Origin of the sequence: Ensifer sp. PDNC004, from assembly GCF_016919405.1 — a bacterium.
Classification (GTDB): Bacteria; Pseudomonadota; Alphaproteobacteria; order Rhizobiales; family Rhizobiaceae; genus Ensifer.
The window spans coordinates 896,226-951,780 of the sequence record NZ_CP070353.1 but is presented as its reverse complement, the minus strand read 5'-3'; the positions used below and the strand labels follow the sequence as shown (position 1 = coordinate 951,780).

55 protein-coding genes, 1 tRNA gene, 1 pseudogene and 1 riboswitch (2 of these 58 only partly in view) are annotated in these 55,555 nt (G+C 62.5%); of the genes and pseudogenes, 25 read left to right on the top strand and 32 right to left on the bottom strand.

Going from position 1 to position 55,555, the window contains the following annotated elements:
- Positions 1-699: the 5' portion of a glycosyltransferase family 4 protein gene (locus JVX98_RS12560; RefSeq protein ID WP_205238787.1), read on the bottom strand. Its footprint begins 360 nt before the window's first position; the window shows 699 of its 1,059 coding nt (coding positions 1-699); its start codon is at positions 697-699; its stop codon lies beyond the left edge, outside the window.
- Between the two features lie 86 nt (positions 700-785).
- The gene (gene greA, locus JVX98_RS12555) at positions 786-1,262 is read right to left on the bottom strand and encodes a transcription elongation factor GreA (protein WP_034791305.1); all 477 of its coding nucleotides are present in this window, start codon (positions 1,260-1,262) and stop codon (positions 786-788) included.
- Positions 1,263-1,555: 293 nt separating this feature from the next.
- Here greA and JVX98_RS12550 point away from each other — a divergent pair, with 293 nt between their 5' ends.
- Positions 1,556-3,049: an MFS transporter gene (locus JVX98_RS12550; RefSeq protein ID WP_205238786.1), complete on the top strand. Its 1,494-nt coding sequence runs from the start codon at positions 1,556-1,558 to the stop codon at positions 3,047-3,049.
- Between the two features lie 5 nt (positions 3,050-3,054).
- Here JVX98_RS12550 and JVX98_RS12545 read toward each other — a convergent pair whose 3' ends face one another.
- From JVX98_RS12545 to JVX98_RS12535, 3 genes are all read right to left on the bottom strand, one after another.
- The gene (locus JVX98_RS12545) at positions 3,055-3,390 is read right to left on the bottom strand and encodes a hypothetical protein (RefSeq protein WP_192446151.1); all 336 of its coding nucleotides are present in this window, start codon (positions 3,388-3,390) and stop codon (positions 3,055-3,057) included.
- 132 nt (positions 3,391-3,522) lie between these two features.
- Positions 3,523-7,014, bottom strand: coding sequence for a carbamoyl-phosphate synthase large subunit (gene carB / locus JVX98_RS12540; RefSeq protein WP_205238785.1), 3,492 nt, complete (start codon positions 7,012-7,014; stop codon positions 3,523-3,525).
- A gap of 218 nt (positions 7,015-7,232) precedes the next feature.
- Positions 7,233-8,261: a zinc-dependent alcohol dehydrogenase family protein gene (locus JVX98_RS12535; RefSeq protein ID WP_205238784.1), complete on the bottom strand. Its 1,029-nt coding sequence runs from the start codon at positions 8,259-8,261 to the stop codon at positions 7,233-7,235.
- Positions 8,262-8,522: 261 nt separating this feature from the next.
- Here JVX98_RS12535 and JVX98_RS12530 point away from each other — a divergent pair, with 261 nt between their 5' ends.
- The gene (locus JVX98_RS12530; RefSeq protein ID WP_043614325.1) at positions 8,523-9,461 is read left to right on the top strand and encodes a neutral zinc metallopeptidase; all 939 of its coding nucleotides are present in this window, start codon (positions 8,523-8,525) and stop codon (positions 9,459-9,461) included.
- A 60-nt stretch (positions 9,462-9,521) separates the two neighbouring features.
- Here the strand turns inward: JVX98_RS12530 and JVX98_RS12525 are convergent, their stop codons facing one another.
- Complete coding sequence (locus JVX98_RS12525) at positions 9,522-10,514, bottom strand: aldo/keto reductase (protein WP_205238783.1); 993 nt, start codon at positions 10,512-10,514, stop codon at positions 9,522-9,524.
- Positions 10,515-10,635: 121 nt separating this feature from the next.
- Between JVX98_RS12525 and JVX98_RS12520 the strand changes: the two genes are divergently transcribed.
- The 3 genes from JVX98_RS12520 to JVX98_RS12510 all read left to right on the top strand — a co-directional run bounded on the left by JVX98_RS12520 (position 10,636) and on the right by JVX98_RS12510 (position 14,581).
- Entirely contained in the window at positions 10,636-11,544 is a 909-nt protein-coding gene (locus tag JVX98_RS12520) for a LysR family transcriptional regulator (RefSeq protein ID WP_205238782.1), read from the top strand.
- A 166-nt stretch (positions 11,545-11,710) separates the two neighbouring features.
- On the top strand, positions 11,711-13,024 hold the full coding sequence (locus JVX98_RS12515) for a TCR/Tet family MFS transporter (protein WP_205238781.1): 1,314 nt from the start codon (positions 11,711-11,713) through the stop codon (positions 13,022-13,024).
- 141 nt (positions 13,025-13,165) lie between these two features.
- Positions 13,166-14,581 carry an MATE family efflux transporter gene (locus JVX98_RS12510; RefSeq protein ID WP_205238780.1) on the top strand — a complete coding sequence of 472 codons (1,416 nt, stop codon included), beginning with the start codon at positions 13,166-13,168 and terminating at the stop codon, positions 14,579-14,581.
- A 140-nt stretch (positions 14,582-14,721) separates the two neighbouring features.
- On the opposite strand, the gene JVX98_RS32565 is transcribed toward JVX98_RS12510, so the two are convergent.
- Positions 14,722-14,850 (bottom strand): hypothetical protein, encoded by a 129-nt coding sequence (locus JVX98_RS32565; protein ID WP_256364279.1) that lies wholly within the window; start codon positions 14,848-14,850, stop codon positions 14,722-14,724.
- A gap of 11 nt (positions 14,851-14,861) precedes the next feature.
- On the bottom strand, positions 14,862-14,984 hold the full coding sequence (locus JVX98_RS32560) for a hypothetical protein (RefSeq protein ID WP_255380879.1): 123 nt from the start codon (positions 14,982-14,984) through the stop codon (positions 14,862-14,864).
- A 226-nt stretch (positions 14,985-15,210) separates the two neighbouring features.
- On the opposite strand from JVX98_RS32560, the gene coaD reads away from it, so the two are divergent.
- From coaD to tgt, 5 genes are all read left to right on the top strand, one after another.
- Positions 15,211-15,705, top strand: a complete 495-nt coding sequence (gene coaD, locus JVX98_RS12505; protein ID WP_205238779.1) for a pantetheine-phosphate adenylyltransferase — start codon at positions 15,211-15,213, stop codon at positions 15,703-15,705.
- 34 nt (positions 15,706-15,739) lie between these two features.
- Complete coding sequence (locus JVX98_RS12500; RefSeq protein ID WP_043614338.1) at positions 15,740-16,312, top strand: peptidylprolyl isomerase; 573 nt, start codon at positions 15,740-15,742, stop codon at positions 16,310-16,312.
- Positions 16,313-16,334: 22 nt separating this feature from the next.
- Positions 16,335-16,844 (top strand): peptidylprolyl isomerase, encoded by a 510-nt coding sequence (locus tag JVX98_RS12495; protein WP_192446160.1) that lies wholly within the window; start codon positions 16,335-16,337, stop codon positions 16,842-16,844.
- Between the two features lie 73 nt (positions 16,845-16,917).
- Entirely contained in the window at positions 16,918-18,000 is a 1,083-nt protein-coding gene (gene queA / locus JVX98_RS12490) for a tRNA preQ1(34) S-adenosylmethionine ribosyltransferase-isomerase QueA (RefSeq protein WP_205238778.1), read from the top strand.
- Positions 18,001-19,131: a tRNA guanosine(34) transglycosylase Tgt gene (gene tgt / locus JVX98_RS12485; RefSeq protein ID WP_043614346.1), complete on the top strand. Its 1,131-nt coding sequence runs from the start codon at positions 18,001-18,003 to the stop codon at positions 19,129-19,131.
- 22 nt (positions 19,132-19,153) lie between these two features.
- On the opposite strand, the gene JVX98_RS12480 is transcribed toward tgt, so the two are convergent.
- From JVX98_RS12480 to JVX98_RS12470, 3 genes are all read right to left on the bottom strand, one after another.
- On the bottom strand, positions 19,154-19,576 hold the full coding sequence (locus JVX98_RS12480) for a DUF4864 domain-containing protein (protein ID WP_205238777.1): 423 nt from the start codon (positions 19,574-19,576) through the stop codon (positions 19,154-19,156).
- Positions 19,577-19,840: 264 nt separating this feature from the next.
- Positions 19,841-20,638 (bottom strand): SRPBCC domain-containing protein, encoded by a 798-nt coding sequence (locus JVX98_RS12475; protein WP_205238776.1) that lies wholly within the window; start codon positions 20,636-20,638, stop codon positions 19,841-19,843.
- An 11-nt stretch (positions 20,639-20,649) separates the two neighbouring features.
- Positions 20,650-21,270: a helix-turn-helix domain-containing protein gene (locus JVX98_RS12470; protein WP_192446164.1), complete on the bottom strand. Its 621-nt coding sequence runs from the start codon at positions 21,268-21,270 to the stop codon at positions 20,650-20,652.
- Positions 21,271-21,419: 149 nt separating this feature from the next.
- Between JVX98_RS12470 and JVX98_RS12465 the strand changes: the two genes are divergently transcribed.
- From JVX98_RS12465 to JVX98_RS12455, 3 genes are all read left to right on the top strand, one after another.
- Complete coding sequence (locus JVX98_RS12465; RefSeq protein WP_192446165.1) at positions 21,420-21,881, top strand: GNAT family N-acetyltransferase; 462 nt, start codon at positions 21,420-21,422, stop codon at positions 21,879-21,881.
- A gap of 126 nt (positions 21,882-22,007) precedes the next feature.
- Positions 22,008-22,487 (top strand): hypothetical protein, encoded by a 480-nt coding sequence (locus tag JVX98_RS32310; protein WP_246765009.1) that lies wholly within the window; start codon positions 22,008-22,010, stop codon positions 22,485-22,487.
- A 177-nt stretch (positions 22,488-22,664) separates the two neighbouring features.
- Complete coding sequence (locus JVX98_RS12455; RefSeq protein ID WP_205239438.1) at positions 22,665-23,612, top strand: phosphoribosylaminoimidazolesuccinocarboxamide synthase; 948 nt, start codon at positions 22,665-22,667, stop codon at positions 23,610-23,612.
- A 32-nt stretch (positions 23,613-23,644) separates the two neighbouring features.
- Here JVX98_RS12455 and JVX98_RS12450 read toward each other — a convergent pair whose 3' ends face one another.
- The 3 genes from JVX98_RS12450 to metG are packed head-to-tail and all read right to left on the bottom strand — an operon-like array spanning position 23,645 to position 26,825.
- On the bottom strand, positions 23,645-24,478 hold the full coding sequence (locus tag JVX98_RS12450) for an MBL fold metallo-hydrolase (RefSeq protein WP_205238775.1): 834 nt from the start codon (positions 24,476-24,478) through the stop codon (positions 23,645-23,647).
- A 1-nt stretch (position 24,479) separates the two neighbouring features.
- Positions 24,480-25,259, bottom strand: a complete 780-nt coding sequence (locus tag JVX98_RS12445; protein ID WP_205238774.1) for a TatD family hydrolase — start codon at positions 25,257-25,259, stop codon at positions 24,480-24,482.
- A 12-nt stretch (positions 25,260-25,271) separates the two neighbouring features.
- Entirely contained in the window at positions 25,272-26,825 is a 1,554-nt protein-coding gene (gene metG / locus JVX98_RS12440; protein WP_205238773.1) for a methionine--tRNA ligase, read from the bottom strand.
- Between the two features lie 178 nt (positions 26,826-27,003).
- Here metG and JVX98_RS12435 point away from each other — a divergent pair, with 178 nt between their 5' ends.
- Positions 27,004-27,309 carry a pyrophosphatase gene (locus JVX98_RS12435; protein ID WP_205238772.1) on the top strand — a complete coding sequence of 102 codons (306 nt, stop codon included), beginning with the start codon at positions 27,004-27,006 and terminating at the stop codon, positions 27,307-27,309.
- Here the strand turns inward: JVX98_RS12435 and JVX98_RS12430 are convergent.
- From JVX98_RS12430 to JVX98_RS12415, 4 genes are all read right to left on the bottom strand, one after another.
- Positions 27,304-28,332 (bottom strand): DNA polymerase III subunit delta', encoded by a 1,029-nt coding sequence (locus JVX98_RS12430; RefSeq protein ID WP_205238771.1) that lies wholly within the window; start codon positions 28,330-28,332, stop codon positions 27,304-27,306. The genes JVX98_RS12435 and JVX98_RS12430 overlap by 6 nt on opposite strands.
- Positions 28,329-29,009: a dTMP kinase gene (gene tmk, locus JVX98_RS12425; protein ID WP_371826543.1), complete on the bottom strand. Its 681-nt coding sequence runs from the start codon at positions 29,007-29,009 to the stop codon at positions 28,329-28,331. Before tmk ends, JVX98_RS12430 begins: the two co-directional genes overlap by 4 nt.
- Before the next feature lie 116 nt (positions 29,010-29,125).
- The gene (locus JVX98_RS12420; protein WP_205238769.1) at positions 29,126-30,286 is read right to left on the bottom strand and encodes a D-alanyl-D-alanine carboxypeptidase family protein; all 1,161 of its coding nucleotides are present in this window, start codon (positions 30,284-30,286) and stop codon (positions 29,126-29,128) included.
- A 63-nt stretch (positions 30,287-30,349) separates the two neighbouring features.
- Entirely contained in the window at positions 30,350-31,384 is a 1,035-nt protein-coding gene (locus JVX98_RS12415; protein WP_205238768.1) for a septal ring lytic transglycosylase RlpA family protein, read from the bottom strand.
- A 311-nt stretch (positions 31,385-31,695) separates the two neighbouring features.
- Here JVX98_RS12415 and JVX98_RS12410 point away from each other — a divergent pair.
- The 5 genes and pseudogenes from JVX98_RS12410 to JVX98_RS12390 form a co-directional block, all read left to right on the top strand.
- Positions 31,696-31,785 (top strand) — tRNA-Ser (locus JVX98_RS12410).
- A 99-nt stretch (positions 31,786-31,884) separates the two neighbouring features.
- A complete protein-coding gene (locus JVX98_RS12405) occupies positions 31,885-32,550 on the top strand; it encodes a CBS domain-containing protein (protein ID WP_205238767.1) in 666 nt (221 codons plus the stop codon).
- A 203-nt stretch (positions 32,551-32,753) separates the two neighbouring features.
- A complete protein-coding gene (locus tag JVX98_RS12400) occupies positions 32,754-35,210 on the top strand; it encodes a phosphoketolase (protein WP_205238766.1) in 2,457 nt (818 codons plus the stop codon).
- A 124-nt stretch (positions 35,211-35,334) separates the two neighbouring features.
- Positions 35,335-36,654: a glucoamylase family protein gene (locus tag JVX98_RS12395; RefSeq protein WP_205238765.1), complete on the top strand. Its 1,320-nt coding sequence runs from the start codon at positions 35,335-35,337 to the stop codon at positions 36,652-36,654.
- A 25-nt stretch (positions 36,655-36,679) separates the two neighbouring features.
- Positions 36,680-37,272, top strand: a pseudogene (locus JVX98_RS12390) (ABC transporter ATP-binding protein/permease); the annotation flags it as partial.
- Between the two features lie 284 nt (positions 37,273-37,556).
- Here the strand turns inward: JVX98_RS12390 and JVX98_RS32555 are convergent.
- Positions 37,557-37,682, bottom strand: coding sequence for a hypothetical protein (locus JVX98_RS32555; RefSeq protein ID WP_256364280.1), 126 nt, complete (start codon positions 37,680-37,682; stop codon positions 37,557-37,559).
- Between the two features lie 196 nt (positions 37,683-37,878).
- A complete protein-coding gene (locus JVX98_RS12385) occupies positions 37,879-38,121 on the bottom strand; it encodes a hypothetical protein (protein ID WP_043614390.1) in 243 nt (80 codons plus the stop codon).
- 227 nt (positions 38,122-38,348) lie between these two features.
- Here JVX98_RS12385 and JVX98_RS12380 point away from each other — a divergent pair, with 227 nt between their 5' ends.
- Together JVX98_RS12380 and JVX98_RS12375 are read left to right on the top strand one after the other, a co-directional pair.
- On the top strand, positions 38,349-39,263 hold the full coding sequence (locus JVX98_RS12380) for a DnaJ C-terminal domain-containing protein (RefSeq protein ID WP_205238764.1): 915 nt from the start codon (positions 38,349-38,351) through the stop codon (positions 39,261-39,263).
- A gap of 3 nt (positions 39,264-39,266) precedes the next feature.
- The gene (locus tag JVX98_RS12375; RefSeq protein ID WP_043614393.1) at positions 39,267-39,581 is read left to right on the top strand and encodes a chaperone modulator CbpM; all 315 of its coding nucleotides are present in this window, start codon (positions 39,267-39,269) and stop codon (positions 39,579-39,581) included.
- Here JVX98_RS12375 and JVX98_RS12370 read toward each other — a convergent pair.
- Positions 39,578-40,006, bottom strand: a complete 429-nt coding sequence (locus tag JVX98_RS12370) for a nuclear transport factor 2 family protein (protein WP_192446178.1) — start codon at positions 40,004-40,006, stop codon at positions 39,578-39,580. The genes JVX98_RS12375 and JVX98_RS12370 overlap by 4 nt on opposite strands.
- Before the next feature lie 198 nt (positions 40,007-40,204).
- Here JVX98_RS12370 and JVX98_RS12365 point away from each other — a divergent pair, with 198 nt between their 5' ends.
- On the top strand, positions 40,205-40,561 hold the full coding sequence (locus JVX98_RS12365; RefSeq protein WP_205238763.1) for a hypothetical protein: 357 nt from the start codon (positions 40,205-40,207) through the stop codon (positions 40,559-40,561).
- 21 nt (positions 40,562-40,582) lie between these two features.
- On the opposite strand, the gene JVX98_RS12360 is transcribed toward JVX98_RS12365, so the two are convergent.
- Positions 40,583-41,569 (bottom strand): DUF1775 domain-containing protein, encoded by a 987-nt coding sequence (locus tag JVX98_RS12360; protein WP_205238762.1) that lies wholly within the window; start codon positions 41,567-41,569, stop codon positions 40,583-40,585.
- 95 nt (positions 41,570-41,664) lie between these two features.
- Positions 41,665-42,054, bottom strand: a complete 390-nt coding sequence (locus JVX98_RS12355) for a hypothetical protein (protein ID WP_205238761.1) — start codon at positions 42,052-42,054, stop codon at positions 41,665-41,667.
- A 162-nt stretch (positions 42,055-42,216) separates the two neighbouring features.
- Positions 42,217-42,304, top strand: a riboswitch (glycine riboswitch).
- A 141-nt stretch (positions 42,305-42,445) separates the two neighbouring features.
- Between JVX98_RS12355 and gcvT the strand changes: the two genes are divergently transcribed.
- The 3 genes from gcvT to gcvP are packed head-to-tail and all read left to right on the top strand — an operon-like array spanning position 42,446 to position 46,828.
- Positions 42,446-43,585, top strand: coding sequence for a glycine cleavage system aminomethyltransferase GcvT (gcvT, locus tag JVX98_RS12350; protein WP_205238760.1), 1,140 nt, complete (start codon positions 42,446-42,448; stop codon positions 43,583-43,585).
- Between the two features lie 16 nt (positions 43,586-43,601).
- Positions 43,602-43,964, top strand: coding sequence for a glycine cleavage system protein GcvH (gene gcvH, locus JVX98_RS12345; RefSeq protein ID WP_025427112.1), 363 nt, complete (start codon positions 43,602-43,604; stop codon positions 43,962-43,964).
- Positions 43,964-46,828, top strand: coding sequence for an aminomethyl-transferring glycine dehydrogenase (gcvP, locus tag JVX98_RS12340; protein ID WP_192446183.1), 2,865 nt, complete (start codon positions 43,964-43,966; stop codon positions 46,826-46,828). The genes gcvH and gcvP overlap by 1 nt, the downstream gene beginning before the upstream one ends.
- 139 nt (positions 46,829-46,967) lie before the next feature.
- Here the strand turns inward: gcvP and JVX98_RS12335 are convergent, their stop codons facing one another.
- The 9 genes from JVX98_RS12335 to JVX98_RS12295 form a co-directional block, all read right to left on the bottom strand.
- Positions 46,968-47,396, bottom strand: coding sequence for a response regulator (locus JVX98_RS12335; protein ID WP_205238759.1), 429 nt, complete (start codon positions 47,394-47,396; stop codon positions 46,968-46,970).
- A gap of 11 nt (positions 47,397-47,407) precedes the next feature.
- Positions 47,408-48,913, bottom strand: coding sequence for an ATP-binding protein (locus JVX98_RS12330; protein WP_205238758.1), 1,506 nt, complete (start codon positions 48,911-48,913; stop codon positions 47,408-47,410).
- Between the two features lie 92 nt (positions 48,914-49,005).
- Positions 49,006-49,398 (bottom strand): Fe-S cluster assembly scaffold SufA, encoded by a 393-nt coding sequence (gene sufA, locus JVX98_RS12325; protein ID WP_034794319.1) that lies wholly within the window; start codon positions 49,396-49,398, stop codon positions 49,006-49,008.
- Positions 49,399-49,492: 94 nt separating this feature from the next.
- Positions 49,493-49,873, bottom strand: coding sequence for an SUF system Fe-S cluster assembly protein (locus tag JVX98_RS12320; protein WP_043614418.1), 381 nt, complete (start codon positions 49,871-49,873; stop codon positions 49,493-49,495).
- Between the two features lie 73 nt (positions 49,874-49,946).
- Positions 49,947-51,188 (bottom strand): cysteine desulfurase, encoded by a 1,242-nt coding sequence (locus JVX98_RS12315; RefSeq protein ID WP_205238757.1) that lies wholly within the window; start codon positions 51,186-51,188, stop codon positions 49,947-49,949.
- Between the two features lie 130 nt (positions 51,189-51,318).
- Positions 51,319-52,599, bottom strand: coding sequence for a Fe-S cluster assembly protein SufD (gene sufD, locus JVX98_RS12310; protein WP_205238756.1), 1,281 nt, complete (start codon positions 52,597-52,599; stop codon positions 51,319-51,321).
- 22 nt (positions 52,600-52,621) lie between these two features.
- Complete coding sequence (sufC, locus tag JVX98_RS12305; RefSeq protein ID WP_043614649.1) at positions 52,622-53,377, bottom strand: Fe-S cluster assembly ATPase SufC; 756 nt, start codon at positions 53,375-53,377, stop codon at positions 52,622-52,624.
- Positions 53,378-53,457: 80 nt separating this feature from the next.
- Positions 53,458-54,927: a Fe-S cluster assembly protein SufB gene (sufB, locus tag JVX98_RS12300; protein WP_205238755.1), complete on the bottom strand. Its 1,470-nt coding sequence runs from the start codon at positions 54,925-54,927 to the stop codon at positions 53,458-53,460.
- Positions 54,928-55,078: 151 nt separating this feature from the next.
- Positions 55,079-55,555, bottom strand: the end of a protein-coding gene (locus tag JVX98_RS12295; protein ID WP_205238754.1) for a cysteine desulfurase family protein. Its footprint extends 690 nt past the window's final position; 477 of the gene's 1,167 nt are visible here — the last part of the coding sequence; its start codon lies off the right edge, out of view — the gene reads right to left on this strand; its stop codon occupies positions 55,079-55,081.

Below are 55,555 nucleotides of genomic sequence, written 5' to 3'. Positions count from 1 at the left end.
GAAACGGATGCGGTCGGTAAGCCCGGCCTTTGCGACCCGCTCTTTCAGCTCGTTCTCGAATGCGACATGCGGGCCGGTCGCGCGACCGGCGACGATGGCGCTCCAGCCGGGCCGGCAGGGCAAAAGCGCAATCATGCTGTCGACGAAGAGATCCGTACCCTTCTGCTTACGCACCCGCCCGAAGCAGCCGACATATTTTTGCGCCGGATCCAGCCCGAGCGCGGCCTTTGCCGCACTTGCGTCGGTCGGTGGCTGGAAGCGCTTGGTGTCGATGCCGTGAAGGATGACCGTGTTCGGCACCTGCAGATAGGCGGAGGTCTTGCCGCTCGTCGCGATCACCGCGTCCATGCGCGAAATCAGGAACTGGCTCCAGCCGGTGTGGCGGCGCTGCGAAGCGGAGGTGAAGACAATCTTCAGCTTCATGCCAAGCAGGTCGCGCAGCACGATCGCCGGCAGCATCTCGACATTGCGGCGCGCATGCCAGACGCGGCAGGGCCGGCCGTCCGGAGCACTCCACAGACGCAGAAGATCGCGGAAGCGGATCGAGGGCAGGGTGTCAGGCAGGCCCGGACCAAGCACGGCGATCTTTTCGCCGAGCGCGCGCTGGATCGGAATCAACTGGATGATGGTGGACGTCACGCCCGAGAGACGGCGCTTGAAATTGGGAGCGATGACCTCGACGTTCCGGATATCGGCCACGAAAGCGCACTCCTTGCGCGAGCAATGATCGTCTTTGGGAGAAAGAGAAATGGGGCGAAGGGAGACTTCGCCCCTACTGGGGCTGATCAGCCCCAGTTGACGGCGAGAATCTCGTAGGCCTTGGAGCCGCCGGGGGCGTTCACTTCGATGGAATCGCCAACTTCCTTGCCGATCAGCGCGCGGGCGATCGGCGACGAGATCGAGATGCGGCCGGCCTTCACGTCGGCTTCCTGGTCGCCAACGATCTGGTAGGTCTTTTCCTCTTCGGTGTCTTCGTCGACGAGCTTCACCTTAGCGCCGAACTTGATCTTGGAGCCGGACATCTTCGAGAGATCAATGACTTCCGCGCGGGCGATCAAGTCTTCGAGCTCGGTGATGCGGCCTTCGTTGTGGCTCTGCGCTTCCTTAGCAGCGTGGTACTCGGCATTTTCCGACAGGTCGCCATGTGCACGGGCTTCGGCAATCGCCTCGATGATTCGCGGTCGTTCTTCCTGCTGGCGCCAGCGCAGCTCCTCCTGCAGGTTGACGAATCCGCCCTGGGTCATCGGCACTTTTTCGACCATTTCAATGTCCTTCATCAAGCACGAGGCGCCGCCCTTTGGGCGGCGCCAACGCAAAAGAAAACGGTCTCCGGCGCGCAAACGCCGGAACCGTCCGAAACTTCGAACCCTCGTTATAGCAGAAACGGAAGCGCGAAAGCCAGATATTTCGCCGTCGTCCACCGAACCCTGAAATGCCGCTGCAACTTGTGGGGGAGGCGGATGGCAGGCAAGCTGAGAAAAAAGCGCTTTACCTCAACTGCGGTTGAGGTCGTACACAGGTGCCTGTCCCAGCTAACGATGACGGAACATTCCACGTGGTCCCGACGAACGACGATACCAAGGCAAGCGAAAGCAAGACGGCGCCCGAGGAGGACGGCCGTTGGAGCGAATTGCTTCGGCCGGACTATCTGGCAACGACCGCCGCCCTCTGTCTCGGCGTCGCGCTGTTTGCCTTCAATGAGTTCTTCGTGGCGACGGCGTTGCCCACCGCGGTCGAGGAGATCGGCGGCGCCACGCTTTTGTCCTGGGCTGTCACGCTCTATCTCGTCTTTGCCATCCTCGGTGGCGCCGTTGCCGCCACGCTCAAGGCACGGTTCGGCGCGCGCGGCACGTTGATTACGGCCGCGCTTGTTTTTGTCGTCGGGACGATGATCGCAACGACTGCGGGCAGCATGCCGCGGGTCCTTGCAGGGCGCGTGTTCCAGGGGTTCGGCGAGGGGATCATTGCCGCGGTCTGTTACGCGCTCATCCCGGAACTCTTTCCTGCCCGGCTGGTCCCGAAGATCTTCGGAGCCGAGGCGATCGTCTGGGCAACAGCGGCTTTCGGCGGTCCATTGGTGTCCGGCTTCCTGACCGAGCATTGGTCCTGGCGCGCGGCGTTCGCTGTCAACATTCCCGCAACAGCCATCTTCGTCGCGCTCATACTGGCGATCGTGCCGCGGCAGAAGGCGGCGCCCACTGAAAAGCCGCGCCCGATCCCGCTCTTGCGCCTGATCGTCGTCGGAACCGGCATCCTGCTGATATCGCTGTCAAATACGGCAACCACCATGCCCCTGATGATCGCCGCGCTGGTGACGGCGCTGACGATCCTGTGGGCGGCCTTCGCCACCGACCGGCGGGCAGAACATCCGATCCTGCCGACCGGCGCCTTCGCGCTGGCGAAGCCACTCGGCACCGGTCTATGGGTTGTCATGCTGATGCCACTGGCACAGGCGTCCGGCTCGATCTACCTCATCTATGGCCTGCAGCATGTCTGGAGCTTCAGCCCCACGGCCGCCGGCTTTTCCGGTGCGCTGATGGCGATCTCCTGGAGCACGGCCGCTATTCTGGTCGCAAGCCTGCGCTCGCATGACCTGCGCGTTAAGCTCATCCCGGCGGGGCCAGCACTTCTCAGCCTTGGGCTTGCAGGCCTGATGATCGCCTTCGCGATCGACGATTTCCGGCTCGTCTTCCCTAGCCAGATCGCGGTCGGGACCGGTTTCGGCCTGTCCTGGGGAACGCTCAGCCAGTTGATGATGGACGTCTCGCCGCGTGGCGAGCGGGATAAGACCTCGGCATTTCTGCCGACATTGCAATCGGCGGGTTATGCGATCGGCGCCGCGATCTGTGGACTGACTGCAAATCTTCGCGGGTTCGATGAAAATGCCGACATCGCGACCATGCATGGCGCCCTGTTCACCGTCTTCGTCGTCGCCTGCGTGATCTCGACTGCGTCCCTCTATCTTGGCCTCAGAACCGTGCGGCTCGCAGCCAAGAGCCCGCGGCGCGGTCGGGGCGGAAGCGCGGTCGAGGTGTTTGCGGCGGATTAGATCACTCAGGCAGCAGCGCGGAGCGACGCCCCGACGTGGCAGCGGCCAAGCAGCGCTCGCTGTTCGATGCCCCGGCCGATGGAAGGCACGATCGTTGCCAGCAGCTTGCGGTTGCTGGAGAGGACATGGACCTTCAGCGAACCATAGTCGGCATCGCGGCCGATCTTGTCTGCGATGCGCTGGCCGTAGTAGAGGGCCGATCCCTCGTCGAAATGGCTGATACCGTCTTCGTCGACGAAGTGCTCGTCGCCCCACAACAAATCAAAGAAATAGAGTTGCACGATCTTGCCCCATGTCGCGCCCGCCGGCGAAGCCGCCGATCTCTCTGTGCGCAGGGTCATAGAAACATGTGCTGGGGGAATGCAGGCTGAACCGATCGTTCATGCGGCGTTCAGCGGCGAGCGGGCCGTTGAAGCGCAACACTCCTGGGGCATGGCGGCGGCGCGCGAAGGTTTCGCGCGCCGCTGTCGTTCTTAGGCCTTGAAGTAGCTCTGCAGCGGGCGCACTTCGAGGCTGCCGGCCTTCAGAGCCTTGATGGCATGGGCAGCTGCTTCCGCACCCGACATGGTCGTGTAGTAGGGCACCTTCTGCATCAGCGTCGCGCGGCGTAGCGACTTGGAGTCCGAGATCGCCTTGTTGCTGTCGGTGGTGTTGAAGACGAGCTGGACGTGACGGTTACGGATCGCGTCCTCGACATGCGGACGGCCTTCCTGGACCTTGTTGATCTTGGTGGCGGCAATGCCGTGTTCACCGAGGAAGCGGGCCGTGCCGCCCGTCGCCATCACCTTGAAGCCGATATCGACGAGGATGCGGATTGCCGGCAGCACGCGGGTCTTGTCCTCGTCGCGCACCGAAACGAACACCGTTCCATCGCGCGGCAGGTCGACGCCGGCGCCGAGCTGCGACTTGGCGAAGGCCAGCGCATAGTCGGTGTCGAGGCCGATGACTTCGCCAGTCGAGCGCATTTCCGGGCCGAGCAGAGTGTCTACGCCGGGGAAGCGCGCAAACGGGAAGACCGCTTCCTTGACCGCGATGTGCTTGAGGTTGCGCGGATCCGGCTTTTCGCCATAGGCGGCAATCGCGACGTCGAGCGCTTCGCCGGTCATGACGCGGGCGGCGATCTTGGCGATCGGCGCGCCGATGGTCTTGGCGACGAAGGGCACGGTGCGCGAGGCGCGCGGGTTCACTTCAAGCACGTAGATGGTGCCGTCCTTGATCGCAAACTGTACGTTCATCAGGCCGCCGACATTGAGCGCCTTGGCAAGGGCTGCCGTCTGGCGCTCGAGCTCGTCGACCATCTCCTTGTCGAGTGTGTGCACCGGCAGCGAGCAGGCGCTGTCACCCGAGTGGATGCCGGCTTCCTCGATATGCTCCATGATGCCCGAGACGAAGACGTCCTTGCCGTCGCAGAGGCAGTCGACGTCCACTTCCGTTGCGTTCGTCAGGTAGCTGTCGAACAGCAGCGGGTTCTTGCCGAGCAGGGTGTTGATCTGACCGGTCTTGTCGTTCGGGTAGCGCTGCTTGATGTCCTCGGGAACGAGGCCCGGAACCGTGTCGAGCAGGTAGCTCTGCAGCATGCTTTCCGAATGGATGATCTGCATGGCGCGGCCACCGAGAACGTAGGACGGGCGCACGACCAGCGGGAAGCCGATCTCGGCAGCGACGAGGCGGGCCTGCTCGACCGAGTAGGCGATGCCGTTGTTCGGTTGGTTGAGGTCGAGCTTCATCAGGAGCTTCTGGAAGCGGTCGCGGTCTTCGGCAAGGTCGATCGCGTCAGGTGCGGTGCCAAGGATCGGGATGCCGTTCTTTTCGAGTGCTTCGGCGAGCTTCAGCGGGGTCTGGCCACCGAACTGGACGATGACGCCGACGAGTTCGCCCTTTTCCTGCTCGGCGCGCATGATCTCGATCACGTCCTCGGCCGTCAGCGGCTCGAAGTAGAGGCGGTCGGAGGTGTCGTAGTCGGTCGAAACCGTCTCCGGGTTGCAGTTGATCATGATCGCTTCATAGCCGGCATCCTTCAGCGCGAAGGCGGCGTGGCAGCAGCAATAGTCGAACTCGATGCCCTGGCCGATGCGGTTGGGACCACCGCCGAGGATGACGACCTTCTTGCGGTCGGAAACCTCGGCTTCCGAGCGAGCGGCACCGACGAAGGGGGGCTCGTAGGTCGAGTACATGTAGGCGGTCGGCGAGGCGAACTCGGCAGCGCAGGTGTCGATGCGCTTGTAGACCGGGCGGACATTAAGCGCATTGCGCAGTTCCGCCACTTCCTTCGGGCGTTTGCCGCCGAGCGTCGCGAGGCGGGCGTCGGAGAAGCCCATGGCCTTCAGCATGCGCAGGTTCTCGGCATCGACAGGCAGACCGTGCTCGCGGATGCGCGCTTCCATGTCGACGATCGCCTTGAACTGGGCGATGAACCACGGATCGATCTTGCTCGCCTCGTGGACTTCTTCTTCGCTCATGCCGAAACGCAGCGCCTGGGCGACCATGCGCAGGCGGTCCGGCGTCGGCGTGCCGATCGCGGCACGGATGGCGTTACGGCCATCGCCGTTCTCGTCCATGTCCGGGATTTCGATTTCGTCGAGGCCGGTAAGGCCGGTCTCGAGGCCACGCAGCGCCTTCTGCAGCGATTCGGCAAAGGTACGGCCGATCGCCATGACTTCGCCGACCGACTTCATTGCGGTGGTCAGAACCGGGGAGGCGCCCGGGAACTTCTCAAAGGCAAAGCGCGGGATCTTGGTGACGACATAGTCGATTGACGGTTCGAACGAGGCCGGGGTCGCGCCGCCGGTGATGTCGTTGTCCAGTTCGTCCAGCGTGTAACCGATGGCGAGCTTCGCGGCGATCTTGGCGATCGGGAAGCCCGTCGCCTTCGACGCCAGAGCTGAAGAGCGCGACACGCGGGGGTTCATTTCGATGACGACGAGACGGCCGTCCTTCGGATTGACGGCGAACTGAACGTTCGAGCCGCCGGTCTCGACGCCGATCTCGCGCAGAACCGCGATCGAGGCGTTGCGCATGATCTGGTATTCTTTGTCGGTCAGCGTCAGCGCAGGCGCAACGGTGATCGAATCACCGGTGTGAACGCCCATGGGGTCGATGTTTTCGATCGAGCAGATGATGATGCAGTTGTCCGCCGTGTCGCGGACCACTTCCATCTCGTATTCCTTCCAGCCGAGCACCGATTCTTCGATCAGCACTTCGGTGGTCGGCGACGCATCGAGGCCGCTGCCGACGATGTCGAAGAATTCCGTGCGGTTATAGGCAATGCCGCCGCCGGTTCCGCCGAGCGTAAACGACGGACGGATGATGGCCGGCAGGCCGACATCATCGAGTGCCTGCGCGGCAATCGCCATCGCGTGGTTCATATAGCGCTGCTTGCGGTCGCCTTCGCCAAGGTTCCACTGGTTCTCGAGGTCGTCGAGCGCCTTGTCGAGCTCCGCGCCCGAAAGCCGGCTCTTCAGTTCGGCGCGCTCGGCCTCGTGCGTCTTGCGGTCATGGTCCTTGATGTCGGTGGCGTTGGCGAGACGCGACTTCGGCGTCTCCAGGCCGATTTTCGCCATGGCTTCGCGGAAGAGGGCGCGGTCTTCGGCCTTGTCGATTGCATCAGGCTTGGCGCCGATCATCTCGACATTGTAGCGGTCGAGAACGCCCATGCGGCGCAGCGAGAGTGCCGTGTTGAGCGCGGTCTGGCCACCCATGGTCGGCAGCAGCGCGTCCGGGCGCTCCTTGGCGATGATTTTGGCGACGACCTCAGGGGTGATCGGCTCGACATAGGTTGCGTCGGCAAGGCCCGGGTCCGTCATGATCGTCGCCGGGTTGGAGTTGACGAGGATGACGCGGTAGCCTTCCTCCTTCAGCGCCTTACAGGCCTGGGTGCCGGAATAGTCGAATTCGCAAGCCTGACCGATGACGATCGGCCCCGCGCCGATGATAAGAATGGACTTGATATCTTGGCGCTTCGGCATGGTCGATCATCCGTTTCTAGCTGCGCGAAAAACCGGCCGAGGTGGGAGGTCACCGGCCGGGCACGCATTGATGGGTCTTTTCAGGCTAGAAGCGGCTTATAGGCAAATGTTTCTGCAAGCGAAACCCCGAAAATTCCGGAATCGACAGGAACCAGCCATATTTGCGCACCTCCGGCCACGCAGCGCGCTCTGCGCGCGGCGAAACAGTGCTGCGAATGTCAGGCGCGGCCGGGGATGACGAGAACCTTGACTTCTCCGGCGGCCGGCGGATGCGCAATGACGTCGGCCGCTTCGCCGAGCGTTACCCGCCGCGAAATCAGCTTGTCGATCTCGATCGCGCCCGTGGCGACAAGGTCTGCCGCACGGCGGTGGACGAAGGGGTTGATGAAGGATCCGAGCACCCGCAGTTCGCGAAAGAGAATGTCGAACGGTTCGATTTCCACGGTCTCGCCCTTCGGCATGACGCCGAGAATCACGACGGTTCCACCGGCCCTGGCAAGCCGTGTCGACTGCCAGACGGTTTCGGCAACGCCGGCGCATTCGATGACGACATCGACCCCGCCGGGAACGAGCCCGGTGTCGCCGGCGATCTGCTCGACGATATTGGCAGAGGAAGGATCGACCGTCGCCGTCGCGCCGACCTCTTCGGCAAGGCGGCGCTTGGCCGCCTGCCTTGTCGACAGGATAACCGTTGTCGTGCCCGCGAGGCGGACGAGCTGCACCACCAACAGGCCGATCACGCCGCCGCCGAGAACGACGACGGAGGAGCCGGCGCGGATGCCCGCCATATCCACGCCATGCAGGCAGCAGGCGAGCGGCTCGCAGAAGGCGCCGTGCACGGGATCGAGGCTCAACGGTATTTCATGTGCCTGCTTGCGCGGCATCACCACATATTCGGCAAAACCACCGTCACGATGGATGCCGATCGCCCGGAGATTGCGGCAGAGATTGATGCGCCCGGCACTGCATTGCGGACAGGTGCCGCAGGCGATGTTGGGATCGCCGGTGATTCTGGCGCCGATTGCGATATCGGAAACACCGCTTCCGACGGCCTCGACGATGCCGCAGAATTCGTGGCCGAGCGTGACCGGCGGGCTGGAGGGGAATTCGCCGTGCAGCAGATGCCTGTCCGTACCGCAGATGCCGCAGGCCTCGACGCGTACCAGCAGATCGTCAGGGCCGGGCAGGGGCTTTGGCACTTCTGCGACCCGCAACTGACCGATGCCTTCGAGCCGCAATGCCTTCATGACCGTGCCTCCTCGCCTTTGCACGATTGCGAATAGGACCAGCAAGGCGGGTTTGCGTCAAGGCGTCGCGGTTGCTCAAAGCGGACGGCTGACGAGCCTAGCTGCCCGCTTGCCGTCAGCGCTTTCGCGATCTGCCCGTCGCAGCAGAAAGATTGGTGAGATCGCGAACTTACGGGTCGCGATTGCGTTTTACAACGACGTTAGGGCCGTCTTATAAAAGAGCAAACCGACAACGCCTTTCAGAGGCCGGGAGGACAGATCATGGAATGGAAGGGCCGCCGCCAATCCGATAATATCGAAGACCAGCGCGGCGCGAGCCCCGGCGGCGGAAATCCGTTCGGGCGTGGTGGCGGCTTTCGCATGCCGACCGGGGGCGGCGGCATGCGGCGCGCCGGCGGCGGTATGAGCTTCGGCACGATCATCTTCCTCGTCGTCCTCTACTTCATCCTCAAGGCCATGGGCATCGACATGCTGCAGGTGCTGGAAGGCGGCGGTGGCCAAGTGCAGATGCCGGGCTTCGAGCAGAGCGACGGCTCGCCAGCGCCGCAGGGCACGGCTCAGGAAGAGGAAATGAAGCAGTTCATGGCGACGGTGCTTGCCGAGACCGAAGACACCTGGAACGGCATCTTCCAGGCGAACGGCCAGCAGTATGAAGAGCCGAAGATGGTGCTCTTCCGTGGCCAGGTGCGCTCTGCTTGCGGCTTTGCTTCGGCCGCCTCCGGGCCGTTCTATTGCCCTGGCGACCGCAAGGTTTATCTCGATATGAGCTTCTTCGACGAACTCGCGCAGAAGTTCGATGCGGCCGGCGATTTCGCCCAGGCCTATGTGGTCGCACACGAGGTTGGCCACCATGTCCAGAACCTGATCGGCGTGCTGCCGAAGTTCAACCAGATGCGCCAGTCGATGAGCGAGACCGAAGCCAACCAGATGTCGGTGCGAGTCGAGCTGCAGGCGGATTGCTTCGCCGGCGTCTGGGGCAAGTACACCCAGCAGAAGGGCCTGCTTGAACAGGGCGATCTTGAAGAGGCGCTGAATGCCGCCACGCAGATCGGCGACGACACGCTGCAAAAGCGCATGCAGGGCTATGTCGTTCCCGAAAGCTTCAACCACGGCACGTCCGAACAGCGCATGCGCTGGTTCAAGCGCGGCTTCGACAGCGGCAAGATGACGGCTTGCGACACGTTCTCGGGCGCGGTCTGATTTCTTTCAACCGGAATCAACGAAAGGGCCGGCTCGACAGCCGGCCCTTTCGTTTGTGGCTTAGCGCTCGCTGTCCATATGGGCGAGCTGGGCCTGCGGATAGCGCGCCCCGGCTGCCGCATTCTTCGGTACCGCCTGTTCGATCACCGCCAGATCATCTGCGCTGAGATACACATCGCGTGACGCCAGCGCCTCCGCCAGCCGATCGCGCCGCCGTGCGCCGACGAGCGGTATGATGTCCTTGCCCTTGGCCGCCACCCAGGCGATCGCGATCTGCGCCACCGACACGCCCTTGCCGTCGGCGATCTGTCTCAAAGCATCGACGAGGGCGAGGTTCCGGTCGATATTGCCTTCCTGAAACCGTGGGCTCATGGCGCGGAAGTCGCCCTTGGCGGCCGCACCTTTCTGCCAGTGGCCACTGATCAGCCCGCGTGAAAGCACGCCGTAGGCGGTGATGCCGATACCGAGTTCGCGGCAGGTCGGCAGGATCTGGTCCTCGATCCCGCGTGAAATCAGCGAATACTCGATCTGCAGATCGACGATCGGATGCACGGCCGCCGCACGCCGGATGGTCTCGGACCCAACTTCCGAGAGGCCGATGTGCTTGACGTAACCGGCCTTCACCAGATCGGCGATTGCGCCAATGGTGTCCTCGATCGGCACATCCGGGTCGAGGCGGGCAGGGCGGTAGACATCGATATGGTCAACGCCGAGCCGCTGCAGCGTGTAGGCGAGAAAGTTGCGAACGGCCTTGGGCCGGCAATCGTAGCCGGACCAGTTGCCGGCGGCATCGCGCAACGCCCCGAACTTTACGCTCAGCAGCGCCTTGTCTCGCTTGCCACCTTTCAGCGCCTCGCCGATCAGCATCTCGTTGTGACCCATGCCGTAGAAATCGCCGGTGTCGAGCAGCGTGATGCCGGCCTCCAGCGCGGCATGGATCGTGGCAATGCTTTCGGCCCGGTCCGAGGGGCCGTACATGCCGGACATGCCCATGCAGCCGAGGCCGAGCGCCGAAACCGAGGGACCGGTCTTTCCGAGTGAAACGTAATCCATCTTCGTTCTCCTTCGACAAGGCCGAAAAACAGCCGGCCGCTTGCCCTGTGTCCTGTTTACTTCGTTCGGCGCCGTGCGATAATCCGATCTCAATCGAACGACTTGTATGAAATTCCGCACAATGAACGATTTGCCGCTTGCCGATCTCGATGCCTTCACTGCTGTCGCAGCAGCCCGCAGCTTCCGCGCGGCTGCGAAGAAGCGCGGAGTCTCCGCCTCGGCGCTGAGCGAGGCGCTCCGCCGCCTCGAAGCGAAGCTGCAGGTGCGCTTGCTCAACCGCACGACCCGCAGCGTGACCCTGACGGAGGCGGGTACGCGGTTGCTCGACCGGTTGACGTCGGCGCTCGGCGAGATCGCCGGCGCGCTCGATCAGGTTAACGAGATGCGCGACAGTCCGGCGGGAACGCTGAAACTGAACGTTCCGACCATCGTCGCCCGCGAAATACTACCACCGATCATCGGCCGGTTCCTGCGCGAGCACCCGGCAATTTCGCTGGAGGTGACGGCGGAGGACGGCTTCGTCGATGTCCTCGCCGCGGGCTTCGACGCCGGCGTCCGCTACGAGGAACGCGTCGAGCGTGACATGATCGCCATCCCGATCGGGCCGAGCCGCCAGCGTTACGTTACGGCCGCGGCACCGGACTATCTCGCCAGGCGCGGTGTGCCCGGCCATCCGCGCGAATTGCTTGAACACGCCTGCATTCGCCACCGTTTCGCCAGCGGCTTCTCGCTTCCCTGGGAGTTCGGCGAGGGCGAGGCGGCGCTGACGATCGCGCCGCCGGCCGTCGTCACCGCCAATACGATCGATCTCGAACTCGGGGCGGCCATCGACGGTCTTGGCGTGATCCGGACCTTCGAGGAGTTCATCGCGCCTGCGGTTGCCGCAGGGCGCCTGGTGCCGATCCTTCAGGCGTGGACGACGAGCTTTTCCGGCCCGCTACTCTATTATGCAAGCCGCAAGCACATGCCGGCGCCGTTGCGCGCCTTTGTCGACTTTCTGAAGCGCGAACAGCGACGGGACCATCGCTGAGGCACAGGCTGTACGCTGCCTGATGTATCAACCATTGCGATAGTCCCATCAGATAATTTGAGACGTTCACGGATTGTTTCGTGCGAAATGATCCGTTACACCTAAATTGGTAGCGTTGTTCACGTTCTGTCTCTTTTCCCGGGGCAGGCCGCCGGGGAGGGATCGCATGCGCGACGAGAAATTTGTGCGACGCGGCCTGTTCCTCGTCTTCCTCATTCTGTTTCTCGATATCATCGGTATCGCGATCATCGTGCCGGTGCTGCCGGCTTATCTCGAGGAATTGACCGGCGCCAATGTCAGCGAGGCAGCGATCGATGGCGGATGGCTGCTGCTCGTCTATGCGGCGATGCAGTTTCTCTTCGCGCCGCTGATCGGCAATCTCAGCGACCGCTTCGGCCGCCGCCCGGTGCTGCTCGCATCGGTCTTCACCTTCGCGCTCGACAATCTCATCTGCGCGCTCGCCACCAGCTACTGGATGCTGTTCATCGGCCGCGTGCTCGCCGGCATCAGCGGCGCGAGCTTCGGCACGGCGTCGGCCTACATTGCCGATATCAGCCATGACGGAAATCGCGCCAAGAATTTCGGGCTGATCGGCATTGCCTTCGGCACCGGCTTCGCGCTCGGGCCGGTGCTTGGCGGTCTGCTCGGCGAACTCGGTCCGCGGGTCCCGTTTTACGGGGCGGCGGCGCTCTCCTTCGTCAACTTCATCCTTGGCATATTCCTGCTGCCGGAGACGCTCGACAGCGCCAACCGCCGCCGGTTCGAGTGGAAGCGTGCCAACCCGCTCGGCGCTCTCAAGCAGATGCGCAATTATCCCGGCATCGGCTGGGTAGGGCTGGTCTTCTTCCTCTTCTGGCTCGCCCACTCCGTTTATCCGGCCGTCTGGTCCTTCGTGTCCAGCTACCGCTACGGCTGGAGCGAAGGGCAGATCGGGTTTTCGCTCGGGATCTTCGGCATCGGTGGCGCCTTCGTCATGGCCGTCATCCTGCCGCGCGTCGTGCCGCGGCTTGGCGAGTGGCGCACGGCCATGCTCGGCCTGACCTTCACCACGCTCGGAGCCATCGGCTATGCCGGCGCCTGGCAGGGGTGGATGATCTATGCGGTGATCATCGCCACCGCACTCGAAAGCCTCGCCGATCCACCGCTGCGCAGCATCGCCGCGGCCCACGTGCCGCCGTCGGCGCAAGGGGAGCTTCAGGGCGCGCTGACCAGCATCGGCAGCATCACCACGATCATCGGTCCGCTGATCTTCACCCAGGCCTTCGGCTATTTCACCAGCCCTGCCGCGCCCGTCGCCTTTGCCGGCGCGCCCTATGCACTCGCCAGTTGCTTCCTCGTCGGCGCGCTTGTCGTGTTCTTCCTGAAGATACCGAGAAGCAGGGCGGTCGGACCGCAAGGCGCGGAGAATGTCGGGCCGGCCGACGCCGTAGCGCCGGACGAGCCAGAGGCGATGGAGCGGCCACGATTGCACGGAAATTGATCAATTTTCGTGATCTATCGATGAAACTTTGAGCAACCTCGCCCTTGCGGCTGGCTCTTTGCCCGACGGTATTCTATTCCGGGTTCCTCCCCCCGATCTTCGGTTGCGGCCCGGGGCCGTATTGACTGCCAGGAATCTGCCATGCTGACCGCGAATGCGAGCCCGATATCGTTGACGACCGACAATTCCTGGCGGACGCACTATCGCGCGAGCTTCTATCTGGGCCTGCCGTTCATCGGTGCGCAGCTGGCGCAGCTCGCCATCAACACGACGGACGTCCTGATGGTCGGCAAGCTGGGCGCCACCGAGCTCGCGGCCATCATCCTGGCGACCCAGATGTATTTCACCGTCTATGTTTTCGGCAACGGATTTGCCAATGCGGTAGTGCCGATGGCGGCACAGGCGGTCGGTCGCGGCGACAAGGTTTCGGTGCGCCGCTCGGTGCGCATGGGCATGTGGGTGGTGATGCTTTACGGCCTTTTGACCGCGCCGATTCTCTGGATGGCCGAGCCGATCCTGCTGTTTGCCGGCCAACAGCCCAAGGTCGCAGCCCTTGCGGGAGAATATGTCCGCATCGCGCAATGGGCAATCTTCCCCGGCCTCATCTTCATGGTTCTGAGGGCGTTCCTGAGTGGTCTGGAGAGGGCAGGGATCATTCTCTACGTCACGCTGGCGACGCTCGTGCTCAATGCCGCGCTCTGCTACGTGCTGATCTTCGGCCACTTCGGCTTCCCGCAACTCGGCATCTTCGGTGCGGCGGTTGCGGCGCTTGGCGTCGCCGTGCTCGGCGCGGCGCTGACGATCGGCTATATCAAGAGCAAGCCGGAGCTCAACCAGTACGAACTTTTCGTCCGCTTCTGGCGGCCCGACTGGGTTGCTTTCCGTGAAGTCGTTTTTCTCGGAATTCCGATTTCGCTGACGATCCTTGCCGAGGTCAGCCTCTTCACCGTCGCCTCGCTGCTGATGGGCACGATCGGTACGGTCGAACTTGCGGCCCACGGCATCGCCCTGCAATTCGCCTCGATCGCCTTCATGATCCCGTTGGGGTTGGCGCAGGCAGCTACGGTGCGCGTGGGTCTTTCCTATGGCCGCGGTGACCTCCTGGGCGTCAGGCGCGCGGCGATCGCTTCGCTGGTGCTCGGCGCTGGCTTTGCCATGGTCGGCAGCGCCATCTTCGCATTCTTTCCGAGCCAGCTGGCCGCCCTTTATCTCGACACCGCCCGCCCTGATGCTGCAGCCGTGCTTGCCTTTGCAGCGCCGCTCATCGTGATCGCCGGCGCATTCCAGCTCGTCGACGGCATGCAGGCGATTGCCGCCGGCATGTTGCGCGGCCTCAAGGATACCAAGGTGCCGATGCTGCTGGCCTTGATTTCCTATTGGCCGATCGGCTTCGTCTGCGCCTGGGCCTTTGCTTTCCTGTTCAATTTCGGTGGGATCGGCGTCTGGTTCGGCTTCGTGCTCGGCCTTGCCGCCGCCGCGGTGCTGCTGAACTGGCGCTTTTTCCGGATGCTGGGCACGTTGGAGGCCAAGGCCGCCGCCAAGCAGGCGGCAGAGTAACGAAGCGAGCGGGGGCTGCCGAACGCAAAGAAAAAGCCGGACGGGCAGGGGATGCCGTCCGGCTTACAATGGCGGTCGCCTCAGGGGAAGGGAACGACGGCCGCTTACTACCACGCTTCGTTTACGAAGCTTTGGAACTGCTAGACGTTGAAGCCGTCGAGCCGTTCCGAACCCTGGCGATCGCGCTGGAGGTCGCGTATCGTCCGGGCAAAGTCGATCAAGAATACGAGACTTGTGACCGCTGCCGCGATCATGAACAGGGTGGCCATAGTGCCCTCCATCAACGGAAGATCTTCTGGGTCGCGTAGCGCTCGCGCCGGTCACGGGACTCGTTGCGCAGTCCATGTATCGTCGCAAAGATCATCGCGAAAAACATCGCCATCGAAAACAGAGCAAGTCCCATAGCCGTAATCCTTTCGCATCCTAAACGGCGGTACGTTCAAAAAAGTTCCGTTGTTACTGGCGCTACACTTAACGTCTTTGGTGTGAAGCACCGTTGAACATGGCATTCATCTAGCATTCATTCATTCTGGCCCGCTGTTTCCCAGGGAACAGGGCCAAGCGCCGTACAACTCTTGCGATCCGTCGCCGTCCGTGACAAAAGGCTTCACCAAACGGAAACAGGTGCGATGACCACGGCATTTTATCCCGGCTCCTTCGATCCGATGACGAACGGGCATCTCGACGTGCTCGTGCAGGCGCTGAACGTGGCGGCGAAAGTCATCGTTGCAATCGGCATCCATCCGGGCAAGGCACCGCTGTTTTCCTTCGACGAACGCGCCGAACTCATCCGCCGCTCGCTCAAGGAATTTCTGCCGGACAGGGCAGGCGACATCGATGTCGTCTCCTTCGACAATCTGGTCGTCGATGCGGCCCGCGAGCGCGGCGCGAAACTTTTGGTGCGCGGCCTTCGTGACGGCACCGACCTCGACTACGAGATGCAGATGGCCGGGATGAACCGGCAGATGGCGCCGGATATCCAGACCTTGTTCTTGCCCGCAGGCACGGCATCACGGCCCATTACGGCCACATTGGTCCGCCAGATCGCGGCCATGGGCGGCGACGTCAGTGCCTTCGTGCCCAAGTCCGTTTACGAAGCACTGCAGGCCAAACGCCGCCCCTGACGGGCGGCCCCAGTTCACCACGCAGGGAGAAATCATGAAAATCCTCCACCTCGCTTTCGCCGGCGCCATCGCGCTTGCTTCCTTTACGGGAACGGCGTTTGCACAATCGGCAGACAACTTCCTGACGATCACGCTCAAGGACGGCCCGGTCGTCGTCGAGCTGCGCCCCGACATCGCACCGAAGCATGTCGAGCAGATCAAGGCGCTGGCCGCCGCCGGTGAATACGACAACGTCGCGTTCCACCGCGTGATCAAGGGCTTCATGGCCCAGACCGGCGACGTGCAGTATGGCGACATGGAAAACGGCTACCAGCCGCAGGCAGCCGGTACCGGCGGTTCGTCGCGTCCGGATATTCCGGCCGAATTCTCGGACGTTCCGTTCGAGCGTGGCACGGTCGGCATGGCCCGCTCGCAGGACCCGAACAGCGCCAATTCGCAGTTCTTCATCATGTTCGCCCCGGGCGACTTCCTAAACGGCCAGTACACGGTCGTCGGCAAGGTTGTCTCCGGTATGGAGAACGTCGACAAGATCAAGCTCGGCGACGACGCCAACAACGGCTCCGTCACCGATCCCGACCGCATGATCAGCGTCAAGGTCGGCAAGTAAAATCAACAGAAGGAGAAAACCCATGGCCGAGATCAAGGATCCGGAAAACACGATCATCCTGGAGACCACCAAGGGCCAGGTCATCATCGAGCTTCTGCCTGATGTCGCTCCGGGGCACGTCGCCCGCATCAAGGAACTGGCCCGCGAAGGCGCCTATGACGGCGTGGTGTTCCACCGCGTGATCGAGGACTTCATGGCTCAGACCGGCGACGTCCAGTACGGCAAGACCGGCGGCGAACACTTCAACCCGGCACGTGCCGGCATGGGCGGCTCTTCGAAGCCGGACCTGAAGGCCGAATTCTCGAACGTCAGCCACATTCGCGGCACCTGCTCAATGGCCCGCAGCCAGATGCCGAACTCGGCCAACTCGCAGTTCTTCATCTGCTTCACTGATGCGCCGTGGCTCAACAAGCAGTACTCCGTTTGGGGTCAGGTTATCGAAGGCATGGAGACGATCGACAAGATCAAGCGCGGCGAGCCGGTGCGTGATCCAGACTCGATCGTGACGATGCGGGTTGCCGCAGACGCCTGATTTGCGCTAATGCACGAACCCGCCCCGGTCGCCAACTGCGCCGGGGCGGGTTTTTCTTTGTCTGAAGATAACGATGCGCGTAGACCTGTTCGACTTCGATCTCCCGGAAACCTCGATTGCGCTTCGGCCAGCAAGCCCGCGCGACAGCGCCCGCATGCTCGTGGTGCGTCCCGATAGCGCCGACGTTCTGGCGGACAAGGGCGTGCTCGACCTGCCGTCGTTCCTGAGGGAAGGCGACGCGCTCGTCTTCAACGACACCAAGGTTATCCCGGCGCAGCTCGAAGGCATCCGCCGGCGCGGCGAAGAGATCGCGACGCAGGTCTCGCTGACGCTGCACATGCGGGTCGCACCCGATCGCTGGAAGGCTTTCGCTCGACCGGCACGGCGGCTCAAGGTCGGCGACCGCATTGCCTTCGGGCACGGTGGCTCGAGCTGCTTTCTCGGAACGCTCGACGCGACCGTCGAGGAGAAGGGCGATGCCGGCGAAGTGACGCTGCGCTTCGATCTCTCCGGTCCCTCGCTCGACGAAGCGATCATGGCGGTCGGCCACATTCCCTTGCCGCCCTACATCGCCTCCAAGCGCGCCGAGGATGCCCAGGACCGCGCCGACTACCAGACCATGTATGCCCGCGAGGAGGGAGCCGTTGCGGCGCCGACCGCCGGTCTGCATTTCACCGACCGCCTGTTCGCCAAGCTCGACGAGGCCGGCATCGAACGGCATTTCGTTACGCTGCATGTGGGCGCGGGCACGTTCCTGCCGGTCAAGGCGGACGATACCGACGACCATGTGATGCACCAGGAGATCGGCCACGTCGACGCCCGCACGGCCGAAAAGCTCAATGCCGTCAAGGCGAGGGGCGGGCGCATCGTCTGCGTCGGCACGACCTCGCTGCGGTTGATCGAAAGCGCCACCTCGGAAGACGGCACTGTCAAGTCCTGGTCCGGTCCGACGGGGATCTTCATCACGCCCGGCTACCGCTTCCGCGCGGTCGACATGTTGATGACCAATTTCCACCTGCCGAAATCGACGCTGTTCATGCTGGTTTCGGCCTTCAGTGGCCTGGACACCATGCGCGCGGCCTACACGCATGCGATCGAAACCGGCTACCGATTCTATTCCTATGGCGACGCCAGCCTGCTTTTCCGGAAAGACTAGATGACCGAGACCTTCCAGTTCAAGCTTCTCAAGACCGATGGCAAGGCCCGTCGCGGCGAAGTGTCCATGCCGCGCGGCACGATCCGCACGCCGGCCTTCATGCCCGTCGGTACCGTCGGCACGGTCAAGGCGATGTATCTCGACCAGGTCAAGGATCTCGGCGCCGACATCATTCTCGGCAACACTTACCATCTGATGCTGCGTCCGGGCGCGGAACGCGTCGCCCGGCTTGGCGGCCTGCATGGCCTGATCCGCTGGCAGGGCCCGATCCTGACCGATAGCGGCGGCTTCCAGGTCATGTCGCTTGCCGGCCTTCGCAAGCTCGACGAGCAGGGCGTCACCTTCAAGAGTCACGTCGATGGCGCGCTCTTCCACATGTCGCCGGAGCGCTCGATCGAGATCCAGGGCTTGCTCGACAGCGATATCCAGATGCAGCTCGACGAATGCGTGGCGCTGCCGGCAGAGCCAAAGGAAATCGAGCGCGCGATGGAAATGTCGTTGCGCTGGGCCGAGCGCTGCAAGGTTGCCTTCGGCGACCAGCCGGGCAAGGCGATGTTCGGCATCGTCCAGGGCGGCGATATCCCGAAGCTGCGCGAGCGTTCGGCCGAAGCCCTGAAGGGCCTCGACCTCAAGGGCTATGCGGTTGGCGGGCTCGCCGTCGGCGAGCCGCAGGAGGTGATGCTGCGCATGCTCGACATTACCTGCCCGATCATGCCGGTGGACAAGCCCCGCTATTTGATGGGCGTCGGTACGCCTGACGACATCCTGCGCTCGGTCGGTGAGGGCATCGACATGTTCGACTGCGTGATGCCGACCCGCTCGGGACGCCACGGCCTTGCCTTCACGCGCCACGGCCGCATCAACCTGCGCAATGCCCGCCACGCGGAGGACATGCGGCCGCTCGACGAGCAGTCCTCGTGCCCGGCAACGCGCGACTATTCGCGTGCCTATCTGCACCATCTCATCCGCTCGAACGAATCGCTCGGCGGCATGCTGCTCAGCTGGAACAATCTGGCCTACTATCAGGAACTGATGGCCGGCATCCGCCTGGCGATCGACGAAGGCCGCTTCGCCGACTTCATGGCCGAAACCCAGGAAACCTGGCGGCGAGGGGACCTTCCCCCCGTCTGATGGCCGCCTGCGGACCGGTGCCTCAGATCGCCGGTCCCGAAGCCGACTGCAAAATCATCACGCCGTTGATCTTGTAGCTGCCATCCGGCTGCTTCACGAGTTCGTAGACGGCTGTCCAATCCTTGCCGTCGGGTGCCGAGATCAGAACTTCCTGCAGCACCTGGTCGCCAATCACCTTCGATCGGCCAAAAGCGAAGTTGCCAGGCCGATAGACGGGCTGGTAGCCGCGCTTCACCATCTCGAAGAAGCTTGCCTTGTCGGTAAATTTGCCGCGGACCGCGGGTGAGGTGAAGGAGTAGGCGGTTTCCGCATCATCCTGCAGAAAGGCTGCGATCTGTTCCCGTATGATTGTCCGCGCCGTATCGACGGGTTCGTCCGCGCGCGCCGCGGTCACGGCTGCCAGTTGCGCCATCATGCCGAGGGCAATTGCAAAGCTCCTGAACATCGCCGATCTCCATAGCTGCAATGGAAGACCTTAGGACAGTCACGGCTTTTGGAAACAGGAGCGTTGGTTGCCGCTTCGAATAACGCATCCGATTGGTTTATATAAACAGTTTTAAATCAATGTCTTATTGCTATGTATGAAAGTCTTGTATCAGGCATCATAAGTTAGTGATGTCTGCAAAATGGCTTGCATAGGGCCGGCGGCGGCGAGGCGCCCGTTGCCGATGTGCAAACGAGCGGAACGCCAACCGCCGGGGAAGTCGATCTAGCTGAAAGTCGTCGTCATCCATTCCTGCCATTTCGGCTCGCTGTCTTTCGCTCGCGCCTTGGCATCGTCTCCATAGTGATAGAGCGCGATGCTGGCGTTTGTGCCATCGCCGGTCGAATAGGTCCCGATGAGCGCGATGCCAGCGCCGGGTTCCTTCAGGCGCAGCAGCAGATAGCGTTGCTTGGCGTCCTGCTGCACCCGTTCGACGATGCCGGCAAGGCGTTCGGGCTTTGGTGGCGTGCTGCGCTCTTCGCCGACATTGGCGCCGAGAAGCCCCAGTGCTTCGGTCAGGCGGGCCCAGACCGTGGCCTCCGGTTTCCCGCTGGAAACCATGGCGAAGCTGCTGACCGCCGTCTCGCCGGCGAAATGCGCGAGATAGATTTTCAGGATCTCGAAGAACGCCGGCCATCCGCCCTCGAAGCCTTCCAGCTGGTCGTCCCAGTCGTCGCTCGATGTGAACAGCGAATGCACCATGCGCAGCACGCAGCGATCGCCGGAACGCGCCGTGACGGTGAGCTCGGTTGCGACCGGCGGCGCGCCCTCGCTCCACTCGCGTTCTACATAGGCAAAGCGGGCAGGCGGCTCCCAATGCATCACCTCGCCGGTCGAGCTGCCGTTCGGACCGAAGTCGAAGGCGATCCTGCCTCCGACCCGCTCATCGATTTCCGTCTTGGTGAACCAGGCATTGTTGCCGCTGCCGGTGGCGATCGCCTGCCAGACCTTTTCGGGTGAGCCGGGCACGATCAGTTCCATTTCAACCCAGCGCTTTCCGCTGCCATCCTTCTTGATCGGCATGGGATATCCTTTCAGGAGTTGGTGTCGTTGGGGCCGCCGTTGGCTGCGCCGTCGTCGCTTGGCGCAGGGTAGGAGGCGATGATGAGCCGGTGCGGCCGGGCTCCCGGCGCGCTTTCGTCGTGGTAGCGCGCAGCAAGCGTGCTCACCGCCTGGGCGAGATCGGCGGTAAAGGCGGCGCGCTCCGCGGGCGAGCGAAAATTGATGACGGTGTCGATCGACAGCGTCGCCAGCCGTTTGTCCTGCGCCCGGGCACTGCGCAATAACCCGCCGACCTCGCGGACCATGCGGGCCGCCAGTGCGACCAGATAACTCGCAGACAGGCGATCGTTGCTGCGCCCGGGATCGGCGGCAATCGGCCCCAGCGCCGCCGGCGAAACCACATAGGATGTGGCGGTTGCAACCATCAGGCGCTCGGTCAGCCCGCCCCAGCGGCGTTCCTCAGCCGGTTCTATCAGCTTGTGCTCTTCGAGCGCACGCAGGTGGTAGTTGACCTTCTGGCGCGTCAGGCCCACCCGCACAGCCAGCGCGGCCGCCGATGCCGGCGCGGCAAGTTCCGCCAGCAAACGGGCCTTGATCGGCTCCAGGGCAAGCGCGGCAGCGGCCGGCGCATCTATGACGTCGAGATCGAGCATGCTGCCATGATCGCCTTGACAATTTTTTTTGTCAAGGCGATCATGGCAGCTAATGCGGGTAGGGGGTGCGCTGAGTGCCCGCGTAGCATGCACGATTTCAGCTATGCAGAGCCTTCCAGCCATTCAGGCTCACTTCAATGGAGCCAGTCATGCGGACGACACTTCGCCAGGCAACCAAAGCCGATCACGATCGCCTCGAAGAGTTGCAACGCCTTGCTTCGCTCGCAACCGGCGATCACCACAAGGAACTCCTCGACAATCCTGATGTCTTCGGGGTCGCCGAGGAACACCTCCCGAATTCGCTGGTTGCCGAAGCGAACGGTGAGGTCATCGGCTTCTGTACTGTGCTGCCCATATCCAGCGAATCTGCAGAGCTGGACGCTATCTTTGTCGATCCGAGTGCATGGCGACGCGGCATCGGCAAGATGCTGTTGGCAGAAGCGGAGCAGCGTGCGTCCAGTGCGGGCGCGCTCAAGATGTGGGTGACATCCGGCGTCTATGCGACTTCCTTCTATCGGTCCTTGGGGTTCCAATCCGCCGGGATGGAGATAACCGCCTTTGGTCCGGCGGAACGCTTGGTCAAGGAACTGAAACGAGCTGAGCCGGGGTAGGTTGCCCGGTTGAGGGTCTCCACGCGATGCACCGCCACTATTGCCGACCGCTTGGCAGTTCGTCGTTTTTCCCTGAATGTCGGCACCCAAGGTGGTGGGAGGCAATGTGTCCATGGGAGCGTACCGATGAATGCCGGAACGATCGAGGTTTACCGTCCACGTGATGTTTCCATCCTGGGCGATTGGGACATCGGCGGTCTCAAGCTCAAAGCCTATGGCCTTGCAGCCGTTGGCAGGCACATCGATGATGCGATGGTGGTGCTCGCTCAGTCATTCGTCCGACAGGACGTGATTTCGCGCGTGGCGGCTGAGGGCGACAGCAACCGCCTCGGCTTTGTCATCATCCATGCCGGCAGCCTCGGTATCTCCATCTCTGCGCACTGGTGGATACAGGGCTCGGTCCTGTGTCAGCACAATTATCGCAAGCTCTATTCGGCTTCTGAGCCGACGGATGCGGCACGGAGACCGGTCATTGCATGTGTTTGGGAATTAGCGCTGATCAACGCCGAGCAGGAAGCCTGGCGAGAGACGATGATGAAAGACAAAACGCAAGTGACGAGGGCGCGCTTTGGGCAAGCGCTGGGAGCATGTCGCACTTGGAAATAGAATCCACCCACGCTACATACAAAGATCACATAAGATAGATTATGGAACTAACGTATATGCCGGAAAGCATGGATTGCGGCTGAACGTTGCCTTGGCGAGCTTGACCCGGCCTTTCCAGCCTGCTTAGCGTTCCCGAACCGAACACCTCATTTTTCAAGGCCAGATGTGATGAGCGAATTGCGCGTTCTTTCAGATGCTTTCATTCCGGAACTGCCAAACCGCTACAAAGGCAAAGTTCGCGAAAACTACGACCTTCCCGATGGCAACCGCATCATTATCGCGACGGACCGCCTCAGCGCCTTCGACGTCATCCTGACGTCGATCCCGAACAAAGGTCATGTGCTGACCCAGACGGCGCGCTACTGGTTCGAGGAAACGGCCGACATCTGCCCGAACCATGTGGTCAGCTATCCGGACCCCAATGTCGTTATCGGCAAGCGGCTCGACATTCTGCCGGTCGAGGTCGTCGTGCGCGGCTATCTCGCCGGAACCACCAGCACCTCGATCCTGACCAAGTACCGCAACGGCGAGCGCGAGATGTACGGCATCACCTTGCCGGACGGCATGCGCGACAACGAGAAACTGCCCCAGGCGATCATCACGCCCACCAGCAAGGCGTTCGACGGCGGCCACGACGAGCCGCTTTCGGCTGAAGCGATTCTCGAGCAAGGCCTGTTGACGAAGGAACAACTCGATACCGTCTGGCAATATGCGTTGGCTCTCTTCGCCCGCGGCCAGCAGCGCGCCGCCGAGCGCGGCCTGATCCTCGTCGACACCAAGTACGAGTTCGGAACCGACGAAAACGGCACGATCATTCTCGCCGACGAGATCCATACGCCCGACAGCAGCCGCTACTGGATCGCCGACAGCTACCAGCAGAGCTTCGAGCGCGGCGAACGCCCCAGGAGTTTCGACAAGGATTTCGTGCGCGCCTGGGTTACCGCGCGCTGCGATCCCTACAAGGATCCGATTCCGGAGATCCCGGTTGATCTCGTCGTGCAGACCTCGGCGGTCTACATCGAAGCCTTCGAGAAGATCACCGGCCAGCGCTTCGTTCCGGATCTTTCGGGCGCGACGGTGCTGGAGCGAATTCGCGCCAACTTGACGCCGTATTTCTCGAAATAAATCAGTATATTATATATTTATTTTAATCTGATTTAGGCGTTGAGCGTAGGATCATCGACATCGAATTCGAGCCGCATCAGGTCGTATGCCGGCTCGATATGGTCAGGCGTTTCGCCTTGTAAAGTGTCGTAGTCGAGCGGCACGTGCATATGCGTCAGCACCGCCCGTTTCGGGTTCAGGCGCTCGATCCAACCGAGCGATTGCACAAGCGACAGGTGGCTCGGGTGGAACTTGTACTGCAGCGTGTCGATCACCAGCAGATCAAGGCCGCCGAGCTTGGCGACGGTTTCTGCGGGAAAATCGCTGACGTCGCTGCAATAGGCAAAATCGCCGATACGGAATCCCAGGGAGTGAATATTGCCGTGAAACTGCATCAGCGGCCGGAAAGCGATCGGCCCGCCGGCGCCTGATATCACCACGGGCGGCAGGTCATCAGGAATGATATGCGGCTCGACGATCGGCGGATAGCCGCTTCCCGGAGGCGATTGCAGGCAATAGCCAAACCCTTCGCGAATGCGGCCCATCGTATAGGCGTCCGCCCAGATGGGCACCCGCCTCCGGTTTTCGATGACGTAACCGCGCAGGTCGTCGATCCCATGCAGATGGTCGGCATGGGCATGGGTATAGATCACCGCATCGATGTGGCGCACATTCGTTGCGACCATCTGCGCGCGAAAATCCGGTCCGGTGTCGATGACGACGCTCGTCTTGCCACCGTCGGGCGCGATCTGCTCGACGAGCAAGGCCGCGCGCATGCGCCGGTTTTTCGGGTTTTCAGGATTGCAGGCGCCCCAGTCACCGGTGATACGCGGCACGCCTGGTGACGAGCCGCAGCCGAGAATGGTGAAGGCGCGCCGGAACGCCACGTCAGAGCCTCGGCATCTTGGAGAAGACGCGGAAAGCATTCTCCGTGGTGATCCTTGCAATCTCCTCAGTGGTCACGCCGATCGTCTCGGCAAGCACGGCTGCCGTATGGGCGACGTAAGCCGGCTCGTTACGCTTGCCGCGGAACGGTTTCGGCGCGAGATAAGGCGCGTCGGTCTCGACGATCATCCGGTCATGCGGCACGGTCTTGGCGATCTCGCGCAGTTCCTCGGATTTCGGGAAGGTCAGAATGCCCGAGAACGACACGTAACCGCCGAGCGCGACGCCAATACGGGCAAGCTCCGGACCGGAAGAGAAGCAGTGCAGAAGGAAAGGGAAGGCCCCCTTCCCGGTCTCCTCGGTCAGGATCGCCGCCATGTCGTCATCGGCCGAGCGGCTGTGAATGACGAGCGGCAGCCCGGTCTCGCGGGCAGCCGCTATGTGACGCCGCAGGCCTTCGACCTGAGCCTCACGCGGTGCGTTGTCATAGAAATAGTCGAGACCCGCCTCGCCGATCGCCACCACCTTCGGATGGGCCGAAAGCCTGACGAGATCCTCGGTTGTGATATCCAGCTCCTCGTCCGCATTGTGCGGATGGGTGCCGACGGAACAGAAGACGTTCGGATAGCTTTCGGCGATCGCGAGGATCGTCTCGAACCGCTTCACGCGGGTCGAGATCGTGATCATCTGCTCGACACCGGCCTCGTGCGCCCGCGCGACGATGGCATCACGCTCCGCTTCGAAGTCGGGGAAGTCCAGATGGCAATGGGTATCGATCAGCATGCTCAAAATGCCTTACTGCGCTTCCGGTGCCACGTAGCGCGGGAAGACCGGCTTCGGCGCCTCGAGCGGCGTGCCCGAGACGAGGCGTCCCGCCTCACCGAGTGCCGCGAAGTCGCGCTTGTCGGCGGGGGCAGCCACCAGATCGAGCAGCTTGGCCGAGGATTCCGGCATGAACGGCTGCAGCAGGATGGCAATCTGGCGCACGACTTCGGCCGTCACGTAAAGCACGGTGCCCATGCGGGCCGGATCGGTCTTCTTCAGCGCCCAAGGCTCTTGGCCGGCGAAGTAGCGGTCCGTCTCGGAAACGACGGCAATGATCGCCGCCAGCGCCCGGTGGATCATCTGCTTGCCCATTTCGTCGCGCGTGATTTCGTGCAGCGCGTCGGCAGCGGCCAGCATCGCCTTGTCCTCGTCGGTCAAGGGGCCGCAAACCGGCACCTGGCCGTCGCAGTTCTTGACGATCATCGACAGCGAGCGGCTCGCCAGGTTGCCGATGCCGTTGGCGAGGTCGGAGTTGATGCGGGTTGCGATCCCCTCCTCGCTGTAGCTGCCGTCCTGCCCGAAGGAGACTTCGCGCAGGAAGAAGTAGCGGATCTGGTCAAGGCCGAAATGCTCGACGAGGTTGAAAGGATCGACAACGTTGCCGAGCGACTTCGACATCTTCTCGCCCTTGTTGAGAAGGAAGCCGTGGGCAAAGACGCGCTTGGGCAGCGGCAGGCCGGCCGACATCAGGAACGCCGGCCAGTAGACCGCGTGGAAGCGGATGATGTCCTTGCCGATGACGTGGATATTCGCCGGCCAGAACTTGGCGCGCGGACCCTTCGGATCGTCGAGATAACCTGTCGCGGTGATGTAGTTCGTCAGCGCGTCGACCCAGACATACATGACGTGCGCCGGATCGTTCGGCACCTTGATGCCCCAGTCAAACGTGGTGCGCGAAACCGAGAGATCCTTGAGGCCGGATTTCACGAAGGAAATCACTTCGTTGCGGCGCTCGGCCGGACCGATGAAGTCCGGGTTCTCTTCGTAATGCTTCAGCAGCTTGTCCTGGTACTCCGACAGCTTGAAGAAGTAGCTCTGCTCTTCGACCCACTCGACCGGCGTTCCCTGCGGGCCGTAGCGCACGCCGTCGGCGCGCAGCTCGGTCTCGTTTTCCTGGTAGTAGGCTTCGTCGCGCACCGAATACCAGCCGGCGTAGGAGTCCTTATAGAGGTCGCCGGCCTCGCCCATGCGGATCCAGATGTCCTGCGACGCCTTGTGGTGGCGCTCCTCGGTCGTGCGGATGAAATCGTCGTTGGACGCGTTCAGGGCGACCGCCATCTTCTGGAACTCCGCCGAGTTACGGTCGGCAAGCTCCTGCGGCGTCACGCCTTCCTTGCGCGCCGTTTGCTGCATCTTTTGCCCATGCTCGTCCGTGCCGGTCAGGAAGAAAACCTCACGTCCGTCGAGGCGCTGGTAGCGCGCCATGGCATCCGTCGCGATCAGTTCATAGGCATGGCCGATGTGCGGCTTGCCGTTCGGGTAGGAAATCGCTGTCGTGATGTAGAAGGGGGACGTGTCTCTCATAGGCGGATTCGATCTATCTCGGATTAAGCTACGCACGCTCTTAGCGCATACGCTTGAAGGAAGAAACATGCGATCCATGAAAAGCCCCGCCGGAACAACCGCTGACACCGCCCTCCTTCTTGCGGGCTTCGCGTGTAGGACGTAGAACGAAACGGAAACAAGCTAGGGGGGATGAGTCGTGCTGGATCAACTTGGCAGCCAATTTGAAGCCGCGTCGGCCGGCTATGCCGCCGCGCACGGGATCGAGCGCGATCCCGACTGGTTCATCTTGAAGATGCAGGAGGAAATGGGTGAACTGACCCAGGCGTGGAACAAGCTCAGCGGTCGCGGCCGATCCCAGGGGAAATCGCCGGACGATCTCCGGACACAGATGGCCGACGAGACCGCCGACCTTCTCGGGCATGTGCTGCTCTTCGCGCAGCACCACAAGCTCGACCTTCACGCAGCGATCGAGCGCAAATGGCGTTTTCAGCCGACGCTATAGCGCCGCTTTCATATCGTCGAGCAAAGACAGGATGGTTTGCTTCCGGTCGAGATTATAGGCGTCGCTGACGGTCAGCCGCTCGGTCACGGTGGCTGACAGCCGGGCGAAGCGCTCGGCGCGCATGATATCGCCGGAAACGGCCGCCTCGCGCGCTTCGCGCATGATGCGGTCGCTGGCAAGGGCCTGGAAGAAATCGAAGATCGTTTCGCTGTCCTTGCCGGCGAGGGCGTCGGCGAGCTTGTGCATGTCCTTTCGGACAGCCGGTCCCTGCCCCGCAAGGATGCCCTCGAAGGTCGCGGCGATTTCCAGGCCGCCATAATTGATCAGCTTCAGCGCCTCGGCGACGCTGCCGCTGGCGGCAGCGATGATGCGGCCGGCATTCTCGCCCTCGAGATCGAAACCGAGATGCGCCAATGCCTGGCCGAGCGGTGCTGCGTCGAGCGGCTTCAACCGCAGCGGCAGGCAGCGCGAGCGGATCGTCGGCAGCAGTTTCCCGGGTGCATGCGTCAGCACCAGGAACAACGAGCGGCGCGGCGGTTCCTCGAGGATCTTCAGGATGGCGTTGGCCGCATTGCGATTGAGATCGTCGGCCGGATCGATGATGACGATGCGCCAATTGCCCGTGCCGGAGGTCTGGCTGAAGAACTTGCCGGCGCGCCGAACCTCGTCGACCGTGATCGCCCCCTTCGCCCTGCCCGTCTTTTCATCGATCGGGCGGGTCAGATGCAGGAGATTGTGCGAGGCGCCGGAGGCGAGCTGCCTGCCGATCGCCGAGCTCGGGTCCGGGTCGGCAAGTGCTTCTGGCGCATCGGCCGGCTCGGGGTGTTTCAGGATGTGGTAGGCAAAGCGGAAGGCAAGCGTGGCCTTGCCGATGCCTTCCGGTCCTTCGATCAGGATCGCGTGGTGCCCCTTGCCGGAGCGGTAGCTCTGCGCCAGGAAGGCTTCCGCCTGCTCATGGCCGAACAGGCGATTGTTCTCCGCGGGCGCAATGGCACCATCAAGGACGCCGGCTCTTTCGCTCATGACACGACTTCCTCGGCGGACGCGTCCGCGCCGTCGCCGTGCGGCAGAAGCGCTTCGACAAGCGAAAGCACCTCGGCGGCGATCGCCTCGACCGGCTGCGTCGCGTCCACCACCCGGCACCGCTCGGAATCGCGGCTGGCAATGTCGAGAAAGGCATCGCGCCGCTTCTCGTGGGTCTCCAGCTGTTCCTTTTCGAAACGATCTGGGTTGTCGTCGCCGGCGCGGCGTTGCGCCCGCTCGAGGCCGACACTGGCGGGCAGGTCGAAGATCACCGTGCGGTCCGGCACGACACCGTTGATCGCCACGCGCTCGAGGCTCTCGACGAAGCTTTGTTCGAGATTGCCGGAAATTCCCTGATAGACGCGCGAGGAATCCATGAAGCGGTCGCAAAGCACGATCGTGCCCTTGTCGAGCGCCGGCCGGATGACCTCTTCGACATGGTCGCTGCGGGCTGCGGCAAAGAGAATCGCTTCCATCCGCACCCCGAAGGCTTCCGCAGCCCCCGAAAGCAGCACGTGACGCACAGCCTCCGCGCCGGGAGAGCCCCCGGGCTCGCGTGTCGTCAGCACCTCGTACCCGCGCGCACGCAGGGATTCAGCCAGGAGGCGGAGCTGCGTCGACTTGCCGGCACCTTCCCCACCTTCGAATGTAACGAACAGACCTTTTTTCAGCGACACCATGCTTTCCCGTATCGGCATGCGATTTGGCCCTGTTTAGCCGATTGGTTCTCCGGGCGAAACCGTCAGGTGACGATTTGGCAGATGCATTGCTGCGCCGGCATTGCGCCCATGGCCTAAAGCCAGAAGAAAAGCAGTTCCTGCAGGGCGTCGACCGCGCGGCTCGTCAGGGTTCCCTGCCCCACCGCGCCGGCCGTCTTGACCGGGACTTCGCGCAACAGCTTCTCGCCGTTCCACAGTTTGACGACGCCGACTTCCGTGCCGGCCGACACCGGCGCTCGCAGGGGCCACTTGTAGACGATGCGGGCCGTCAGCCGCTCGGGGTTGTTGACCGGTAGCAGCACGTCGACCGGGCCGCCGGCCACGAGCGCGACGTGAGATGCATCGCCGCCATAGACAGCCGCCTCACCGATCGCTTCTCCATCGGCGAAGATGCGCTTCTTCTCGAAGGCGGTCATCGCCCAGTCGAGAACCTTGCGGCTCTCCTCGATGCGCTCCTTGTCGGTTTCAAGGCCACCCATCGCAAGGTAGACGCGGCGGTCGCCGCGCTGCAGCGATGCGGCCAGCGAGAAGCCGAAACCCTCGGCAAAGCCCGTCGCCAGGCCATCCACGCCGATATTGGCCGAAATCAGCGGGTTCTTGTTGCGCTGGAGGATCTTGTTCCATTCGAATTCCGGCTGCGCATAGAGCCGGTAGAGATCGGGATGCGCCTCGTGCAGATGGCGGACGAGCGTCACCAGTTCGCTCATCGTGATCTTGTTGCCGGTATCGGGCAGCCCGGTCGCGTTGCGGAAGGTCGCAACCGGCATGCCGAGTTCGCGTGCGCGCGCTGTCATGCGTTCGGCGAACGCACCTTCGCTCCCGGTCATGCCCTCGGCGAGAATGATGCAGGCATCGTTGGCAAGCTGAACTGCGACGCCCTGCAGCAGATCAGCGACCCGGATGCGCGATTTCAGCGCGGCAAACATCGTGGAAGTGCCGGCCGGTGCGCCGCCGGTCCGCCAGGCATGCTCCGACACGTCGTAGAGGGTCTCGGGCGAGATCTCGCCCTTGCCGAGCGCCTCCGCGACGACTTCCATGGTCATCAGCTTGGCAAGCGAAGCGGGCGGGATTGGGTCGTTTTCGGCACGCGAGAAAAGCACCGTGCCGGTTTCGGCATCGACCAGCAGGATCTGTTTTGCCTTGGTGTCGAAGGCGGGTGCCGGCGTTTGCGCGAATGCGGCGCCGGCAAACAACGCAAGGCCCAGGAATGCGGCCGAAAGCATCTTCATGCGCATGGGAAACTCCGGTTTCCCTTCGGGCATAGCAGCGTGGTCATTTTGGCACAACGCCGAGAACTGTTAACGGGCCGAACCGTTTGTTTTCTGGCGCTTGGCGTAGTCGACGATGACCTGCGGGGTCAGCTGCTTCTTGTCGACCATGATCGCTTCGAAGGGCGATTCGGCGTCGCTGACGCGAACTTCGTAATAGGCCGCCGCATAGGCCATGTTGCCGTTGGGCATTGGAATGTACTCCGGCCGCTCGCGCGGGATCGGGCCGATTTCCGGCAGCATGACGAATTCGTTGAACGACGCCGGCTGCTGGGCAAACTGCGGCACGGGTGCGGCCATCGCCGTCACCGGTTCGCTGACGTCGAGCGACGCCTTGGCCGGCACGGTGATCGTGCCGAGGCTTTGCTTGCGGAACGGCTCGTTCGAGGCAACCATCACGCCGGTCGCGATCTGCCCTTCCGGCATGATGCTCGGGCCGCGCTGGCCCTTCTCGACATAGGACGCCATCAGGTAAGGCATGTCGTTGCCTTCGAGCGGCGCACGGCCGACATATTGCACCTTCACCTGCGCGCTGCCCTTGCGCTTGATGTCGAGCAGGTCTGCCGTCTTCGAGGAAACGTCGATGATGCGGCCGTATTCGTAGGGGCCGCGATCGTTGACGCGCACGATGACCGAGGTGCCGTTTTCCATGTTGGTGACGCGGGCGTAGCTCGGCAGCGGAAAGGTCGGATGGGCGGCCGACAGATGCGCCTTGTCGTAGACTTCGCCGTTGGCGGTCAGGCGCCCGTGGAAGGCCGAGCCGTACCAGGATGCCATACCCGTCTTGTTATAGCCGAAGTCTTCCTTGGGCTGGTACCACTTGCCTTTGACCTGATAGGCCTTGCCAACCTGAAAGCGTCCGCCGCCCTTCGGGATGTTGTTGCCGGTGGCAACGCGAGGGCTCGCCTTCACGCCATAGACGGATTCAGGAAAGTACTCCTTGCTGCGCGCAGTCTTCTTGACGTTCGACGTGGAGCCGCAGGCGGTAAGCGCTACGCACAGCGCCGGAATAGCCGCAAGGCGCAATCCCTTGACCAGAAATGCCGCATTTTTACTGGAGGTCATCTGTCCCACAACATCGATCGATAAAGCCGTACTCGAAACCTTCCGCTTACCCCCAGCGGAAATCTCGACGTCCCGAAACGGAACAGGTGTGTATTCATGACATCATCAAGGCAAAAATGCGAACTCATCCACAGGCCGGCGCCGCATTTCGCGAGTTATGGTTTATGGCTGGTTAACGCGATCGGGCCCGGCGCCTGCTCTTTAAAGCGGTCGAGAAAATCTTGCAGCGACGCATGTTAATTCTTGCAAAGCGCCGAGGCTTCGCGCAATAACGCCGTGCCCGGCACGCAGTCTCGCGGTGCTTCAGGCAAGGACAGGTGGCCGAGTGGTTTAAGGCTCTGGTCTTGAAAACCAGCGTACGGGAAACCGTACCGTGGGTTCGAATCCCACCCTGTCCGCCATTTCCCTTTTCTGCCACCCACTAGTTGTCGAGCCGACGAGATGGGACTAACTTACGCAGCGTAATGACGGTGCCAAGTCCTTTGGGGAGCGGGATCGACATGCGCGTTAAAGATGTAATGACGACCTCGGTCGTCAAGCTGTCCCCTGACAACAGCGTCAGGCAGGCAGCCCGGATCATGCTCGACAATCATGTAAGCGGCCTTCCCGTGGTCGACGGTGATGGAGCCCTGGTGGGCGTCATCAGCGAAGGCGATCTCATTCGCCGGAGCGAGCTTGGTGGCGGCATTCTGGTCGCCGACCCTGCCGGGGCGGCGGACGAGCGGGCGAGCGCCTATGTGCGCCGGTCCTCCTGGAGGGTCGGTGACGCCATGACGGCCAATCCCGTGACCATCGACGAGGACGCCTCCGTCGCGCGGGTCGCGGCGGTGATGCAGGAGCGCGGGATCAAGCGCATACCGGTTCTGCGGAACGGCCTTGTCGTCGGTATCGTCAGCCGCGCCGACCTGCTGCAGGCGATCTTGTCCGCAAAGCAGGACGAGACGGCGGCGGGCGATGAAGCCATCCGGCGCAGCATCCTGGTGCGCATCGGCGAAAACACCGGCCTTGAGGGCCTGGATATCAAGGTCGCCGTCACCGACGGCATCGTGCATCTCTGGGGCAATGTGGAGACTGCCGATTGCCGCAAGGCGGCGCGCATCCTCGCCGAAAACGTGCGTGGTGTCCGCGGTGTGGTCGAGCACTACGCCGAGCCCTATCCGCAATAACATGTGCGTCGAGACCGCCGCGGCCTGAGTTCGCGGCGCTGCAAGCGTGTTCCTGCTGCTGTCGTTCAAACTTCAAGCGTTCCACCACCTGCCCGCCGCAGAAAAACAGCAACGACCGTAGCGAATTCGAGAGACTGCGATGGCTTGCGCGACGGCAAGCCGGAGGGAATTTCAGCATATGTCCTTTTGACCGGGAGGCTCAGATGGTTTCGCCTGAAACAGCATCGATGAAAGAGACGGCATCCGGAAAATCAGCAGCACCGTTGTCATCAGACGAACTCCGCCTGATGGACGCCTATTGGCGTGCTTCGAACTACCTGTCGGTCGGTCAGATCTACCTGCTCGACAATCCGCTTCTGCGCGAACCGCTGAAGCGCGAGCACATCAAGCCGCGTCTGCTCGGCCATTGGGGCACGTCGCCGGGCCTCAACATGCTCTATGTTCACCTCAACAGGGTGATCAAGCGCGACGATCTCGACATGATCTACATCATCGGTCCGGGACACGGCGGGCCGTCTCTGGTGGCGCATGCCTACCTGGAAGGGACTTACACGGAGTTTTATCCGAATATCGCCGAAGACGCCGAAGGCATGCAGCGGCTGTTCAAGCAGTTCAGCTTTCCCGGCGGCATCCCGAGCCATGTGGCGCCGGAAACGCCCGGCAGCATCCACGAAGGTGGCGAACTCGGCTATGCACTCAGCCACGCCTATGGCGCCGCTTTCGACAACCCCAATCTCGTTGTTGCCTGCATCGTCGGCGATGGCGAGGCGGAGACCGGGCCGCTTGCGACCGGCTGGCAGAGCAACAAGTTCCTCAACCCTGCCCGCGATGGCTGCGTGCTGCCGATCCTGCATCTGAACGGCTACAAGATCGCCAATCCCTGCTTCCTCGCCCGCATCCCGCACGACGAACTGAAGAAGTTCTTCGAGGGCATGGGCTACAAGCCCTATTTCGTGGAAGGACATGATCCGGCAAAGGTTCACCAGCAACTGGCGGACGTGCTCGATACGGCGATGGCCGAAATCCGGCAGATCTGGGACGATGCCCGCATCAGGGGCAATCTGAAGCGCCCGGCCTGGCCGATGATTATCTTCCGCACGCCCAAGGGCTGGACCTGCCCGCCGGAAATCGACGGCAAGAAATGCGAGGACTACTGGCGCTCGCACCAGGTGCCGATGGGCGAGATGGACAAGCCCGAGCACATCCGCGTCCTCGAACAATGGATGAAGAGCTACCGTCCGGAAGAACTCTTCAGCGACGAGGGCCGGCTGAAGCCGGAGATTGCGGCGCTCGCGCCATCGGGACATCGCCGCATGAGCGACAACCCGCATGCAAACGGCGGCCTGCTCTTGCGCGACCTGAAGATGCCGGCATTCCGGGACTATGCCGTCGACGTTCCGAGCCCGGGCGCCACGACCGTGGAAGCGGCACGCGTGATGGGCAAGTTCCTGCGCGACGTGATGAAGAACAACATGGATGCGAAAAACTTCCGGCTGTTCAGCCCGGACGAAAACAACTCCAACCGCTGGCAGGATGTGCTCGAGGTCACCGACCGCTGCTACATGGCCGAGATCTATCCCGAGGACGATCACCTCTCACCGGATGGCCGCATCATGGAGGTCTTGAGCGAGCATCAATGCCAGGGCTGGCTCGAAGGCTATCTGCTGACTGGCCGCCATGGCTTCTTCTCCTGCTACGAAGCCTTCATCCACATCATCGATTCCATGTTCAACCAGCATGCCAAGTGGCTGAAGGTCTGTAACGAGATCCCCTGGCGTCGGCCGGTCGCCTCGCTCAATTATTTCCTGAGCTCCCATGTCTGGCGGCAGGATCACAACGGCTTCAGCCATCAGGATCCGGGCTTCATCGACCACGTCGTCAACAAGAAGGCAGAGGTCGTCCGCGTCTATCTGCCGCCGGATGCCAATACGCTGCTGTCGGTCACCGATCATTGCCTGCGCAGCCGCAACTACATCAACGTCGTCGTCGCCGGCAAACAGCCGGGGCCGCAGTGGCTGACGATGGAGCAGGCCGTGCGCCATTGCAGCATGGGTGTGAGCATCTGGGATTGGGCGAGCAACGACGCCAACAGCGAGCCGGATGTGGTCATGGCCTGCTGCGGCGACATTCCAACGCTGGAAACGCTTGCTGCCGTCCAACTGCTGCGCGAGCACCTGCCGGAGGTCAAGGTCCGGGTCGTCAACGTCGTCAATCTGATGAAGCTGCAGCCGGCGGAAGAACATCCGCACGGCCTTTCGGACCGCGACTTCGACGGCATCTTCACCAGGGACAAGCCGATCATCTTTGCCTTCCACGGCTACCCCTGGCTGATCCACCGCCTCACCTACCGCCGCACCAACCACGGCAACCTGCATGTGCGCGGCTACAAGGAAGAAGGCACGACCACGACACCGTTCGACATGGTGGTGTTGAACGAGCTCGATCGTTTCCATCTGGCTGGCGACGTCATCGACCGCCTGCCGCAGCTCGGCGCGCGGGCGGCCTATTTCAAGCAGGCGATCCAGGCCAAGCTGATCGAGCACCGCGAATACATCGAGAAACATGGCGACGACATGCCCTCGATCAGCGGCTGGAAATGGGGCGTTAAAGGCGCGCAGCCTTTCAAGGCCGGGACATCGACCGAAGGGGACAATGTCTGAGGCCCGCGCACGGCTGGATTGACGGTCGCCCTCCCCGGCTTGCCTGGGCTTGCGAGCCGCTCCGCAAGGGGCGTCTCGCGCATCCGATACGAATGAACCCTCATCGTCATTGCGGCTGGCTGCCATGTCGGAATTGCTGTCGACAGATCCCGAACTGAACCGGATGCCGACCGAGCAGGATCTTGCCCGGTTGCAGTTCACGACGCTGCTCTACTATCTCCACTGCACCAACCCGGACAACGGCCTGGTTCGTGACAAGACTCAGGAAGACGCACCCGCAAGCATCGCCGCAGTCGGCATGGCGCTCGCGACGATCCCGGTGCTGGTCGAGCGCGGCATCGTCATTCGCAAGTTCGCCGCCAAGATCGCGCGTCGACGGCTGCAGTTCCTCTTTGAATGCCCGCAAGGGCCGGAACCCGACGCTTCCGGCTACAAGGGCTTCTTCTACCACTTCCTCGACATCGAGACCGGCCGGCGGGTGTGGGAGTGCGAGCTGTCGACGATCGATTCTGCCTTCCTCTTTGCGGGCGCATTGACGGTCGCCGCCTATTTCGACGGCGACAGCGCTGAGGAAGCCGAGGTTCGCCGGCTGGCCAACGCGCTCTATGAACGGGCCGACTGGAACTGGGCGTGCGACCACGGGCTGACGCTGACCCATGGCTGGCGGCCAGAAAACGGCTTCATCCCCTACCGCTGGCGCGGTTACGACGAAGGGTTGCTGCTCTACATCCTCGGCCTCGGCTCGCCGACCCATCCACTGCCACCGGAAGCCTACACCGCCTACACCGCAAGCTACGACTGGCGGAACCTTTACGGGCGCGAGCTGCTCTATTCGGGACCGCTCTTCACCCACCAGCTCTCGCACATGTGGATCGACTTCCGCCGCATCCGCGACGAGTTCATGCGCGAGCACAACAGCGACTATTTCCAGAACAGTCGCCATGCCACCTTCGTCCAGCAGGAATATGCCATCCGAAACCCGCTGAATTTCGTCGGCTACGGCGAACATTGCTGGGGCTTCACCGCAAGCGATGGTCCGGGCTGGACAAAGGGCATGGTGAACGGCGTCGAGCGGGAGTTCTTCGACTACATCGCCCGCTGCGCACCCTTTGGTCCGGATGACGGCACTGTGTCGCCCTGGGCGGTGGTCGCCTCCCTGCCCTTCGCGCCGGAGATCGTCATCCCGACGGTCTGGAACTGCGCCCGCATGAACCTCGGCATGACCAAGCTCTACGGCTTCAAGCCCTCCTTCAACAGAAGCTTTCCGGTGGAGGGAAGCGAAACCGGTTGGTGGGTCAGCCCCTATCACTTCGGCGTCGACCAGGGGCCGGTGGTGCTGATGATCGAGAACTACAGGACCGGCCTGCTCTGGAACATCATGCGCCGGTGCGAGCCGTTGGTGGTGGGCTTGAGGCGGGCGGGCTTTTCCGGCGGCTGGCTCTGACGGCCAACGCAACAAAGGTACTCTGATGGACAGCCAGCCAGTGCCGATCAGAACAACCGCACTTCGCTTCGCACGGGCTGTCCGAATTTTCCTGACCTCCGAAGTTGGCGGCCGCGCTCGGTTGATGTTCTTCGGGCTCATGCTGCTGCTCTTCGGCCTGAACGGCCTCAACGTCGTCAACAACTATGTCGGCCGCAATTTCATGACGGCGATCGCCGAGCTCCAGATGAACGAATTCATCCGGCAAGCCGTCTTCTATGTCTGCGTCTTTGCGGTGCTGACCGTCGTCGGTGTCACTGCGCGCTTCGTGGAGGAACGGCTGGCGTTGCTCTCGCGCGAATTCCTGACCCGCCGCGCCGTCGACATCTATCTGGAAGACGAGGCTTACTACCGGCTCGAGGTCTCGGGCAGGCTGAGCCATCCGGACCAGCGGATATCCGAGGACATCCAGGCCTTACGGTCACCACGCTCTCCTACATCATCATGCTGTTCAGCAGCACGCTGACGGTGGTGACGTTCTCGGGCGTGCTCTGGTCCATCAGTCCGCTGCTGTTTGCCGTTGCCGTGCTCTATGCCGCCTGCGGCTCATACATGACGATCGTTCTGGGTCGCCCTCTTTCTCGACCGGATCGAGGCTACGCTTGGACGTGAGACCTTCCGCAATACGCTGAGGCTTCTCTGTGAGCGTTCCATCACCTGCATCAACAACGGCGAGGAAGGCGATACGCGCGACCTCTACCGTCCCCTGCTGGATTGCCGGGAGGATGGCAGATGGACGTGGACCGACGAGCGGACTTGACCCAAGCCGAGGTCACGGAACGCGGCGCCTTTTTAAGGGCGCCGTCTGACGGACGCGCGCTCAGGGGAGCGGTACCCCAAATGATCGATTGGAACGATCGAACTCACCGCGGCGCAACGATGCCCTGGTAGTAGTCTCCGTCGCCGCCGACGACGCGCGGCGGGCCACCGGCGGTTTGCGAACAGGCGGCCAGCGTGGCGAGCGTGAGCAGCAATACGATCGTTCTCATGAAGTCGGTCCCCTTCTGGCCTGCGTTCCGGCTATGTCCTTGAGACTTGAGAGAATCTGCGGCGGAGCCGGTTAGAAAACAAGTACTAAAATGGTGGTATAACAAAATGTATGATCGTTGGAGATGCAATCTGCATCGACCGCCGCCCGCCAAGGGGCGACAACCCGGACACGGTCAACAATGGATGAATGGGCCGCTAGATCGGATGCTGCCGGTTCGTCTGTTCGCGTTCTCTCCAGTATTGCAGCCGAAGTCGCGGCGCCATGATCCAGGCGATGAAGGGCGTGATCAGGAAACAGCTGACGACCACGACCGGGATCGCATATTTGGCGTTGGCCGTGAGGGCCGGCACCGAAAGAACGATGAGGATCCCGATGGCGAACAGGATGGCGTTGACCATCAGGCCGACCATGATCGCGAGTTGCAGGCGGACGGACATATCGACCTCCCGAAGATTCGGGGCGTACCGCCCCTTAAGCGCTCATTTGCGCGACCGATTGTAGCAGACCGCCCTCTTTCGCGAAATGGTGGAGTCGCGCGGCGTCTTCGCCCCTGTCGCGGGCGCAAATCTGCTCTATGCTGTTAGACGAGCGATTGAAGACGCACCCGCCAGCCCGGCAAGGCACGGCAAACGTGGTCGATCCGCGCTCGCCCAAAGGAGATCGCATGACGAGCCCATACGAAACGCTCGGTGTCAGCCGCGACGCGACGCAAAAGGACATCCAGAGCGCCTATCGCAAGCTTGCCAAGAAGCTGCACCCGGATCTCAACCCGGGAGACAAGGGCGCGGAAGACCGCTTCAAGGCGGTTTCAGCGGCCTATGCCCTGCTTGGCGACGAGGACAAACGCGGAAAATACGATCGCGGAGAGATCGACGAAACCGGAGCGGAAACGCCGCCCCGGCACTATTACCGCGACTATGCCCAATCCGGAGATACGGGGGCACGCTACGAAAGTGCGCATGGCTTTTCGGATTTTGCCGAGGCCGACGATATCTTTTCGAGCTTCTTTTCGCGGCGTGCGGGCGGACAGCAGCAGCGCCAGCGCGGTCGCGATACCCATTTCTCGATGGAGATCGCATTTCTCGACGCGGCGAACGGCACCAAGACCCAGATCACCCTGCCCGGCGGCGGACCGGCGCTCGACCTGACCATTCCGCCCGGCACGCGTGACGGCCAGACGCTGAGGCTGCGCGGCAAGGGCGAGCCGGGTCGCGATGGCGCACCGGCCGGCGACGCGCTGATCGACATTCGCGTCCGCCCGCATCCGCTCTTTGCCACCGATGGCGACGACGTGCGCTACGAGGTACCGATATCGCTGAGCGAGGCGGTGCTCGGCGGCAAGATCCGCGTTCCGACGATCGATGGCGCCGTCAACGTGTCGATTAATCCGCACACCAACAGCGGCAAGACGCTGCGGCTGAAGGGCAAGGGACTGCACAAGCCGGGCGGCGGCCATGGCGATGCCTATGTCAGCCTGAAGATCGTGCTGCCGCAGACCCCGGACCCGGCGCTTTCGGCCTTCGTCGAAGGCTGGGCCGCCGGCAAGACGGAAGATCCGCGCAAGGGCATGGGAGGATGACCTATGAACGACCGTGAATTCTGCGAACATCTGGATATCGAGGTCAAGGTTTTGCGCATCTGGGTCGAGCAGCGCTGGCTGATGCCCCAGGAGGCCGACGCCGGCTGGCTGTTCGAGGATGCCGACCTTGCGCGCGCGCGGCTGATCCAGGATCTGACGGGCCCCATGGGCGTCAATGACGACGGCGTCGACGTGGCCATGCGGCTGCTCGACCAGGTCCACAGCCTGCGTGGCCGCCTGACCGTGTTGATGAACGCCATTCGCTCCCAGGAGCCGGCGGTTCAAAAGCTCATCCTGTCGCGCGCCGAAGAGGACTAGGCGACGGCCGGCTCTTTCAGCAGCCCGATCGTTTCGGCGACAAACAGGGTATCGACGAACTCCGTCAGGTCGACGATCCGATCGTCGCGGAACGTGAACTTGTCGATGATCTCGGTTCGCTCGCGGGTCTGCGACGGGATGAAGCGAACAAAGCCGGCGCGGTGGACGACGACGGTATCACCATCGGCATAGCAGCCGACCATCTCCATCTCGCTCAGGTCCCAATTGTTGACGAGCGTCGCGAAACTGTCGCGCACCGTTTCCGGTGTGTTGACGGCAAGCGCCATCGTGCCGAGCCTGCCGCTTCCGACGATGCGGAAGCTGAAGTCCGGATCGAGTTGCGCCATCATCGTGTCGAGGTCGTTCACATTGCGGGCGAGATAAAGGGCCCGCACCCTGAATTCCAGCATGCTTCGCTCGGTCATCACAACCTCCCGTTTCTATTAGAACGAGTGTGTTTTAACTTTAGCGATCGCGCAAGTATTAGTGATGTGCCGGCTCGCTCCGCACGGGTCGCGGCGACCATCGTTAGAGTTTTCCTAAAATGCAACCACCAGTTTTTACTCGCCTTCAGGTGAAACTGAGCGACAAGAGTGGATTGCTAACGGGAAGGCAGGAAAGACGTGACTCAGATCGTCACAGTATCCGCAACGACGGCGGCCTATGCGGCGGAAGCGCTGAAGCCGTCCGCACGCGTGCGTGGCGACGGTCCGACCGACGAAGCGATCACGTTGCTCTCGGCGCGGCGCACCGAAGAGCCCAAGCTGACGCCAGTCTCGATCCCCAACACCAAAGGCGCCCTGCCCCTCTCTTTCATGCTGGCCACGGCCGACGGGCGTCTGCCGGAGCGCTCGGAATCCGAAGCCCTGCGCCGCTATCTCGAATTCATGCGCGACGACGACGGTGGTTCCGAGAAGCAGGAAAACGAAGGCCGGCAGGATGAACCCGCCGGCCAGGAGGATGAGAGCGACGCCGCTTGAGCGGCATCGCGATTTCTCGGGTCAATGATGCTTCTGGCCGCCGGCTGCCTCGCCGCCCTTGGCCGAGCCCACCGGGAAAGTCGCATCGACCTTGCCGGCCTTTTCGAAGACGAGCGTGACGGGAACCGTTTCGCCTTCCTTGAAGGGCGTCTTCACGTCCATGAACATCAGGTGCAGGCCGCCGGCCTTGAGCTCGACCGTTTCGCCGGCCGGCAATGCCACGCCGTCGTCCAGCTTGCGCATCCGCATCACGTCGTTTTCCATCTTCATCTCATGGATCTCGACCCGTGCGGCCGCGGGGCTCTCGACAGCAACGAGCCGATCTTCACCTGCCCCACCGTTCTTGATCGTCAGGAAACCGCCACCGACTTTGGCACCGGGCAGCATGGCCTTAACCGAGCCGCCGGTGATATCGAGATCGCCGACCTTCGCCGAGCCGCCGGCTGTAGCCATATGCCCGCCATGGCCAGCATGCGGATCGGCGGCATCGGCCATCGTTACCGTGACGGTCGGCGCCGGGCTTTTCAGGTCATGCGCATTTTGGCCCTCGGCCGCCACCTGGTCCCAGACGACCTTGCCTTCGGTGCCGCAAAGCTGCGTGGTCGGGAAGGCGAGCACCGTCTCCTTGTCGAAGCCCGAGACTTTGCCGCGCACGACGAAGGTGTCGTAATATTCGTCGGGAAGATTGCCGCCCTTCCAGCGGATCTCCAGCGGGCCGGATGTGACCTTCTTGCCGTGATTGTCGTAGGTTTTCTGGTAGTCGCCCTTGATGATCTCGATCTCCCAGCCGGGCTTCGGCTGCGGCTGGGCGAAGACGAAACCTTCCGGCAGCTTGATCTGTACTTCCGTCGTCGGCTTGCCGTCGCAGCCATGGGGAACCTGCAGCACCGCCTTGAAGGTGCTCTCCACCGGCGCCGTGTCCTTCTCGAAGGTGGCGTGGGCGTGGGCGATGCCGCTTGCGGCAAGGGTAAGGCCGAGCGAAAGCGAAGCGATCCTGGTCTTTGTCATGTCGTAATCTCCTGACCACGCGCCGGGCTTTGCCCGATGTCCGGTGGTCCAAGCCGCTTGAACGCGGCAAATTGTATTGGGATGCGAGAGGAGAATTACGAGCGCGCTGGAGGCCCGCGCGAAGGCGGCAGCAGCCGCAGATGCTGATGGGGTGCCGCGTTTACAGCGGCGATCGGAGAAACCTGCCACGCGCCCGTTTCGGCGCGAAGGCTCTCGGTTGGCGGAGCCGGCAGCAGAATGGAGCCCGAAAGACGGCAGGCCTCGCAGATCGGGGCCATCGCCTGGCCCTTGCCGCTTTCATGGTCGACGCCATCCATGCCGAAGCAGATTTCAGCGATCGTTCCGTCAGGCAGCTGATAGGCGGAAATTTCAGCCGGGCTCAGTTTCTTGGCGCTGAGCGGCTTGTGGGCGAAGGTCAGGAAAACGAGCGCAAAGACGGCGATCAGCCGCACTGCTATCCCGAATTTTCCGTCGCGCCCTGTCATGGTTATCCCCAGTATCTGTCTTGGGTTATCCTCAACCGGAGAAGAATGCAAAGGCAGAATTGCCGCACCCGGCTCGGCTGCGTCTTTTGGTCGTGCGACAAAAATGTGTTTCAGCGCGACACCGCCCCCTTGCCAACATCCCGCCTTCGCCGTTATCTGGAGACGATCTTGTTGGGAGAAGCCGGCTCAAACCGGTGCCGAAGGAGCAACCGCCCCGGAAACTCTCAGGCCAAAGGACCAGCAAGGTGCCGGTAGGACTCTGGAGAGAAGCGTTTTAACGCTCGCCGAAGGGATAACAATCTCAGGCAAAGGGACAGAGGGGGCTCGAATCGACGGCGATTGACGCCGGAAGTGTGAGCCGGCGCGGGAGCGCCAGACCTGGAGGCCGGATTTGGAAAACAATCCTCATTTGAAACAGACGCCGCTGCATGCGCTGCACCTTTCGCTGGGCGCGCGCATGGTACCCTTTGCCGGTTACGACATGCCGGTGCAGTACCCCGATGGCGTGATGAAGGAACACCAGCACACCCGTGTTGCCGCCGGTCTCTTCGACGTCTCGCATATGGGCCAGGTCATCGTGCGTCCGAAGTCCGGCAAGGTCGAGGACGCAGCGCTTGCGCTTGAAAAGCTGGTGCCGGTGGACGTTCTCGGTCTTGGCGAAGGCCGGCAGCGCTATGCGATCTTCACCAATGCCGAAGGCGGCATCCTCGACGACCTGATGATCGCCAACCGCGGCGATCACCTGTTCCTCGTTGTCAACGCCGCCTGCAAGGATCAGGATTTCGAGCATCTGAAGTCCGGCCTTGCCGACACCTGCGACGTCACCATGCTCGACGACCGCGCGCTGATCGCGCTGCAGGGACCGCATGCCGAAGCCGTTCTTGGCGAACTCTGGGCCGATGTTTCCGGCATGCGCTTCATGGATGTCGCCGAAGCGGACCTTCACGACGTCACCTGCATCATTTCGCGCTCGGGCTATACCGGCGAGGACGGTTTCGAGATTTCCATTCCCGCAGCTTCCGCCGTCGATGTGACACAACGGCTGCTGGAACATCCCGATGTCAAGCCGATCGGTCTTGGCGCGCGCGATTCGCTGCGTCTGGAAGCGGGCCTTTGTCTCTATGGCAACGACATCGACACCACGACCACGCCGGTCGAGGGCGCCATCGAATGGGCGATGCAGAAGGCGCGACGCGCCGGCGGCGCCCGGGCGGGCGGCTTCCCCGGTGCCGACCGCATCCTCTCGCAGCTCGCTGACGGCGCCTCGCGTCGCCGCGTCGGCCTGAAACCTGAGGGACGCGCGCCGGTTCGCGGCGGCGCCAATCTCTTTGCCGATGCCGAGGGCAAGACCCCGGTCGGTCAGGTGACCTCGGGCGGTTTCGGCCCCTCCGTCGATGGCCCCGTCGCGATGGGCTATGTCGATGCCGGCCACACGGACGTCGGCACCACCCTTTTTGCGGAAGTGCGCGGCAAGTACCTGCCCCTGGCGGTCGCTGCCCTTCCCTTCGTCAAACAAACCTACAAACGCTGATCAGGAGAGAGCGATAATGTTGAAGTTCACCGACGAACACGAGTGGCTGAAGGTCGAAGCTGGCGTTGCAACGGTCGGCATCACCGAGCACGCAGCCGGCCAGCTCGGCGACCTTGTCTTCGTGGAATTGCCGGAAACCGGCTCCACCTTCGCCAAGGGCGACACGGCGGCAACGGTCGAGTCCGTCAAGGCGGCGTCCGACGTCTATTGTCCACTTGACGGCGAAATCGTCGAAGTCAACCAGGCGATCGTCGACGACCCGTCGCTGGTCAACAGCGACCCGCAGGGCGCCGCCTGGTTCTTCAAGCTCAAGCTTGCCGATCCGAACGCAGCCGACGCCCTTCTCGACGAAGCGGCCTACAAGGAGCTCGTCGCCTGATGAGCATGCCCAAGGATTTCACCTTTACGGACTACAAGCCGTATGACTTTGCCAATCGGCGTCATATCGGCCCGTCGCCGGCCGAAATGGACGAGATGCTGAAGGTCGTCGGTTATCCGACGCTTGACGCGCTGATCGACGACACCGTGCCGCCGTCGATCCGCCAGAAGACGCCGCTTGCCTGGGGCGCGCCGATGACCGAGCGCGAGGCGCTCGACAAGATGCGCGAGACGGCCAACCGCAACCAGAAGCTCGTGTCGCTGATCGGCCAGGGCTACTACGGCACGATCACGCCGCCTGTTATCCAGCGCAACATCCTGGAAAACCCGGCCTGGTACACGGCCTACACGCCCTACCAGCCGGAAATCAGCCAGGGCCGCCTCGAGGCGCTGCTCAACTACCAGACGATGGTCTGCGACCTGACCGGCCTCGACGTCGCCAACGCCTCGCTTCTCGATGAAGCGACGGCAGCCGCTGAAGCCATGGCCATGGCCGAGCGCGTTTCGAAGTCGAAGGCCAAGTCGTTCTTCGTCGACGAAAACTGCCACCCGCAGACGATCGCACTGCTGAAGACCCGCGCCGAGCCGCTCGGCTGGCAGATCGTCATCGGCAATCCCTTCACCGATCTCGATCCGGTCGACGTCTTCGGAGCGATCTTCCAGTATCCGGGCACCTACGGCCAGGTGAACGATTTCACCGGCCTGATCGCGCGTCTGCACCAGACCGGTGCGATCGCAACTGTTGCCGCCGATCCGCTGGCGCTGGCGCTTTTGAAGTCGCCTGGCGAAATGGGCGCCGATATCGCCATCGGCTGCACCCAGCGCTTCGGCGTTCCGGTCGGCTATGGTGGCCCGCATGCGGCCTATATGGCCGTCAAGGACGCGCACAAGCGTTCGATGCCCGGTCGTCTGGTCGGCGTTTCGGTCGATGCCCGCGGCAACCGCGCCTATCGCCTGTCGCTGCAGACCCGCGAACAGCATATCCGCCGCGAAAAGGCGACGTCGAACATCTGCACCGCGCAGGTACTGCTCGCCGTCATGGCCTCGATGTACGCCGTCTTCCATGGCCCGAAGGGCATCAAGGCGATCGCCCAGAGCGTTCACCAGAAGACCGTTCGTCTCGCCATGGGCCTCGAAAAGCTCGGCTACACCGTTGAGCCGGATGTCTTCTTCGACACGATCACCGTCGAAGTCGGCAAGCTGCAGGGCATCATCCTCAAGACCGCGGTCGCCGAGGAAGTGAACCTGCGCAAGATCGGCGAAACCAAGATCGGCATCAGCCTGGACGAGCGCTCGCGCCCCGTCACGCTCGAAGCCGTCTGGCGCGCCTTCGGTGGCGACTTCAAGGTGGAAGAGTTCGAGCCGGGTTACCGTCTGCCGGAGGCGCTGCTGCGCACCAGCGAATACCTGACGCACCCGATCTTCCACATGAACCGCGCCGAAAGCGAGATGACGCGCTACATCCGCCGGCTGTCCGACCGCGACCTCGCGCTCGACCGGGCGATGATCCCGCTCGGCTCCTGCACGATGAAGCTGAACGCGACGGCGGAAATGCTGCCGATCACCTGGCCGGAATTTGCGGAGATCCATCCGTTCGTGCCGAAGGATCAGGCGGCTGGTTACCAGCACATGATCGAGGACCTGTCGGAAAAGCTCTGCGCGGTCACCGGCTATGATGCGATCTCGATGCAGCCGAACTCCGGTGCTCAAGGTGAATATGCCGGTCTCCTGACGATCCGTGCCTATCACCTCGCGCAGGGCAACGCCCATCGCGACGTCTGCCTGATCCCGACCTCGGCGCACGGCACCAACCCTGCCTCGGCCCAGATGGCCGGCATGAAGGTCGTCGTCATCAAGGTCAGCGAAAACGGCGACATCGACATGGACGATTTCCGTGCGAAAGCCGAGCAGTACGCCGAAAACCTCTCGTGCTGCATGATCACCTACCCCTCGACGCACGGCGTGTTCGAGGAGAACGTGCGTGAAGTCTGCGAGATCGTGCACAAGCACGGCGGCCAGGTCTACATGGACGGCGCCAACATGAACGCCATGGTCGGCCTTGCCCGCCCAGGCGACATCGGCTCCGACGTCAGCCACCTGAACCTGCACAAGACTTTCTGTATCCCGCACGGCGGCGGCGGTCCCGGCATGGGCCCGATCGGCGTCAAGGCGCACCTGGCACCCTACCTGCCCGGCCACCCGGAAACGGACGGCCAGGACGGTGCGGTTTCGGCAGCTCCCTTCGGCTCGGCCTCGATCCTGCCGATCTCCTGGAGCTACTGCCTGATGATGGGCGGCGAAGGCCTGACCCAGGCGACCAAGGTGGCGATCCTCAACGCCAACTACATCGCTGCCCGGCTCAAGGGCGCCTATGAGGTGCTCTACAAGTCGTCCAAGGGCCGTGTTGCGCATGAGTGCATCATCGACACCCGTCCGCTGGTCGAAAGCGCCGGCGTCACCGTCGACGACGTCGCCAAGCGCCTGATCGACTGCGGTTTCCACGCTCCGACCATGAGCTGGCCGGTTGCCGGCACGCTGATGATCGAGCCGACGGAATCGGAGACCAAGGCCGAAATCGACCGCTTCTGCGAGGCGATGCTGGCGATCCGCGAGGAAGCCCGTGCGATCGAAGAAGGCCGCATGGACAAGACCAACAACCCGCTGAAGAACGCTCCGCACACGGTCGAAGACCTGGTGGGCGAATGGGATCGTCCCTATTCGCGCGAGCAGGCCTGCTACCCGCCGGGCGCCTTCCGGGTCGACAAGTACTGGTCGCCGGTCAATCGCGTCGACAATGTCTTCGGTGACCGCAACCTCGTCTGCACCTGCCCGCCGCTGGAAAGCTACGCGGAAGCCGCAGAGTAACGACATCGACCGGCGGAGCAGCAATGTTCCGCCGGTTGTCTTTCCGGCGCGCCTGCGCCCGGATGGATGCGCCGCATCTGCGCTCCGCCTGATTCCCCAGAGATCTTGACGTGTCACGCCCGTAGCGTGCGGGCCGCAGCTATCGGCGCGCGCTCATGCCCGCTGGCAGGATCGTGCTTTCGACCCAGAAGCGGATGAAGGCCTCGGCAAAGCGGCGATACTCGATGACCGAGGAGGGTTTTGCCGCATAGGCATTGGCGCCGGCACCGTAGCACTGAAGCACGTCGGCCGGATTGATCGAGGACGTCAGCACGATGATCGGGATCAGCGCAGTGGCGCGGCTCTTGCGCACACGCCTTAGAAGCTCGATGCCGTCGCTGCCGGGCAGCTTGATATCCATCAGCATGTAGTCGAAATGCCCGCTGGCGAGCTGCCCTAGGGCCTCATCCGCATCGGTCGCCAGAACGAGTTTGATCGATTTATCGACCTGGGCAAAGGCGCGCATCACGAAACGCGCATCGTGCGCGTCGTCTTCCACCAAGAGCAATCGCTTTGGCGTCGAGGTCACCTTGTTCCGCCCTACTTCGCCTTCCTCAGCCACCTCGGAAGCAACACGATGAAACGTGCGCCTTCTCGGAAGCTCGTGTCAAGGCAGATCGAACCGCCATGGCTTTCGGCGATGCGTTTGGCGAGCGACAGGCCGATTCCGGTACCGCCATAGACCGTCTCATCCTTGTGCAGCCGCTGGAACACTTCGAAGATTCGGGTCGCAAACCGCGGATCGATGCCGATGCCGTTGTCCTCCACCACCAGTTCCACCGTCTGGTGCAAATTGTTGCCGTGAATGCGGATGACCGGGCGACGGTCGGCGTGCCGGTACTTGATCGCATTGCCGACCAGGTTCTGGACCAGGCGGCGCAGCAACTCGGGATCCCCCTCCAGTTCCGGCAGCGGGCCGACATCGAAGGTAGCGTTGGCGTCGCTGGCGTCACCGGCAAGGATAGCCAGCGTCTCCGAGACGACGTCGCTCAGCTTCACCTCGGTCCAGTCGGTGATGCGATGCGCGATCTGCGCATAGTCGAGCAAACTGTCGACCACTCGGTTCATGCGCCGGACGCTGTCGCGCAAGTGCCGGGCATGTTCGGCAAGTTCGGTCTGATTGCCTGCCTTGAGGTCGTCTTCGATCATCTCGGAGAACATCGAGATGTGCCGAAGCGGAGCCTTGAGGTCGTGGGAGACGGTGGCGGTGAACTGATCGAGCGCTTCGTTCTTGTGCTCCAGTTCCTGTCGTTGCCGCTCGAGCGCGAGTTCGGCGCGCTTCAGGTCCGTGACATCGACACGCGCGACGACCGTGTTGCCGTCCTTGGCCTTGATGTTTTCAACCCGCAGCCAGCGGTCGTCGGCATAGCGGTGGATTTTCGGCTTTCCGTCCGGATAGCGGAAATCGCGCAGCCGCGAGGCGATCCACTCGTCGCCTTCGCGCGTGCCCGGCAAGGCGTCCGGGTAATGACCGCCCTGGCGCGCCAAGAGCAGGATTTCCTCGGCGGTGATGCCGGGCTTGAGTGCCTGGCCGGCAGGCCCGCAGATCGCCTGATAAGCCCGGTTATAGACGACCAGCCGTTCCTCCCGGTCGAAGATGGCAAAGCCTTCGGGCATCGCTTCGAGCGCCGCATTCAGCATCTCGGAAGCCTTCTGCCGTTCGCTCACGGCCTCGGTCAGGTCCGAAATGTCTCTGATGATGCCGATGAGCGCCAGTTCTTCGCCGGCGTCGTTGATCAGCGGCGTCGTGCGCAGATGCCCCGAAAACGTCGAGCCGTCGCGCCGGACATAAAGGTAGTTCGAGGATCGGGGCGCGGTTTCGTCCACGCGCGCCGCCCGGTTCTGCAGGCGCTTGGCGTATTCCGCGTCGGTCGCGTAGATCAGGCGTACGGACTTGTCGATGAACTCCGCAGCCGGATAGCCGAACTGGCGGAGCGCTGCATTGTTCGCGGAACGGATGATCCGCTCGGCGTCGATGATAATCACGGGATCGGGAAACGTTTCGTAGAGCGCCTTGAAGACGAGATCTTCGTTCAACGCCGCCATGTCCCTCTCCCTATTCCATAGACGTGTATCTCAGCAGAAAAAAGGCCCGGCGAAAACCGGGCCGACCTATCCAATTGAAGGAATGGTAAAACTTAGTTGGCGCGCACGACGGCGTCGCCCTGCGCGGCAAGTGCCGCCAGATCGGCCGGCTTCAACTCGACCGATTCACCGCACCCGCAGGCGGATGTCTGGTTGGGATTGTGGAAGGTGAAGCCGGAACGCAGCGTCGTCACTTCGAAATCCATCTGCGTGCCGAGCAGATAGAGCACCGCTTCCGGCGCAATCCAAACCTTGGCGCCCTGATGCTCGATCAGATCGTCCTTGGGATTGGGTTCGGTCACGAGATCAACGGCATATTCCATGCCGGCGCAGCCACCCTTCTTGATGCCGACGCGAATGCCCTTGGCATCGGCGCCGGAATTCTCGACGATCGCGCGCACGCGGCCAGCAGCAGCATCGGTCAGGCTCATCACGGCAAAGCCCATGGGCTCATTCTCCTTGTCGTCACCGGGGTAAAGGCCCGGCGCCTTACAGAATCAAATGTAGTATCCGTGCCTTAACGGATCAATATGGCAGGGCTCAGTACCAGCCGACGGCGACCTGTGCTTCCTCGGACATGCGGTCCGGCGTCCACGGCGGATCGAAAGTCATCTTGACCTCGACACCCGAGACACCCTCGACGGCGCCGACGGCATTCTCGACCCAGCCCGGCATCTCGCCCGCCACCGGGCAACCGGGTGCGGTCAGCGTCATGTCGATCTTGACCATGCGGTCGTCTTCGATGTCGATCTTGTAGATCAGGCCCAGTTCGAAGATGTCGGCCGGGATTTCCGGGTCGTAGACGGTCTTCAGCGCGGCAATGATATCGTCGCTGAGGCGTGCAATTTCTTCGGCCGGAATCGCCGAATGGACGATGCCTTCACGAACGTCGATCTTTTCTTCCGTAGCATCAAGGCTCATGTCAGGCCTCCTGAACTTTCTCTTCTGGTTCAAAGATTTATGAGAAGTCTTTGAACCTTCTATATATTATTCCTCAAGCGAAAAACTTGCGAGCGTGTTCCAGCGCCTCGACCAGAGCATCGACTTCCGCCCGGGTATTATAAAGGCCGAAGGATGCACGGCATGTGGAGGTGACGCCAAAGCGTTTCAAGAGCGGCTGGGCGCAATGCGTGCCGGCGCGAACGGCGACACCTGCGCGGTCGATCACCATCGACACATCGTGCGAATGGATGCCGGCAAGCTCGAAGGCAAAGATGCTGCCCTTGTCGGGCGTATTGCCGAAGACCCTGAGCGAGTTGACCGCCGACAGGCGCTCGCGCGCATAGGCCGTCAGGTCCGCCTCGTGGGCCTGTATGGCTGCCCGTCCGAGCTTTTCCATATAGTCGAGTGCGTAGCCAAGACCGATCGCTTGCACGATCGGCGGCGTGCCGGCTTCGAAGCGATGCGGCGGATCGTTGTAGGTGACGGTGTCTTCCGTGACCACTTCGATCATCTCGCCGCCACCAAGGAACGGCCGCATCTCTTTCAGACGATCGGTCTTGCCGTAGAGCACGCCGATGCCCGAGGGACCGTAGAGCTTGTGGCCGGTCATCACGTACCAGTCGCAGTCGATGTCCTGAACATCGACCGGCATGTGCACGGCGCCCTGGCTGCCATCGACGAGCACCGGAATGCCGCGCTCACGGGCGATGCGGCAGATTTCCTTGACCGGAACGACGGTTCCGAGCGCATTCGACATATGGGTGATGGCGATGAGCTTGGTCTTGTCGGTCAGGCACTTGACGAAATCTTCGACATGCAGCGCGCCGTCGTCATCCACCGGGATCCAGACGAGCTTGGCGCCCTGGCGCTCGCGGATGAAGTGCCAGGGAACGATGTTGGAGTGGTGCTCCATGATGGAGAGCACGATCTCGTCGCCCTCGCCAAGGACAGGCATGCCGTAGCCATAGGCGACCGTGTTGATCGCCTCGGTCGAGGACTTGGTGAAGATGACGTTGTCGACGGATGGGGCGTTGAGGAAACGGCGCACCTTTTCGCGCGCCGCCTCATAGGCTTCCGTCGCGGCATTCGACAGGAAATGCAGGCCGCGATGGACGTTGGCGTATTCGTTGGAATAGGCATGGGAGATCGCATCGATCACGACCTGCGGCTTCTGTGCCGATGCGCCGTTGTCGAGATAGACAAGCGGCTTGCCGTAGACGGTTTTCGACAGGATCGGGAAATCCTTGCGGATCGCTTCGACGTCGTAGGCAGGCACCGGTACAGTGTGTTCCATGTCTCTTAATCCAATTGCCCTGGAGCGCCGCGCGTCCCTTAAGACGCGCTAAGCGCGCTGCAACATGTTGAGCCGCTGCATAATTTACCCTCAAATAGCTGCCGATTTAAGGAATTACGCAAGGAGCCCGTCAGGCGTGCTTGTCGAGCCAGGTCGAGATGACGTCTTCCAGTGCCTCGACCAGCGCTTCGTGGTCTTCAAGCTCTTCGACGATCTCGGCAACGAAGGCATTGACGAGCATGGCCCGCGCCTTGTTTTCCGGAACGCCGCGCGCCATCAGGTAGAAGAGCTGCGTGTGGTCGATATCGGCAACCGTCGCACCGTGGCCGCACTGCACGTCGTCAGCAAAGATCTCCAATTCCGGCTTGGCCGACAGGTCGGCGTCGTCGGACAGAAGCAGCGTGTTGCACGCCATCTTCGCGTCGGTCTTCTGCGCGTCCTTGGCGACCAGGATCTTGCCCTGGAACACGCCCTTGGCACGATCAAACACGACGTTGCGGATGATCTCCGTCGAGGTCGTGTGCGGCACGTTGTGGCCGAGCGTAAAGGTCACGTCCGTATGGGTCTCGCCGCCGAGCAGGTTGATGCCGCGCAGCTTGAAATCCGCGCCCTCGCCGCTCGTCTTGCCATGGATCTCCTGGCGCACCAGCTTGCCGCCGGCGTTGATGACGAAGAGATGCAGCTTGGCGTTCTTGCCGAGATCGAAGCGGATCTGGCCGAGATGGGTATCGGCGGCACCCTGCTGCTGCAGGATGATCCAGGTGACATCCGCGCCTTCGGCAAGCGTCACGTCGCTGACGGAGGAGACGAAGCTCTCGGCGTCCTTGGTCGACAGATGCCGCTCGATCACGGTTGCCTTGGCGTTGGCGCCGAAGGTGACCGGGAAGCGGGTGTGCGCCTGGCCGAGGCTCTGAACCAGCTGGATTTCCAGCGGGTTTTCGAGCGTCGCATCGTCGGCGACAGCGATTTCGAGACCGCCGCGAACGAGACCGCCGTTGATGCGGCCGATCGCGTCGTCAAAGCCGAGCACCGCAAGGCCGGCGGCAGCCGAACCGTCGAGCAGGCTGTCGACGTAGGAACGAACCGTCACGCCGTCAGGCAGGCTGCCCTTGGCCTCTGCCTGGCCATTGCGGACGGAAAACACCGTCGAGCCCGGAACCAGGGCGTCGACGCGATCGGCAAAAGCCGTCGGGTCGGCAGCCGGCACCGCGCGCAGCAGCGTGCGCAGGTCGGTATAGTGCCAGGATTCGACGCGGCGGGTCGGAAGGCCGGCGGTGCGCAGTTCGTGCACCAGCGTGTCGCGAACCGAGAGCACGGAGCCGTCGCCCGGCAGATCACCGATCTGCGCGGTATAGGCATCGACGAGCGCCGTTTCGGCCGCCGTCATCTTGATTGCCTGTTGCATATTCATTCGAACACTCCTTCGACAGGCGTCAGGCCGCGGCCTCGATGATTTCCGCGTAGCCGTTGGCTTCGAGTTCGTGTGCCAGCGTCTTGTCGCCCGACTTGATCACCTGGCCCTTGTAGAGCACGTGAACCGTGTCCGGCACGATGTAGTCGAGCAGGCGCTGGTAGTGGGTGATGACGACGACGGCGCGATCCGGCGAACGCAGCGCGTTGACGCCGTCGGCGACGATCTTCAGCGCGTCGATGTCGAGGCCCGAGTCCGTCTCGTCGAGCACGCAAAGCTTCGGCTCAAGCAACGACATCTGCAGGATTTCGGCGCGCTTCTTCTCACCGCCGGAGAAGCCGACGTTGAGCGGGCGGCGCAGCATTTCCGGTGCGATCTTCAGCTCGGCTGCCGCTTCCTTGACGCGGCGCATGAATTCCGGCGTCGTCAGTTCGTCTTCGCCGCGATACTTGCGCTGTTCGTTCATCGCCACCTTCAGGAACTGCATGGTGGCAACGCCCGGGATCTCGACCGGGTACTGGAAGGCCAGGAAAATGCCCTTGGCGGCGCGCTCGGCGGCGTCGAGCTCGAGAATGCTCTCGCCGTTATAGAGGATGTCGCCTTCGGTGACTTCGTAGTCTTCGCGGCCCGACAGGATGTAGGACAGCGTCGACTTGCCGGAGCCGTTCGGGCCCATGATGGCGGCGACTTCGCCGGCCTTCACGGTGAGGTTCAGGCCACGGATGATTTCGGTGCCGTCTTCGGCGATGCGGGCGTGCAGGTTCTTGATTTCAAGCATTTCTATCGTCCTCTTGGGAAACGAACGTTCGTTCGCGCGCAAGCTCTTGGTGCGCGCCATTCAATTTTCAGTTCAGGGCCTTAGCCCACCGAGCCTTCGAGCGAGATGCCGATCAGCTTCTGCGCTTCGACGGCGAATTCCATCGGCAGTTCCTGGATCACTTCCTTGACGAAGCCGTTGACGATCAGTGCGATCGCCGCCTCGGTCGGAATGCCGCGCTGCAGGCAGTAGAACAGCTGGTCCTCGGAAATCTTCGACGTGGTCGCCTCGTGCTCGAACTGCGCCGTCGAGTTCTTCGCCTCGATGTAAGGAACGGTGTGCGCGCCGCACTTGTCGCCGATCAGGAGAGAATCGCACTGGGTGAAGTTGCGGGCGTTCTCGGCCTTGCGGTGGGCCGAAACCTGACCGCGATAGGTGTTTTCCGAAACGCCGGCGGCAATACCCTTCGAGACGATGCGGCTCGACGTATTCTTGCCGAGGTGGATCATCTTGGTGCCGCTGTCGATCTGCTGGTGACCGTTCGAAACGGCGATCGAGTAGAACTCGCCGCGCGAACCGTCGCCGCGCAGGATGCAGGACGGATACTTCCAGGTGATCGCCGAGCCGGTTTCGACCTGCGTCCAGGAGATCTTGGAGTTCTTGCCACGGCAATCGCCACGCTTGGTGACGAAGTTGTAGATGCCGCCCTTGCCTTCCTTGTCGCCCGGATACCAGTTCTGCACCGTCGAGTACTTGATCTCGGCGTCATCGAGCGCAACGAGTTCGACGACGGCAGCGTGAAGCTGGTTCTCGTCGCGCTGAGGCGCCGTGCAGCCCTCGAGATAGGACACGTAGGCGCCCTCTTCGCAGATGATCAGCGTGCGCTCGAACTGGCCGGTGTTCTTCTCGTTGATGCGGAAGTAGGTCGACAGTTCCATCGGGCAACGCACACTCTTCGGCACGTAGACGAAGGAGCCGTCGGTGAAGACAGCCGAGTTCAGCGTCGCATAATAGTTGTCGGTCGTCGGAACGACCGAACCGAGATACTTCTTCACCAGATCCGGATGCTCGCGGATCGCCTCGGAGATCGACATGAAGATCACGCCGGCCTTCTTCAGCTCTTCCTTGAAGGTGGTGACGACCGAGACGCTGTCGAAAACGGCATCGACGGCGATCTTGGACTTCTGCACGCCGGCGAGGATTTCCTGTTCCTTCAGCGGAATGCCGAGCTTCTCGTAGACCTTGAGGATTTCCGGGTCGACCTCGTCGAGCGACTTCGGACCCGTTACGCCCTTGGGAGCGGCGTAATAGTAGATCTCGTTGAAGTCGATCTTCGGATAGTTGACGCGCGCCCAGGTGGGCTCTTCGAGCGTCAGCCAGCGGCGATAGGCCTCAAGGCGCCACTCCAGCATCCATTCCGGCTCGCTCTTTTTTTCAGAGATGAAACGGATGATGTCTTCGGAAAGGCCCTTGGGGGCCTTTTCGACTTCGATGGTCGTCTCGAAACCGTACTTGTACTGGTCCACGTCGATCTGACGGACCTGATCAATGGTCTCCTGCACGGCAGGCATGTCGTTCTCCAATCTTGCCGGATCCAAGGTCCGGCAGCTTGTCAACACGATGCGAACTTGGCGCACCGCTTATGTAATGGCTAAAAGGCGCTTTTCACCCTGTTTGCCAAGCGGAAAATTGCTTTTCCGCAATTTCGTCCGGTCGTTCCGCTCAGGCCGCTTGCCCGGGCATCCGTCGTCTTGCTGCTACCTTTGCAAAGACCGCGGCGCAACGGTCGATATCAGCCTGTGTCGTGCCCTCGCCGATCGAGATCCGAAGTGCGCCCTGGCGCGGATCGTAACCCATCGCCGTCAGCACGTGGCTCTGCCCGACCTTGCCCGAGGAGCAGGCCGAACCCGCCGACAGCGCCACGCCTTCGAGATCGAAGGCGATCTGTCCGGTTTCGGCCTTGAGGCCAGGAAGCGTGAAGAAGGTCGTGTTGCCAACGCGCGAAACGTCGCGGCCGTGAATGACGACGTCCGCCGCGGCCGCAAGCATGTCGGCTTCGAGCTTGTCGCGCAGCGCGCCGACATGGCTCATGCGCTGGCCGACACCTTCGCCTGCCTTCCTGGCGGCTGTGGCAAAGCCTGCAATCGAGACCGTATTTTCCGTGCCGGAGCGGTGTCCCTTCTCCTGTCCGCCGCCGCG

What these genes read in the sequence shown, in the direction of transcription:
- JVX98_RS12385 (WP_043614390.1), bottom strand. Translation starts at nt 38,121, where the DNA reads ATGTCCGTCCGCCTGCAACTCGCGATCATGGTCGGCCTGATGGTCAAC.
- JVX98_RS12525 (WP_205238783.1), bottom strand. Translation starts at nt 10,514, where the DNA reads ATGGATTACGTTTCACTCGGAAAGACCGGTCCCTCGGTTTCGGCGCTC.
- JVX98_RS12400 (WP_205238766.1), top strand. Translation starts at nt 32,754, where the DNA reads ATGGTTTCGCCTGAAACAGCATCGATGAAAGAGACGGCATCCGGAAAA.
- JVX98_RS12320 (WP_043614418.1), bottom strand. Translation starts at nt 49,873, where the DNA reads ATGAGCCTTGATGCTACGGAAGAAAAGATCGACGTTCGTGAAGGCATC.
- sufB (WP_205238755.1), bottom strand. Translation starts at nt 54,927, where the DNA reads ATGCCTGCCGTGCAGGAGACCATTGATCAGGTCCGTCAGATCGACGTG.
- JVX98_RS12430 (WP_205238771.1), bottom strand. Translation starts at nt 28,332, where the DNA reads ATGAGCGAAAGAGCCGGCGTCCTTGATGGTGCCATTGCGCCCGCGGAG.
- JVX98_RS12375 (WP_043614393.1), top strand. Translation starts at nt 39,267, where the DNA reads ATGAACGACCGTGAATTCTGCGAACATCTGGATATCGAGGTCAAGGTT.
- JVX98_RS12530 (WP_043614325.1), top strand. Translation starts at nt 8,523, where the DNA reads ATGGAATGGAAGGGCCGCCGCCAATCCGATAATATCGAAGACCAGCGC.
- JVX98_RS32555 (WP_256364280.1), bottom strand. Translation starts at nt 37,682, where the DNA reads ATGAGAACGATCGTATTGCTGCTCACGCTCGCCACGCTGGCCGCCTGT.
- JVX98_RS12520 (WP_205238782.1), top strand. Translation starts at nt 10,636, where the DNA reads ATGAACGATTTGCCGCTTGCCGATCTCGATGCCTTCACTGCTGTCGCA.
- JVX98_RS12495 (WP_192446160.1), top strand. Translation starts at nt 16,335, where the DNA reads ATGGCCGAGATCAAGGATCCGGAAAACACGATCATCCTGGAGACCACC.
- queA (WP_205238778.1), top strand. Translation starts at nt 16,918, where the DNA reads ATGCGCGTAGACCTGTTCGACTTCGATCTCCCGGAAACCTCGATTGCG.
- JVX98_RS12380 (WP_205238764.1), top strand. Translation starts at nt 38,349, where the DNA reads ATGACGAGCCCATACGAAACGCTCGGTGTCAGCCGCGACGCGACGCAA.
- JVX98_RS12405 (WP_205238767.1), top strand. Translation starts at nt 31,885, where the DNA reads ATGCGCGTTAAAGATGTAATGACGACCTCGGTCGTCAAGCTGTCCCCT.
- JVX98_RS12545 (WP_192446151.1), bottom strand. Translation starts at nt 3,390, where the DNA reads ATGACCCTGCGCACAGAGAGATCGGCGGCTTCGCCGGCGGGCGCGACA.
- gcvP (WP_192446183.1), top strand. Translation starts at nt 43,964, where the DNA reads ATGAGCATGCCCAAGGATTTCACCTTTACGGACTACAAGCCGTATGAC.
- metG (WP_205238773.1), bottom strand. Translation starts at nt 26,825, where the DNA reads ATGAGAGACACGTCCCCCTTCTACATCACGACAGCGATTTCCTACCCG.
- coaD (WP_205238779.1), top strand. Translation starts at nt 15,211, where the DNA reads ATGACCACGGCATTTTATCCCGGCTCCTTCGATCCGATGACGAACGGG.
- carB (WP_205238785.1), bottom strand. Translation starts at nt 7,014, where the DNA reads ATGCCGAAGCGCCAAGATATCAAGTCCATTCTTATCATCGGCGCGGGG.
- JVX98_RS12330 (WP_205238758.1), bottom strand. Translation starts at nt 48,913, where the DNA reads ATGGCGGCGTTGAACGAAGATCTCGTCTTCAAGGCGCTCTACGAAACG.
- JVX98_RS12315 (WP_205238757.1), bottom strand. Translation starts at nt 51,188, where the DNA reads ATGGAACACACTGTACCGGTGCCTGCCTACGACGTCGAAGCGATCCGC.
- JVX98_RS12415 (WP_205238768.1), bottom strand. Translation starts at nt 31,384, where the DNA reads ATGACCTCCAGTAAAAATGCGGCATTTCTGGTCAAGGGATTGCGCCTT.
- sufC (WP_043614649.1), bottom strand. Translation starts at nt 53,377, where the DNA reads ATGCTTGAAATCAAGAACCTGCACGCCCGCATCGCCGAAGACGGCACC.
- JVX98_RS12445 (WP_205238774.1), bottom strand. Translation starts at nt 25,259, where the DNA reads ATGCTGATCGATACCCATTGCCATCTGGACTTCCCCGACTTCGAAGCG.
- JVX98_RS12480 (WP_205238777.1), bottom strand. Translation starts at nt 19,576, where the DNA reads ATGTTCAGGAGCTTTGCAATTGCCCTCGGCATGATGGCGCAACTGGCA.
- JVX98_RS12355 (WP_205238761.1), bottom strand. Translation starts at nt 42,054, where the DNA reads ATGACAGGGCGCGACGGAAAATTCGGGATAGCAGTGCGGCTGATCGCC.
- JVX98_RS12465 (WP_192446165.1), top strand. Translation starts at nt 21,420, where the DNA reads ATGCGGACGACACTTCGCCAGGCAACCAAAGCCGATCACGATCGCCTC.
- JVX98_RS12515 (WP_205238781.1), top strand. Translation starts at nt 11,711, where the DNA reads ATGCGCGACGAGAAATTTGTGCGACGCGGCCTGTTCCTCGTCTTCCTC.
- JVX98_RS12370 (WP_192446178.1), bottom strand. Translation starts at nt 40,006, where the DNA reads ATGACCGAGCGAAGCATGCTGGAATTCAGGGTGCGGGCCCTTTATCTC.
- gcvH (WP_025427112.1), top strand. Translation starts at nt 43,602, where the DNA reads ATGTTGAAGTTCACCGACGAACACGAGTGGCTGAAGGTCGAAGCTGGC.
- JVX98_RS12535 (WP_205238784.1), bottom strand. Translation starts at nt 8,261, where the DNA reads ATGAAGGCATTGCGGCTCGAAGGCATCGGTCAGTTGCGGGTCGCAGAA.
- sufD (WP_205238756.1), bottom strand. Translation starts at nt 52,599, where the DNA reads ATGAATATGCAACAGGCAATCAAGATGACGGCGGCCGAAACGGCGCTC.
- JVX98_RS12360 (WP_205238762.1), bottom strand. Translation starts at nt 41,569, where the DNA reads ATGACAAAGACCAGGATCGCTTCGCTTTCGCTCGGCCTTACCCTTGCC.
- JVX98_RS32565 (WP_256364279.1), bottom strand. Translation starts at nt 14,850, where the DNA reads ATGGCCACCCTGTTCATGATCGCGGCAGCGGTCACAAGTCTCGTATTC.
- sufA (WP_034794319.1), bottom strand. Translation starts at nt 49,398, where the DNA reads ATGGGCTTTGCCGTGATGAGCCTGACCGATGCTGCTGCTGGCCGCGTG.
- JVX98_RS12510 (WP_205238780.1), top strand. Translation starts at nt 13,166, where the DNA reads ATGCTGACCGCGAATGCGAGCCCGATATCGTTGACGACCGACAATTCC.
- tgt (WP_043614346.1), top strand. Translation starts at nt 18,001, where the DNA reads ATGACCGAGACCTTCCAGTTCAAGCTTCTCAAGACCGATGGCAAGGCC.
- JVX98_RS12420 (WP_205238769.1), bottom strand. Translation starts at nt 30,286, where the DNA reads ATGCGCATGAAGATGCTTTCGGCCGCATTCCTGGGCCTTGCGTTGTTT.
- JVX98_RS32560 (WP_255380879.1), bottom strand. Translation starts at nt 14,984, where the DNA reads ATGGGACTTGCTCTGTTTTCGATGGCGATGTTTTTCGCGATGATCTTT.
- JVX98_RS12395 (WP_205238765.1), top strand. Translation starts at nt 35,335, where the DNA reads ATGTCGGAATTGCTGTCGACAGATCCCGAACTGAACCGGATGCCGACC.
- greA (WP_034791305.1), bottom strand. Translation starts at nt 1,262, where the DNA reads ATGGTCGAAAAAGTGCCGATGACCCAGGGCGGATTCGTCAACCTGCAG.
- JVX98_RS32310 (WP_246765009.1), top strand. Translation starts at nt 22,008, where the DNA reads ATGAATGCCGGAACGATCGAGGTTTACCGTCCACGTGATGTTTCCATC.
- JVX98_RS12470 (WP_192446164.1), bottom strand. Translation starts at nt 21,270, where the DNA reads ATGCTCGATCTCGACGTCATAGATGCGCCGGCCGCTGCCGCGCTTGCC.
- JVX98_RS12500 (WP_043614338.1), top strand. Translation starts at nt 15,740, where the DNA reads ATGAAAATCCTCCACCTCGCTTTCGCCGGCGCCATCGCGCTTGCTTCC.
- JVX98_RS12475 (WP_205238776.1), bottom strand. Translation starts at nt 20,638, where the DNA reads ATGCCGATCAAGAAGGATGGCAGCGGAAAGCGCTGGGTTGAAATGGAA.